The sequence below is a fragment of the Pseudomonas sp. FG-3G genome, assembly GCF_901007645.1.
Classification (GTDB): Bacteria; Pseudomonadota; Gammaproteobacteria; order Pseudomonadales; family Pseudomonadaceae; genus Aquipseudomonas; species Aquipseudomonas rhizophila.
Window position 1 is genome coordinate 54,825 of the sequence record NZ_CAAKGZ010000013.1, and the last position, 53,962, is coordinate 108,786.

General features: G+C 60.9%; 53 protein-coding genes, 4 tRNA genes and 1 pseudogene (2 of these 58 only partly in view). 39 read left to right on the plus strand and 19 right to left on the minus strand.

Translation table 11 applies throughout. The features are described from left to right. Positions 1-606 carry the 3' portion of a molecular chaperone HtpG gene (gene htpG, locus PSEUDOMOFG3G_RS06265; protein ID WP_047230356.1) on the plus strand. The gene continues 1,299 nt to the left of window position 1, outside the view, so only the last 606 of its 1,905 coding nucleotides appear in the window; its start codon lies beyond the left edge, outside the window; its stop codon occupies positions 604-606. A 70-nt stretch (positions 607-676) separates the two neighbouring features. Further along, the gene (locus PSEUDOMOFG3G_RS06270; RefSeq protein ID WP_047230333.1) at positions 677-1,405 is read left to right on the plus strand and encodes a dienelactone hydrolase family protein; all 729 of its coding nucleotides are present in this window, start codon (positions 677-679) and stop codon (positions 1,403-1,405) included. Positions 1,406-1,565: 160 nt separating this feature from the next. Here PSEUDOMOFG3G_RS06270 and PSEUDOMOFG3G_RS06275 read toward each other — a convergent pair whose 3' ends face one another. Then, positions 1,566-2,426, minus strand: a complete 861-nt coding sequence (locus PSEUDOMOFG3G_RS06275; protein WP_139049512.1) for a pirin family protein — start codon at positions 2,424-2,426, stop codon at positions 1,566-1,568. A 133-nt stretch (positions 2,427-2,559) separates the two neighbouring features. On the opposite strand from PSEUDOMOFG3G_RS06275, the gene PSEUDOMOFG3G_RS06280 reads away from it, so the two are divergent. Continuing rightward, on the plus strand, positions 2,560-3,570 hold the full coding sequence (locus tag PSEUDOMOFG3G_RS06280; protein ID WP_047230335.1) for an amidohydrolase family protein: 1,011 nt from the start codon (positions 2,560-2,562) through the stop codon (positions 3,568-3,570). A gap of 151 nt (positions 3,571-3,721) precedes the next feature. Beyond that, entirely contained in the window at positions 3,722-4,186 is a 465-nt protein-coding gene (locus PSEUDOMOFG3G_RS06285; RefSeq protein ID WP_047230336.1) for a DUF3859 domain-containing protein, read from the plus strand. A 188-nt stretch (positions 4,187-4,374) separates the two neighbouring features. On the opposite strand, the gene fabB is transcribed toward PSEUDOMOFG3G_RS06285, so the two are convergent. The 5 genes from fabB to PSEUDOMOFG3G_RS06310 all read right to left on the minus strand — a co-directional run bounded on the left by fabB (position 4,375) and on the right by PSEUDOMOFG3G_RS06310 (position 11,331). Then, complete coding sequence (gene fabB, locus PSEUDOMOFG3G_RS06290; RefSeq protein ID WP_047230337.1) at positions 4,375-5,595, minus strand: beta-ketoacyl-ACP synthase I; 1,221 nt, start codon at positions 5,593-5,595, stop codon at positions 4,375-4,377. A gap of 11 nt (positions 5,596-5,606) precedes the next feature. After that, on the minus strand, positions 5,607-6,122 hold the full coding sequence (fabA, locus tag PSEUDOMOFG3G_RS06295; RefSeq protein ID WP_047230338.1) for a 3-hydroxyacyl-[acyl-carrier-protein] dehydratase FabA: 516 nt from the start codon (positions 6,120-6,122) through the stop codon (positions 5,607-5,609). 248 nt (positions 6,123-6,370) lie between these two features. Beyond that, a complete protein-coding gene (locus PSEUDOMOFG3G_RS06300) occupies positions 6,371-8,278 on the minus strand; it encodes an ATP-binding protein (RefSeq protein WP_047230339.1) in 1,908 nt (635 codons plus the stop codon). Next, positions 8,275-9,207, minus strand: a complete 933-nt coding sequence (locus PSEUDOMOFG3G_RS06305; protein WP_139049440.1) for an ABC transporter substrate-binding protein — start codon at positions 9,205-9,207, stop codon at positions 8,275-8,277. The genes PSEUDOMOFG3G_RS06300 and PSEUDOMOFG3G_RS06305 overlap by 4 nt, the downstream gene beginning before the upstream one ends. Next, positions 9,208-11,331, minus strand: a complete 2,124-nt coding sequence (locus PSEUDOMOFG3G_RS06310; protein WP_139049441.1) for a TonB-dependent siderophore receptor — start codon at positions 11,329-11,331, stop codon at positions 9,208-9,210. Between the two features lie 200 nt (positions 11,332-11,531). On the opposite strand from PSEUDOMOFG3G_RS06310, the gene PSEUDOMOFG3G_RS06315 reads away from it, so the two are divergent. The 8 genes from PSEUDOMOFG3G_RS06315 (at position 11,532) to PSEUDOMOFG3G_RS06350 (ending at position 17,871) form a co-directional block, all read left to right on the plus strand. Continuing rightward, complete coding sequence (locus tag PSEUDOMOFG3G_RS06315; RefSeq protein WP_047230341.1) at positions 11,532-12,557, plus strand: NAD(P)H-dependent glycerol-3-phosphate dehydrogenase; 1,026 nt, start codon at positions 11,532-11,534, stop codon at positions 12,555-12,557. Between the two features lie 30 nt (positions 12,558-12,587). Further along, the gene (locus tag PSEUDOMOFG3G_RS06320; protein WP_047230342.1) at positions 12,588-12,935 is read left to right on the plus strand and encodes a DUF4389 domain-containing protein; all 348 of its coding nucleotides are present in this window, start codon (positions 12,588-12,590) and stop codon (positions 12,933-12,935) included. Further along, a complete protein-coding gene (sixA, locus tag PSEUDOMOFG3G_RS06325; RefSeq protein WP_047230343.1) occupies positions 12,932-13,384 on the plus strand; it encodes a phosphohistidine phosphatase SixA in 453 nt (150 codons plus the stop codon). The genes PSEUDOMOFG3G_RS06320 and sixA overlap by 4 nt, the downstream gene beginning before the upstream one ends. Before the next feature lie 54 nt (positions 13,385-13,438). Then, positions 13,439-13,882, plus strand: coding sequence for a hotdog fold thioesterase (locus tag PSEUDOMOFG3G_RS06330; RefSeq protein ID WP_047230344.1), 444 nt, complete (start codon positions 13,439-13,441; stop codon positions 13,880-13,882). Positions 13,883-14,178: 296 nt separating this feature from the next. Beyond that, positions 14,179-14,973, plus strand: a complete 795-nt coding sequence (locus tag PSEUDOMOFG3G_RS06335; RefSeq protein ID WP_047230345.1) for an alpha/beta fold hydrolase — start codon at positions 14,179-14,181, stop codon at positions 14,971-14,973. Continuing rightward, the gene (locus tag PSEUDOMOFG3G_RS06340; RefSeq protein ID WP_047230346.1) at positions 14,970-15,821 is read left to right on the plus strand and encodes an alpha/beta hydrolase; all 852 of its coding nucleotides are present in this window, start codon (positions 14,970-14,972) and stop codon (positions 15,819-15,821) included. Before PSEUDOMOFG3G_RS06335 ends, PSEUDOMOFG3G_RS06340 begins: the two co-directional genes overlap by 4 nt. 143 nt (positions 15,822-15,964) lie before the next feature. Next, positions 15,965-16,771 (plus strand): DUF4892 domain-containing protein, encoded by an 807-nt coding sequence (locus PSEUDOMOFG3G_RS06345; RefSeq protein WP_139049513.1) that lies wholly within the window; start codon positions 15,965-15,967, stop codon positions 16,769-16,771. A 62-nt stretch (positions 16,772-16,833) separates the two neighbouring features. Continuing rightward, positions 16,834-17,871, plus strand: a complete 1,038-nt coding sequence (locus tag PSEUDOMOFG3G_RS06350) for an AI-2E family transporter (protein WP_047230347.1) — start codon at positions 16,834-16,836, stop codon at positions 17,869-17,871. Positions 17,872-17,988: 117 nt separating this feature from the next. Here PSEUDOMOFG3G_RS06350 and xopAW read toward each other — a convergent pair whose 3' ends face one another. The 3 genes from xopAW to PSEUDOMOFG3G_RS06365 form a co-directional block, all read right to left on the minus strand. After that, positions 17,989-18,714 carry an EF-hand domain-containing protein gene (gene xopAW, locus PSEUDOMOFG3G_RS06355; RefSeq protein ID WP_139049443.1) on the minus strand — a complete coding sequence of 242 codons (726 nt, stop codon included), beginning with the start codon at positions 18,712-18,714 and terminating at the stop codon, positions 17,989-17,991. Between the two features lie 145 nt (positions 18,715-18,859). Then, positions 18,860-19,903, minus strand: a complete 1,044-nt coding sequence (locus tag PSEUDOMOFG3G_RS06360; protein ID WP_139049444.1) for a HAMP domain-containing sensor histidine kinase — start codon at positions 19,901-19,903, stop codon at positions 18,860-18,862. Continuing rightward, the gene (locus tag PSEUDOMOFG3G_RS06365) at positions 19,903-20,661 is read right to left on the minus strand and encodes a response regulator (RefSeq protein WP_139049445.1); all 759 of its coding nucleotides are present in this window, start codon (positions 20,659-20,661) and stop codon (positions 19,903-19,905) included. Before PSEUDOMOFG3G_RS06365 ends, PSEUDOMOFG3G_RS06360 begins: the two co-directional genes overlap by 1 nt. A gap of 291 nt (positions 20,662-20,952) precedes the next feature. On the opposite strand from PSEUDOMOFG3G_RS06365, the gene pyrF reads away from it, so the two are divergent. Next, positions 20,953-21,651: an orotidine-5'-phosphate decarboxylase gene (gene pyrF, locus PSEUDOMOFG3G_RS06370; protein WP_160893102.1), complete on the plus strand. Its 699-nt coding sequence runs from the start codon at positions 20,953-20,955 to the stop codon at positions 21,649-21,651. 121 nt (positions 21,652-21,772) lie between these two features. Here the strand turns inward: pyrF and PSEUDOMOFG3G_RS06375 are convergent, their stop codons facing one another. Next, complete coding sequence (locus tag PSEUDOMOFG3G_RS06375) at positions 21,773-22,777, minus strand: NADP-dependent oxidoreductase (RefSeq protein ID WP_047230351.1); 1,005 nt, start codon at positions 22,775-22,777, stop codon at positions 21,773-21,775. A gap of 226 nt (positions 22,778-23,003) precedes the next feature. Here PSEUDOMOFG3G_RS06375 and PSEUDOMOFG3G_RS06380 point away from each other — a divergent pair, with 226 nt between their 5' ends. The 4 genes and pseudogenes from PSEUDOMOFG3G_RS06380 to PSEUDOMOFG3G_RS28315 all read left to right on the plus strand — a co-directional run bounded on the left by PSEUDOMOFG3G_RS06380 (position 23,004) and on the right by PSEUDOMOFG3G_RS28315 (position 27,444). Next, on the plus strand, positions 23,004-23,765 hold the full coding sequence (locus tag PSEUDOMOFG3G_RS06380; RefSeq protein WP_047230352.1) for an SDR family oxidoreductase: 762 nt from the start codon (positions 23,004-23,006) through the stop codon (positions 23,763-23,765). Positions 23,766-23,971: 206 nt separating this feature from the next. Beyond that, positions 23,972-25,369 carry a PLP-dependent aminotransferase family protein gene (locus tag PSEUDOMOFG3G_RS06385; protein WP_076383818.1) on the plus strand — a complete coding sequence of 466 codons (1,398 nt, stop codon included), beginning with the start codon at positions 23,972-23,974 and terminating at the stop codon, positions 25,367-25,369. A 989-nt stretch (positions 25,370-26,358) separates the two neighbouring features. Next, positions 26,359-26,583 (plus strand): annotated as a pseudogene (locus PSEUDOMOFG3G_RS28310) (HAMP domain-containing protein); the annotation flags it as partial. After that, complete coding sequence (locus PSEUDOMOFG3G_RS28315) at positions 26,581-27,444, plus strand: methyl-accepting chemotaxis protein (protein ID WP_371264151.1); 864 nt, start codon at positions 26,581-26,583, stop codon at positions 27,442-27,444. The pseudogene PSEUDOMOFG3G_RS28310 and the gene PSEUDOMOFG3G_RS28315, both read left to right, overlap by 3 nt. A gap of 79 nt (positions 27,445-27,523) precedes the next feature. Here the strand turns inward: PSEUDOMOFG3G_RS28315 and PSEUDOMOFG3G_RS06395 are convergent, their stop codons facing one another. Next, positions 27,524-28,282, minus strand: coding sequence for a hypothetical protein (locus tag PSEUDOMOFG3G_RS06395; RefSeq protein ID WP_076383820.1), 759 nt, complete (start codon positions 28,280-28,282; stop codon positions 27,524-27,526). Positions 28,283-28,653: 371 nt separating this feature from the next. Between PSEUDOMOFG3G_RS06395 and PSEUDOMOFG3G_RS06400 the strand changes: the two genes are divergently transcribed. The 4 genes from PSEUDOMOFG3G_RS06400 (at position 28,654) to PSEUDOMOFG3G_RS06415 (ending at position 29,067) form a co-directional block, all read left to right on the plus strand. Then, positions 28,654-28,729, plus strand: a tRNA-Glu gene (locus PSEUDOMOFG3G_RS06400). Between the two features lie 2 nt (positions 28,730-28,731). Further along, a tRNA-Gly gene (locus PSEUDOMOFG3G_RS06405) sits at positions 28,732-28,807 on the plus strand. A 105-nt stretch (positions 28,808-28,912) separates the two neighbouring features. Further along, positions 28,913-28,988, plus strand: a tRNA-Glu gene (locus tag PSEUDOMOFG3G_RS06410). A gap of 3 nt (positions 28,989-28,991) precedes the next feature. Then, a tRNA-Gly gene (locus tag PSEUDOMOFG3G_RS06415) sits at positions 28,992-29,067 on the plus strand. A 59-nt stretch (positions 29,068-29,126) separates the two neighbouring features. Here the strand turns inward: PSEUDOMOFG3G_RS06415 and PSEUDOMOFG3G_RS06420 are convergent. Further along, a complete protein-coding gene (locus PSEUDOMOFG3G_RS06420; protein ID WP_139049447.1) occupies positions 29,127-29,996 on the minus strand; it encodes a DNA-binding response regulator in 870 nt (289 codons plus the stop codon). A gap of 292 nt (positions 29,997-30,288) precedes the next feature. On the opposite strand from PSEUDOMOFG3G_RS06420, the gene PSEUDOMOFG3G_RS06425 reads away from it, so the two are divergent. The 12 genes from PSEUDOMOFG3G_RS06425 (at position 30,289) to PSEUDOMOFG3G_RS06480 (ending at position 40,573) form a co-directional block, all read left to right on the plus strand. After that, a complete protein-coding gene (locus tag PSEUDOMOFG3G_RS06425; protein ID WP_008070254.1) occupies positions 30,289-30,483 on the plus strand; it encodes a Flp family type IVb pilin in 195 nt (64 codons plus the stop codon). Between the two features lie 156 nt (positions 30,484-30,639). After that, complete coding sequence (locus PSEUDOMOFG3G_RS06430) at positions 30,640-30,834, plus strand: Flp family type IVb pilin (RefSeq protein WP_047228300.1); 195 nt, start codon at positions 30,640-30,642, stop codon at positions 30,832-30,834. A gap of 26 nt (positions 30,835-30,860) precedes the next feature. Continuing rightward, positions 30,861-31,391, plus strand: a complete 531-nt coding sequence (locus tag PSEUDOMOFG3G_RS06435; protein WP_047228159.1) for a prepilin peptidase — start codon at positions 30,861-30,863, stop codon at positions 31,389-31,391. Positions 31,392-31,393: 2 nt separating this feature from the next. After that, positions 31,394-32,722: an ATPase AAA gene (locus PSEUDOMOFG3G_RS06440; RefSeq protein WP_047228160.1), complete on the plus strand. Its 1,329-nt coding sequence runs from the start codon at positions 31,394-31,396 to the stop codon at positions 32,720-32,722. A gap of 15 nt (positions 32,723-32,737) precedes the next feature. Further along, entirely contained in the window at positions 32,738-33,550 is an 813-nt protein-coding gene (gene cpaB / locus PSEUDOMOFG3G_RS06445; protein WP_139049448.1) for a Flp pilus assembly protein CpaB, read from the plus strand. 76 nt (positions 33,551-33,626) lie between these two features. Further along, complete coding sequence (locus PSEUDOMOFG3G_RS06450) at positions 33,627-34,964, plus strand: TadE/TadG family type IV pilus assembly protein (protein ID WP_373685065.1); 1,338 nt, start codon at positions 33,627-33,629, stop codon at positions 34,962-34,964. 8 nt (positions 34,965-34,972) lie between these two features. Beyond that, positions 34,973-35,452 carry a TadE/TadG family type IV pilus assembly protein gene (locus tag PSEUDOMOFG3G_RS06455; RefSeq protein WP_047228162.1) on the plus strand — a complete coding sequence of 160 codons (480 nt, stop codon included), beginning with the start codon at positions 34,973-34,975 and terminating at the stop codon, positions 35,450-35,452. Continuing rightward, positions 35,452-35,946: a TadE family protein gene (locus tag PSEUDOMOFG3G_RS06460; protein ID WP_047228163.1), complete on the plus strand. Its 495-nt coding sequence runs from the start codon at positions 35,452-35,454 to the stop codon at positions 35,944-35,946. The genes PSEUDOMOFG3G_RS06455 and PSEUDOMOFG3G_RS06460 overlap by 1 nt, the downstream gene beginning before the upstream one ends. Then, positions 35,940-37,160 carry an AAA family ATPase gene (locus PSEUDOMOFG3G_RS06465; RefSeq protein WP_047228164.1) on the plus strand — a complete coding sequence of 407 codons (1,221 nt, stop codon included), beginning with the start codon at positions 35,940-35,942 and terminating at the stop codon, positions 37,158-37,160. The genes PSEUDOMOFG3G_RS06460 and PSEUDOMOFG3G_RS06465 overlap by 7 nt, the downstream gene beginning before the upstream one ends. Positions 37,161-37,163: 3 nt before the next feature. Beyond that, positions 37,164-38,597: a CpaF family protein gene (locus PSEUDOMOFG3G_RS06470; RefSeq protein WP_047228165.1), complete on the plus strand. Its 1,434-nt coding sequence runs from the start codon at positions 37,164-37,166 to the stop codon at positions 38,595-38,597. Further along, positions 38,594-39,580 carry a type II secretion system F family protein gene (locus PSEUDOMOFG3G_RS06475; protein WP_047228166.1) on the plus strand — a complete coding sequence of 329 codons (987 nt, stop codon included), beginning with the start codon at positions 38,594-38,596 and terminating at the stop codon, positions 39,578-39,580. Before PSEUDOMOFG3G_RS06470 ends, PSEUDOMOFG3G_RS06475 begins: the two co-directional genes overlap by 4 nt. A 27-nt stretch (positions 39,581-39,607) precedes the next feature. Continuing rightward, complete coding sequence (locus PSEUDOMOFG3G_RS06480) at positions 39,608-40,573, plus strand: type II secretion system F family protein (RefSeq protein ID WP_047228167.1); 966 nt, start codon at positions 39,608-39,610, stop codon at positions 40,571-40,573. A 591-nt stretch (positions 40,574-41,164) separates the two neighbouring features. Here the strand turns inward: PSEUDOMOFG3G_RS06480 and PSEUDOMOFG3G_RS06485 are convergent. From PSEUDOMOFG3G_RS06485 to PSEUDOMOFG3G_RS06500, 4 genes are all read right to left on the minus strand, one after another. Further along, positions 41,165-41,434 carry a DUF3613 domain-containing protein gene (locus PSEUDOMOFG3G_RS06485; RefSeq protein WP_139049450.1) on the minus strand — a complete coding sequence of 90 codons (270 nt, stop codon included), beginning with the start codon at positions 41,432-41,434 and terminating at the stop codon, positions 41,165-41,167. 22 nt (positions 41,435-41,456) lie between these two features. Next, entirely contained in the window at positions 41,457-42,167 is a 711-nt protein-coding gene (locus PSEUDOMOFG3G_RS06490) for a tetratricopeptide repeat protein (protein WP_139049451.1), read from the minus strand. 56 nt (positions 42,168-42,223) lie between these two features. Beyond that, positions 42,224-43,447 carry a type II and III secretion system protein family protein gene (locus PSEUDOMOFG3G_RS06495; RefSeq protein WP_047228170.1) on the minus strand — a complete coding sequence of 408 codons (1,224 nt, stop codon included), beginning with the start codon at positions 43,445-43,447 and terminating at the stop codon, positions 42,224-42,226. A gap of 409 nt (positions 43,448-43,856) precedes the next feature. After that, positions 43,857-44,495, minus strand: coding sequence for a LysE family translocator (locus PSEUDOMOFG3G_RS06500; protein ID WP_139049452.1), 639 nt, complete (start codon positions 44,493-44,495; stop codon positions 43,857-43,859). Positions 44,496-44,658: 163 nt separating this feature from the next. Here PSEUDOMOFG3G_RS06500 and PSEUDOMOFG3G_RS06505 point away from each other — a divergent pair, with 163 nt between their 5' ends. Next, positions 44,659-45,615: a LysR family transcriptional regulator gene (locus tag PSEUDOMOFG3G_RS06505; RefSeq protein ID WP_139049453.1), complete on the plus strand. Its 957-nt coding sequence runs from the start codon at positions 44,659-44,661 to the stop codon at positions 45,613-45,615. A 30-nt stretch (positions 45,616-45,645) separates the two neighbouring features. Here the strand turns inward: PSEUDOMOFG3G_RS06505 and PSEUDOMOFG3G_RS06510 are convergent, their stop codons facing one another. Together PSEUDOMOFG3G_RS06510 and PSEUDOMOFG3G_RS06515 are read right to left on the minus strand one after the other, a co-directional pair. Next, positions 45,646-46,053, minus strand: coding sequence for a PA2817 family protein (locus tag PSEUDOMOFG3G_RS06510; protein ID WP_047228173.1), 408 nt, complete (start codon positions 46,051-46,053; stop codon positions 45,646-45,648). Between the two features lie 88 nt (positions 46,054-46,141). Further along, positions 46,142-48,589 carry an acyl-CoA dehydrogenase gene (locus tag PSEUDOMOFG3G_RS06515; RefSeq protein WP_139049454.1) on the minus strand — a complete coding sequence of 816 codons (2,448 nt, stop codon included), beginning with the start codon at positions 48,587-48,589 and terminating at the stop codon, positions 46,142-46,144. 382 nt (positions 48,590-48,971) lie between these two features. On the opposite strand from PSEUDOMOFG3G_RS06515, the gene PSEUDOMOFG3G_RS06520 reads away from it, so the two are divergent. From PSEUDOMOFG3G_RS06520 to PSEUDOMOFG3G_RS06535, 4 genes are all read left to right on the plus strand, one after another. Further along, positions 48,972-49,631: a transglutaminase family protein gene (locus tag PSEUDOMOFG3G_RS06520; RefSeq protein ID WP_076383822.1), complete on the plus strand. Its 660-nt coding sequence runs from the start codon at positions 48,972-48,974 to the stop codon at positions 49,629-49,631. Between the two features lie 45 nt (positions 49,632-49,676). Beyond that, positions 49,677-50,300: a glutathione S-transferase family protein gene (locus PSEUDOMOFG3G_RS06525; protein WP_047228176.1), complete on the plus strand. Its 624-nt coding sequence runs from the start codon at positions 49,677-49,679 to the stop codon at positions 50,298-50,300. A gap of 133 nt (positions 50,301-50,433) precedes the next feature. After that, a complete protein-coding gene (locus PSEUDOMOFG3G_RS06530) occupies positions 50,434-51,366 on the plus strand; it encodes an ABC transporter ATP-binding protein (protein ID WP_047228177.1) in 933 nt (310 codons plus the stop codon). After that, positions 51,363-52,142, plus strand: a complete 780-nt coding sequence (locus PSEUDOMOFG3G_RS06535; protein WP_047228178.1) for an ABC transporter permease — start codon at positions 51,363-51,365, stop codon at positions 52,140-52,142. Before PSEUDOMOFG3G_RS06530 ends, PSEUDOMOFG3G_RS06535 begins: the two co-directional genes overlap by 4 nt. Before the next feature lie 101 nt (positions 52,143-52,243). Here the strand turns inward: PSEUDOMOFG3G_RS06535 and PSEUDOMOFG3G_RS06540 are convergent, their stop codons facing one another. Further along, a complete protein-coding gene (locus PSEUDOMOFG3G_RS06540; RefSeq protein WP_047228179.1) occupies positions 52,244-52,759 on the minus strand; it encodes a DUF2062 domain-containing protein in 516 nt (171 codons plus the stop codon). Positions 52,760-52,904: 145 nt separating this feature from the next. Between PSEUDOMOFG3G_RS06540 and PSEUDOMOFG3G_RS06545 the strand changes: the two genes are divergently transcribed. Continuing rightward, a protein-coding gene (locus tag PSEUDOMOFG3G_RS06545; RefSeq protein WP_139049455.1) for a DNA internalization-related competence protein ComEC/Rec2 crosses the window boundary here: on the plus strand, positions 52,905-53,962 show its start. 1,183 nt of this gene lie beyond the right edge of the window; 1,058 of the gene's 2,241 nt are visible here — the first part of the coding sequence; its start codon is at positions 52,905-52,907; its stop codon lies beyond the right edge, outside the window.

Sequence of the window (53,962 nt, forward strand, 5' to 3'; positions counted from 1 at the left end):
GACAAGATCTACTACCTGACCGGTGAAACTTATGCACAGGTCAAGAACAGCCCGCACCTGGAAGTTTTCCGCAAGAAAGGCATCGAAGTGCTGCTGCTGACCGACCGCATCGACGAATGGCTGATGAGCTACCTCAGCGAGTTCGACGGCAAGAGCTTTGTCGACGTGGCCCGTGGTGATCTGGACCTGGGTAACCTGGATTCGGAAGAAGACAAGAAAGCCGCCGAAGAAGTTGCCAAGAGCAAGGAAGGCCTGGTTGAGCGGATCAAGACTGCCCTGGGCGATGCCGTCAGCGAAGTGCGGGTTTCTCACCGCCTGACGGACTCCCCGGCGATCCTGGCCATCGGTGAACAGGACCTGGGCCTGCAGATGCGGCAGATCCTTGAAGCCAGCGGCCAGAAAGTCCCGGACTCCAAGCCGATCTTCGAATTCAACCCGGCTCACCCGCTGGTGGATAAGCTCGACAACGAGCAGAGCGAAGAGCGTTTCGGCGACCTGTCGCACATCCTGTTCGATCAGGCCGCCCTGGCGGCGGGTGACAGCCTGAAGGACCCGGCGGCCTATGTGCGCCGCCTGAACAAGCTGTTGGTTGAACTGTCAGCTTAATCAAGTGCAGGAAAAACCCGCTTCGGCGGGTTTTTTCATTTCTGGTGTTCCGTTTCAAGAGGAGTCCGTCATGAGTCAGGTTACGGTTAGTTCGCTGGAGTATCAGATCGATGGTCGAACCTATGAGGGCCGCCTGGCCTTCGACGTTAGCCAGCAGGGCTCGCGCCCGGGTTTGCTGATGGCGCCCAATTGGATGGGCGTAGGGGCGGGGGCCGAGGAAATCGCCAGGTCAGTGGCGGCCAACGGCTATGTTGTGTTGATCGCCGATCTTTACGGCCAGGACGTGCGCCCGACCAATGCCGATGAAGCCGGGGCTGCGATGATGCCGCTCAAGAATGATCGTGCCTTGTTGCGCAAGCGCATGCAGGCGGCATTCGAGCAGCTGCAAAGTCAGGGTGAGGCGCAGGTCGATGCGTCGAGACTTGCTACGTTCGGTTTCTGCTTCGGCGGCTGCTGCTCCCTGGAGCTAGCACGCACAGGCGCACCGTTGAAGGCCGCTATTTCGTTCCATGGCACCCTGGACACACCCAATCCGGCGGATGCGCAGAACATCAAGGGGGCGGTGCTGGTCATGCATGGCGCCTCGGACCCATTGGTGCCCAAGGAGCAACTGCCGGCTTTCGAAGACGAAATGAACGCCGCCGGGGTGGATTGGCAACTGCTGAGCTACGGTGGTGCGGTGCATTCGTTCACCGATCCACAGGCCAATGTCCCGGGCAAGATGATGTACGACGCCAAGGTTGCCGCACGGGCGTTCCGGTCGATGCATAATTTGCTGGATGAAGTGCTCAGGGGCTGAGATCGGGCCTGGTGCTGAATAGGCTGTCGCCTGCCAGACTGCTATCGCGAGCAGGCTCGCTCCCACATTTGACCGAGGTGTTCGCGCCATTTGCGAATGGCAACGGTCCAGTGTGGGAGCGAGCCTGCTCGCGATGGCGGCCTGTCAGACACCGCTGAATTCAGGGCAATTCGATCCGCTCACTTTCCCCCGGCACGGTCGGCCAGTCCCCGGCCGCCCAACGTCGGCGGGCTTCGTCTATTCGCGCCGGATCGCTGGAGACGAAATTCCAGTTGATCCGACGTGGCCCATCCAGCGGCGCGCCGCCGAACAGCACCGCATGGCAGTCGCTGTCGGCGAACAGTGTCATTTGTTCCCCGGCCGGGAGCACCACCAACGAGTGGGGCTCCAGCGGTTCACCGTCCAGCTGCGCCTCGCCGCTGAGCACATACAGTGCCCGCTCTTCATGCTCGGTGGGAATCAGCAGGGTCGTTGCGGTTTGCAGGTTCAGTTCGGCGTACAGGGTCGGGGACAGCGTCGGCACCGGTGATTCCAGGCAAAAGCCCGACCCGGCGATCATCCGGATCTTTACCCCCAGGTTATCGCTGACCGGCAGGGTGTGCGCCGGATGATGGCTGTAGTGTCCAGGCCCCTGTTCGTGGGATTGGGGCGAGGCCAACCAGACTTGCAAGCCGTGCATGACGAAGTCGCTGCCCAGCAGTGATTCGGGCGTGCGCTCGACATGGGTGATGGCGCTGCCCGCGGTCATCCAGCTGACGTCCCCGGCGTCCACCACTTGATCGGAGCCCAGGCTGTCCTTGTGCTGGAGCTGCCCTTCGAACAGATAGGTGAGGGTCGACAACCCGATATGGGGATGCTGACGAATGTTCATGCCTTGACCGGCCTTGTAGGAGGTTTGCAGCATGTGGTCGAAAAAAACGAACGGTCCGACGCTGCGACACTTGGCGGACGGCAGCGGGCGAAGAATCGGCTGGCCTTCCACATCTTCTGCGCGTGGGCGAATGGTCAGGGGCGTGATCATGATGTCTTCCAGGTTGAGCAACGGATGGGCAAAGCATAACCCGCCGTGACAACTGACGGCACATGCGCCGTGAACCCGGACGCGACGGTCGGGGTCTATCCTGTTCATAACTTTCTGGAGTCCGCCCGTGCCCATGACCCGTCTGATCTTCGCCTGGCTGCTGGCCGTTTCGAGCAGTGGCGTCATGGCCCGCGAATATGCCTACAGCGATGCACACCTGCATTACGTCGATTTCTTTCAGGAAACCGCCGGCATGCCCGAGTTACTGAAGGCGATGGCCGACAATCGCATCGAGCATGTGATGATTTCAGGCATACCGGTGGCCAAGAAATGGCATGAGGATGAGCCCAAGCGCCCGCGTTACTACGCCGGTGACGATGCGGACGCCTATTGGTACAGCGCCACCGATGTGATTGTCGCGGCGGCGGTGAGCAAGTTGACCGCTGAACAGCGCCAGCACTTTCATCCTTTTTTGTCCGGTTTCAACCCCAACGACAAAAACTCCGCCATGCACATCCAGCGCATGCTCGATCTGTATCCGGGTTTGTGGCAAGGCATTGGTGAGGTGTTCACCCGCCATGACGACCTGACGGCACTGACGTCGGGGGACACCCCGCGGGCCAACAACGAGGCCATGACGCGGATCTATCACCTGGCGGCGGAGAACGATCTGCCGGTGCTGCTGCACTCCAACATCACCTCCAAGCGTGAGAAAAACGCGCTGTATTTGCCGGAAATTGAAGAGCCGTTGCGCAACCATCCCCACACGCGGTTCATTTGGGCCCATGCCGGCACCAGCATGGAGATCCATCGTCACCAGACGCGGCTGGATTTTCTGTTGCCGACACTGACCCGGATGCTGGAGACCTATCCGAACCTGTACATCGACCTGTCCTGGAGCGTGCTCACGCCTTACCTGCTGGACGAGGCGGGCAAACCCCGCGAGGCGTGGCTCAAGCTGGTGGAGCGCTTCCCGGAGCGTTTTATGTTGGGGTCGGATGTAGTGGGGCGTTTCGACAATGTCGGTAAGGAATTACGCAGCTTCGATCCGTTCCTGGATGCGTTGCCGGAAGAGGTGGCGAAGAACGTAGCTCGGGATAATTTCCTGGCGGTGTTGTGTGGGAGCAAGGCTTGCCCGCAATGAAGGTATTGCAATTTCGCAATTGAGGGCGCCTGCAGCGCGAGCAAGCTTTGCTCCCACAGAAGCTCTCAGTGCACAAGGTGACCATCGCCTTGTCATCAGCCTGTCACCGCCGCGTCATACCCTCGCGCTCATCACAATCAAGGAGCGCACTATGCACCTCACCCGTTCAAGCGCACTGGTCGCGCTGTTGTCGGTCTGCGGCCTGGCCCAGGCGGAAGTCCGTGTCGAAGGCCCGGTGGAGTACGGTATCTTCGAAGGGCCCCAAGCCGAACTGCAATCAGGGGAGCGGGTTCTGCGCCGCAGCAACGAGCAGATCCGGCAGACTGAAAGTGTACCGGCCAAGCTGGGCACCAAGTTCGGTCTGCGCTACCGCTTGGCGGACAAGGTGGCTGACGACCAGCCATTGACCCTGTTGTATTTCACCCCAGGCATTCGCACCCCCGATGGCGTGCGCCACGATAAATTCGAAGTCACCCAGAAGCTGGTGCCCGGTGCACCGCAGGATGTGATGGCCTACGAGTTCACCGAAAGCCACGAAGTGGTGCCGGGGGAGTGGCGGTTCATGGTGTTCCAGGGCGATCGATTGCTGGCGCAGCAACGGTTTGTCGTGCGTTGAATCTGTGAGAGCGAGCCTGCTCGCGATAGCAATCTGTCAGCCAACATAGATGTTGAATGTCAGGGCCTCATCGCGAGCAGGCTCGCTCCCACAAGGGAATTATCCACAGGGAATGTGGTGTGCAGAGCAGACAAAAAAAACGCCCCGAACCAGTCGGGGCGTTTTTGTGTGTGGCGTTGCGGCGGGGCTTACTTGCCCTGCCAGCGCTTCAATACCAGGGTGGCGTTGGTGCCGCCGAAGCCGAAGCTGTTGCTCATCACGGTGTCGATCTTGGCGTCTTCGCGAGTCTTGGTCAGGATCGGCAGGTCGGCCACTTCCGGGTCCAGTTCGTCGATGTTGGCCGAGCCGGCGATGAAGTTGCCTTCCATCATCAACATGCAGTAGATCGCTTCGTGAACGCCCGCGGCGCCCAGGGAGTGACCCGACAGGCTCTTGGTGGAGCTGATGGCCGGGGCGTTGGCACCGAACACTTCGCGCACGCCTTTCATTTCCGCAACGTCACCGACCGGGGTCGAAGTGCCGTGGGTGTTCAGGTAGTCGATGGGCGTGTCGACGGTGGACATGGCCATCTGCATGCAGCGGATGGCGCCTTCGCCGCTTGGGGCGACCATGTCATAGCCATCGGAAGTGGCGCCGTAGCCGACGATTTCCGCGTAGATTTTCGCGCCACGGGCCAGAGCGTGTTCCAGCTCCTCGACCACCACCATGCCGCCGCCGCCAGCGATGACGAAGCCGTCACGGTCGGCATCGTAGGCGCGGGAAGCTTTTTCCGGGGTGTCGTTGCGCTTGCTGGACAGGGCGCCCATGGCGTCGAACAGGAACGACTGGCTCCAGTGTTCTTCTTCACCACCGCCGGCGAACACGACGTCCTGCTTGCCCATCTGGATCTGCTCCATGGCGTTGCCGATGCAGTGGGCACTGGTGGCGCAGGCAGAGGCGATGGAGTAGTTCAGGCCCTTGATCTTGAATGGCGTGGCCAGGCAGGCGGAAACGGTGCTGCTCATGGTCCGAGTGACGCGGTACGGGCCGACGCGCTTGACGCCTTTTTCGCGCAGGATGTCCAGCGCTTCCATCTGGTTCAAGGTCGAGGCACCACCGGAACCGGCGATCAGGCCGGTGCGCGGGTTGGACACCTGCTCTTCGGTCAGGCCGGAGTCAGCGATGGCGTCCTTCATGGCCAGGTAGGCGTAAGCCGCCGCATGGCCGACGAAACGGTAGATCTTGCGATCGATCAGCTCTTCGAGGGGAAGGTCAATGGAGCCGGAAACCTGGCTACGCAGACCCATTTCGGCATATTCCGGATTGAACCGGATGCCAGGGCGACTTGCACGCAGGTTAGCGGAGACGGTCTCTTTGTCATTGCCCAGGCACGAAACGATGCCCAGACCAGTGATAACGACGCGGCGCATGCGGATAACCCTTAGAAGTTGTCAGTGGAGGTGAAAACGCCGACCCGAAGGCCTTCGGCGGTGTAGATCTCGCGACCATCCACAGCCACTGAACCATCGGCAATGGCCATGTTCAGCTTGCCCTTGAGGACGCGTTTGATATGAATGTTATAGGTAATCTTCTTCGCGCTCGGCAGAACCTGACCGAAGAACTTCACTTCGCCCGAACCCAGGGCGCGACCGCGGCCTGGCAGGCCTTGCCAGCCGAGGAAGAAACCGACCAATTGCCACATGGCATCCAGGCCCAGGCAGCCCGGCATCACCGGATCACCTTCGAAGTGGCAGGCGAAAAACCACAGGTCAGGAGTGATGTCCAGCTCGGCGACCAATTCACCTTTGCCGTACTTGCCACCCTCTTCGCTGATATGGGTGATGCGATCCACCATCAGCATGTTCGGGGCGGGCAGTTGCGCGTTACCTGGGCCGAACAGCTCACCGCGACTGCAGCGCAGCAGGTCTTCCCGAGTAAAGGCGTTTTGTTTGGTCATGCGAGCTCCTCAATAGTCCCATGCGGCAGGGTGGGGCAAATCTTCCCGGCCGATCGAAGCGTTCATGCCTCGAATCGACAGCCTACTCATAGACTATTGCGTTGTAGTGAAAGTCACAGCACACGGGAAATGAATGTACACCTGTGCACTGAAATTTTTATTCAAGCCCCAATCGGGACTTGTTCGGGTGGTTAAGACTGCCGCACTTTCGCCTTTCACGCCAGTCGCAGATGGTCGAAACGCCTGCACTAACGCACCCAGCGCTGCAGAATTTGCTGCAGATCAGCTCTTTTGAACGGTTTGGCCAGGTAATCGTTCATGCCCGCCGCGAGACAGGCTTCGCGATCGCCCTGTAGCGCATTGGCCGTCAGAGCGATGATGGGCACCTCGCCGCAGCCGGGTAACTGGCGGATCTGTCGCGTGGCTTCGTAGCCATCGATGATGGGCAACCGGCAATCCATCAGAATCGCCTCGAAAATCAGACTTTCGGCACTGCGGATGGCCTGGGCGCCGTCGGCGGCGATGCTGACGGTGAAGCCCAGGCTGCGCAGCATGGCTTCGATCACGGTCTGGTTCACCGGATTGTCTTCTACCAGCAGCACGTTGCGGCCCTCGCCATGGCCGCTGCCGATGCCGTCGGGGAGCTTTGGCGCCAGGGCTATCGGTGCCTTTTTCGACAGGGCCAGAGGGATCTCCAGGGTAAACACCGAGCCCTGGCCTTCTTCGCTCTGGGCGCGCAATGTGCCCCCCATGCGTTCAGCCAGGGTGCGGGCAATCGGCAGCCCCAGGCCGGTGCCACCGTAGCGCCGGGAAATCGAACTGTCGGCTTGCTGGAAGGCATCGAACATGCGCTCCAGGCTTTCGGTCGCGATCCCGATGCCGCTGTCGCGCACCGTGCAGGTAAACCACAGGAGTTCGTGATCCAGTGCCTGCCACTGGCATTGCACGGTGACGCGGCCTTGTTCGGTGAATTTCAGGGCATTGCCGATCAGGTTGACCAGGATCTGCCTGATCCGCGTCGGGTCGCCTTGCACCTGCAAGGGCTGCATGTCATCAGGGATCAGCAGGTCCAGGCCCAGCTTGCGTTGCGCGGCGCTGTGCTGGAACGACTGGGCGCAACTGGCGACCAGCTCCGCCAGATTGAACGGGATGTGTTCCAGTTCCAGGGCCGAGCGTTCGATGCGCGAGAAGTCGAGGATGTCGTTGATGACTTTCAGCAGGTGCTCGGTGGATTCGCTGGCCAGCGCCGTGTACTCGAATTGCTCCTCCGTCATTTCGGTGGTTTCCAGCAGTTGCAGCATGCCCAGTACACCGTTCATGGGGGTGCGCAGTTCATGGCTCATCATCGCCAGGAATTCGGACTTGGCGCTGTTGGCCTTCTCCGCTTCTTCCCGGGTTTTGATCAGTTGCGCCATGGCCTGGTGCTGTTCACGGCTGGCTTGCTCGAGACCGTCGGCCAGATTGTTGATATGCCGCGACAAGGCCCCCAGTTCGGCATCGTCGACGATGGGCAGCGGCGTGCCGTAGTCGCCTTGCTGGATCGCCATGACTGCGTTGCCGATGTCGCGGATCGGCCGGGACAGGTTGGACGCCAGGCGACGTGCCACCAAGAAGGTGAACAGCAGGGCGAACAGCGCCAGGATCGCGGCCTTGAGGAGGATTTCCTGCTGCCGCTGGCTGAAGGCGTCACTGGACATGCCGACGATCACCCGGCCCAGGTAATCCTCATCGGGCGCCTCGATGGTCATGCTGTTGCCTTGCAGGAAATCATTGTTCAAGGCAATGCGCTGCAAGCGAACCGGCGCCTGGAAAACTTCGATCTGCTGGGAATGCTTGCGGCCTTGCGCGGGCTGCTCGACATACACCACAACCCGGTCCTTGCTGTCTTGCACCTCCAGAAAACGCACATGAGGCGTGGCCAGGGTGGCGGTGAGCAGGCTTTCCAGCACCTCGTTATTGCCCGATATCACCCCATACTCCGTGGCCGGGGCCAGTTGGTTGGCGATCAACTGCCCGGTGTGGTTGAGTTCCTGGCGCAGGTCCTGGATTCGCACAAAAGTAAAGAAGCTGATCAACAGCACCGTCAGCAGCAAGGCCGGGCCGAGGGCGATAAGCTGGGTGCGGGTATTGATGTCCCAGCGGCGACGCAAGGTCATGGGCGTTGTTCTCCTTCGGCCAGCTGTGCAGCGACGGATTCGGCGTCAATCGGCTCGATCCCCAGTGAGCGGGCGACCTGCTGGTTGCTCAGGACTTTGAAGCGGGCCGGATACAGGGTGCGGGGCCAGGTGGCGGCGGGTCGGTCCAGCAAATCGTCGAGAATTGCCAGCCAGTCCTCCTGGTCGCTGTAGGTGCTGGCCAGGCTGCCGGCCTTGACGAAAGCGGCGTTGGGCCCGATCAGCGCACGTTGCCGGGCGTAGCTGCTGAGCAACAGATTCTTTACCGTCTTGGGGTTGTACAGATCGGGGTCGTCGAGCCCCAGCAGCACATCGCTGCGGCCCAACAGCTTTTGCAGAGGGCGGCTGTCACTGGTGTCGTCCCAGCGTTCACTCACGATCTCCAGCCCCAACGGCGTTGCTGCCTGGCGGATTTCCTTGAGCAGGAACTCGCTGTGCCCATCGAACAGCACGCCGACCCTGCGCATTTGCGGAAGGATCGCGCGGATCAGACGCAATTGCCGCGTCAGCGGCGGATCGCTCCACAACAGGCTCAGGTGATCGGGCGTTGTCTCGCCCAGGCGGTCCCTGGCTTGTTGGCGGCTGATTCGCAGTACCAGGGTGGCGGGCCCGTGGGTTTCCTGCAGGCGCCAGTCGAGGCTGGGCAGGTCAAGCAAAATCAGGCGGACATTGCGTGGCAGTTTGCCGGGCGCCGGCAGGCTGGCCAGCGGAGTAAACCTGACGTCGTCCTCGGGGCGCAGGACTTTCAGGGCCTGGGTGAAAGACTGCACGCCAGGACTGTTACGCACGCCGGTCAGTACAATCTCGGCGGCCCGGGCCTCGATCGTTGCCAGCCAGCCTGCAAACACCAGGCACAGCGCCAGCGGCAGGCGGCCACGAAAGGGCGTCTTGCGCGATTGACCCCGGAACATCTAGAACGACAACTCCGCAGTGAAATACAGGACGTGACGGGAGTCGTAGCGGTTGTCGACAAACGTAGTGGGCTGGTTGTCGAGACGCTGTTGCAGGATGCCCGCCAGTTCCAGGTTGGCCTTGCCCAAAGAAATGCGTTTGGCCAGGCGGGTGTCGACTCGTTCAAAGCGATAGCCGTTAAGGTCGTCGGCACCATAATAGAACACCGCGCTGTTCCAGCCTCGGCCCCAGTCCCGCAGCCAGCCGGCCGAACCGCTATTGCGGGCGGTGGGCTGTTCGTCGAGGGCGTTGCTGGCCAGCGCATCGACGTAGGCATAGGTCAGGCGCAGGCGGTCGGCGCTGGTGATGCGCCAGTCGAACTGGGTTTCGGCCCCGGAAAACTGTGATTCATTGGCGTTGCTGGCAATGTACTGATTGTTGCGCAGGGGTTCGCTGATCATGCCGGTGATTTCGTCATGGAACAGCTTCACATCGACGCTCAGCCCCAGGTTCATGAAATAACCGTTGTAGCCCAGTTCCCGGGAGCGCATGTGCTCCTGGTCCAGGTTCCCCGGCCCTCGGGTCTGGACAAAATAACGGGCACTGCTCTGGCCGAAGGCGGTGGGCTTGAGGTTGGTGACCTGATAACTCCAATTGACATTGTTCTCGAACATGTCCGGCGAGCGCACCGCCTCGGAGTACACCGCCCGCAGGCCATGGCGTGGCGTGATCAGGTAGTTGACCGCCACCCGCGGCGTCAGCGAGCTGCCGGTCAGGTGGGTGTCTTCGAACATCGCACCGCCCTGTACCAGCCAATGTTCGCTGGCCCGCCACTCCAGTTGGCCGAACAGGCGCCAGGTGGTGTCGTCCAGCGTGCCGTTGAAGTACGTCTCGGAGTCGGCCCGGTCGTAGCGATAGTTTGCCCCGGTGACCAGTCGCAGGCTGTCGGACAGGCTCAGGGTGTCCTGGATTTCCAGGTCGTAGCGCGACTCACGGGCGCTCTGGTCGATATCGCCGCACAAGGTTTGCGAGGCGCCGTTGCGCCATTGATCGAGCACCTGATTGGCCAGCGCCTGTTCTTGCGGGGTGCCGGGCGGCGCACCGGTGCCGGTGAAGCTGGGAATATTGCGCGCCAGCTTCTCGGCGTAGTTAGGGTTGAGCAACCACAGATCGGTCAACTGCGGGCTGAAGGAGACCTCGGCATCGCAGGCGCGCCAGGTCTGCTGGCGATCCCAATGCTGGAGCGAGCCTTGTACATAAAGGCTGTGGTTGGGGTTCAGGTCCAGGTTCCAGCGCAGCGAACCGGCGTAGTCCTTGGCGACGACATCGGAGTTATCCCCGGCGGCCGTAATCCCGGCGAACACTGGACGGTAGGTATAAGGCCGCTGATTGGTCCCGTCCTTGGCGTTCAGTTGCCAGTCGATGCTCTGCTGTTCGTTCAGGGTCTGGCTGACGGACAGGTTGAAACGGTTCAAGCGTCGACTGTCGCGGTAATCGGCGCCGGTGCGGTTGCTGTCAAAGCCGTCGTCTTCCTGGCCGGACAGTGACAGCCGCAGGTCACCGCTCTCCCAACCGCTGCCCTGGCTGGCGTACCAGTCGCTGATGCCACGCTGGCCTCGGGTGATTTTCAGGCGGGTGCCGTGGCTGTCGGCCGGAGCGCGGGTGATGATATTGACCACCGCCATCAGTGCATTGGCGCCGTAGCTGACGGTGTTGGGGCCGCGGAAAACTTCGATCCGCTCGATGTCTTCCATGGCCACTGGAATATCGCTCCAGTCCACCGTGGCCAGGCCGGCGCGATACACCGAACGGCCATCGATCAGCACCTGCATGCGCCGCGCTTCGGTGGCGTTGGTGCCGTGGTAGTTCACGGCGGCCTGGTTCCCGCTGATATTGCCGACCATCATGCCCGGCACCAGGCGCAGCAGTTCGCTGATGTCCCGGGCGCCACTGGCCTTGATCAATTCGCTGTCCAGCACGGTCATGCTGCCGGGGACCGCCGCCGGCGATTGTTTCAGGCGCGTGGCCGTCAACACTTGGGGCAGGGGCTGACTGTCGACGAACAAGTCGTCGGCCAGCACTGGCGGGCTGATGAACAGCGCCAATACGAGCGACGAACCTGAACGGGAAGGGCCAACGAACACGGCACAGCCTTTGATTAGGGAAAGGATGGCCGGCATGTTAACTGAGGTGAGCGACTTTTCCATTCACGTTGACAGCATTTTCCTAGGAATTGATGGTCAGCTTCCTACAACTGCCGGTAATTGTAGTCGGGGCTGGTCGCGGTGTGGCCGCTCCGTATAATGCCCGGCATTGCCACTTGGTATGGATGAACGGATTGCATATGACTGAACAGCGCCCGATTGCGGTCCTGGGGGGCGGGAGTTTCGGTACCGCCGTGGCCAATCTGCTGGCCGAGAACGGCCACCCGGTGCGCCAATGGATGCGTGACCCGGAGCAGGCCGAGGCCATCCGGGTCAATCGCGAGAACCCGCGTTACCTCAAGGGCATCAAGATCCGCCCTGAAGTTGAACCGGTGACTGATTTGCAGGCCACCTTGCAGGACTGCGACCTGTTTTTCGTCGCCTTGCCGTCCAGCGCCCTGCGCTCGGTCCTGGCGCCCCATGCCGAACGCTTGAGCGGCAAATTGCTGGTGAGCCTGACCAAGGGGATCGAAGCCCAGACCTTCAAGCTGATGAGCGAGATTCTCGAAGAAATCGCCCCAAAGGCTCGAATCGGTGTGATTTCCGGGCCGAACCTGGCGCGCGAGATCGCCGAGCATGCGCTGACCGCCACCGTGGTCGCCAGTGAAGACGAAGAACTGTGCCAGCGGGTCCAGGCCGCGCTGCATGGGCGAACCTTCCGGGTCTACGCCAGTGCCGACCGTTTCGGTGTGGAACTGGGCGGGGCGCTGAAGAACGTCTATGCCATCATCGCCGGCATGGCGGTGGCGCTGGGCATGGGGGAGAACACCAAAAGCATGCTGATCACCCGGGCGCTGGCGGAAATGACCCGTTTTGCCGTCAGCCAGGGTGCCAATCCGATGACCTTCCTGGGGTTGGCCGGGGTCGGCGATTTGATCGTCACCTGTTCCTCGCCTAAAAGCCGCAATTACCAGGTCGGCTTCGCGCTCGGTCAGGGGTTGAGCCTGGACGAGGCTGTGTCGCGCCTGGGTGAAGTGGCCGAAGGAGTGAATACGCTCAAGGTGCTCAAGGCCAAGTCTCAGGAGTCCGGGGTCTACATGCCATTGGTCGCGGGGCTGCATGCGATTCTGTTCGAAGGGCGCACGCTGGAGCAGGTGATCGAACTGTTGATGCGTGGCGAGCCCAAGACCGACGTCGATTTCATTTCCACCAGTGGCTTCAACTGAGCCTCTATTGATCAGAAGCGGGAGCAAACCATGAGCGATCCAAAAGAGCAGGCCCGATACGAGTCCATCCTGCTGCGTGTGTTGTGGATGGTGATTTACCTGCTGGTCTGGCAGGTGGCGCAGTTCATCCTGGGCGCGGTGGTATTGGTGCAACTGATCTACCGGCTGATCTATGGCGCGCCCAGTGCCAGCCTGATGAACTTTGGTGACAGCCTGAGCCAGTTCCTGGCGCAGATCGGCCGTTTCGGCACCTTCCACAGCGACCAGAAACCCTGGCCATTCGCTGACTGGCCCACCCCGCGCACGCCGGAAGGTGAAGCGCCGCACGTGGTGGCGCCGGCTCCGCATCCGGTCCGGGACGAGGAGCCCAAGCTATGAAATTGTGGGTATTGCGTCATGGGGAAGCCGAGCCATACGGTGCCCGTCCCGACCCTGAGCGGGCGCTGACCGCTCACGGTCGCGAAGAAGCACTGCGCAGTGCCGCCGCGCTGATCGGCCAGCCGCTGAGCGCCATTTATGCCAGCCCGTACCTGCGCGCCCAACAGACCGCCCAACTGGTGCGCGAAGCCTTGGGCTTCGCGCCTGAGTTGATCACTGTTGATTGGCTCACGCCGGAAACCCGCCCGCAAAAAGTCCTGGAACAGCTGGTTGATCAGGGCGACGTGCTGCTGGTCAGCCATAACCCGCTGGTGGGCAGCCTGCTGGGCTTTCTGCAACACGGTCACCTGCAACAACCCGAACAGGTTAAAACGGCTGGCCTGGCCGAGCTGGAGGGTGACCTGCCGCTGGCCGGGGCGATGCAGCTCAAGGGCATTCAGCATCCCTGAGAGGTCTCTGGTCGCAGGGTTGAGCACAACAAAAAACATAAAGGAAGGACAACGATGAGTCTGTGGCGCACCACCCCCAACATCGAGCAACTGAACGCCGCCGGTAAAAACACCATCAGCGAAGTGCTGGACATTCGTTTCGAATCTTTCGACGACGAGTCCCTGACCGCCAGCATGGTGGTCGATCACCGCACCCACCAGCCATTCGGCCTGTTGCATGGCGGTGCATCGGTGGTGCTGGCTGAAACGGTCGGGTCCATGGCGGCCTATCTGTGCGTGGACACCAGCAAGTTCTATTGCGTGGGCCTGGAGATCAATGCCAACCACTTGCGTGCTGTGCGCAGCGGTCGGGTGACGGCCACGGCCCGGATGGTCCATCTGGGCCGCACCACCCAGGTCTGGGATATCCGCCTGACCAACGACGAAGGCAAAGTCAACTGCGTGTCGCGCCTGACCATGGCCGTGGTGCCGCTGGGTGAACAGCCGCCGGCGCGTTGAAACCCGAATGCATGTTTGTGACTGATGGGCCGCTCTTGTGGCGAGGGAGCTTGCTCCCGCTGTGCTGCGAAGCGGCCCCGCAAACCCATCGACTCGGTTAGCCTGCCACACCGCGACGCCTGGTTTTGGGCCTGCTGCGCAGGCCAGCGGGAACAAGCTCCCTCACCACGGGTTTACATCGCTCATACAACGCCATAGCCCAAGCCCGACTGTCATCATTGCTGTCAGTTACGGTCATTGCCGCGCCACCGGGATGTGCGGACAATCGGTTCCAGTTTCCCCATGGATCCACTGTCATGTCGCAACAGGTGTTTTTCGCCCACGCCAATGGTTTTCCCTCGGCCACTTACGGCAAGCTGTTCGCCGCGCTGGCGCCGCAGTACGAGGTCGCGCATCTGGAATTGCACGGCCATGACCCGCGTTTTCCGGCAGACGATAACTGGCACAACCTGGTGGACGAGCTCATCCATCACCTGGAACAACAACCTGAACCGGTGTGGGGCGTCGGCCATTCCCTGGGTGGCGTTCTGCATCTGCATGCCGCATTGCGCTGTCCACAGTTATATCGTGGCGTGGTAATGCTCGATTCGCCGGTGCTGACCCGCGCCGATCAGTGGGTGATCCTGGCCGCCAAGCGCCTGGGGTTCATCGATCGTCTGACTCCAGCGGGACGGACGTTGGGCCGGCGTGAAGAGTTCGCAGACCTGGAGTCGGCCCGGCAGTATTTTTCCGCCAAGACGCTGTTCCGCGGGTTTGACCCGGAATGCTTCGACGCCTACCTGCAACATGGCTTGCAGCAAGTCGGCGACCGCTTGCGGCTGCGCTTCGATCCGGCCACGGAGATCAGCATTTACCGCGGCGTGCCGCACACCAGTCCCGGCCGGGCCCGTATGCTCAAAGTGCCGCTGGCGGTGGTGCGCGGCCGGCAGAGTCGCGTGGTGATGCGCCATCACACCCGTTCGGTGGGTCGAATGCCCCATGGCGAATCCCTGAGCATGCCCGGCGGCCACATGTTTCCCCTGGAACGTCCGCAGGACACGGCCAGGTTGCTCAAGGATCTCTTTCAGCGCTGGGAAGGGCGCAGCTTATGAGTGGGGTTGAAGAAGTCCGTCTGAGCCTGCCCCACATTGAACTGGCGGCCCACCTGTTCGGGCCGGAGGATGGCCGGCCGGTGATCGCCTTGCACGGTTGGCTGGACAATGCGAACAGCTTCGCCCGGCTGGCTCCACGGCTTGAGGGCCTGCGGGTCATTGCACTGGACATGGCCGGTCACGGTCACTCCGGGCATCGCCCACCCGGTGCTGGCTATGCCCTGTGGGACTATGCCCATGATGTGCTGCAAGTCGCCGAACAACTGGGCCTGGCGCGTTTCGCCCTGCTGGGGCATTCCATGGGCGCCATCGTCTCGCTGGTGCTCGCCGGAGCCTTGCCCGACCGGGTCACGCACCTGGGGCTGATCGACGGGGTGATCCCTCCCACGGACAAAGGCGACAACGCCGCCGAGCGCATGGGCATGGCCCTGCAGGCGCAGCTGGATTTGCAACAAAAACGAAAACCGGTCTACAAAACCCTCGACCGGGCCATTGAGGCCCGCATGAAAGGCCTGGTGGCTGTCAGTCGCGAAGCCGCCGAATTGCTGGCCCAGCGCGGCCTGATGCCGGTGCCGGGAGGGTATACCTGGCGCACCGACAATCGCCTGACCTTGCCATCGCCGCTTCGCCTGACCGATGAGCAGGCCATGGCCTTCGTGGCGCGGGTCGCTTGCCCCGCACATCTGGTGGTGGCTGCTGACGGCATGCTTGCCCGACACCCCGAGTTGCTGGAGCGTCTACCCTTCAGTCATGAACGGTTGCCCGGCGGTCATCATTTGCACCTGAACGACGAGGCTGGCGCCGCGCTTGTAGCAGACTGTTTCAATCGGTTCTTCACCGTTTCTTGACTTGCGCCTGGCAACTGTCGAGGCTGGGCGGGTTGAAAAAGGGAGACAACCATGACAGATCTCTGTTTAGCGGCCTCGCAGTGCATCGATGACACCGGCCTCACCCCAGAGACCCAGGCCATGCCGATCCGATGAAATTATCCATTCATTCACTCGCCTTGCTTACGCTGGCCTGCTTCAGCCCGGCATCGTTTGCCGCCGATGTTCCCGGCAGCCGGGACCTGGAGCGGGTGCCCCGCATGCCCGACGCGCAAATTGTCGATTACCGGCAAACCACTGACCTGGAGCGGATTTATCCCCTGGGTTCGATCCGCAAGATCAGCGGCCAGTTGCGCTTCGATGGGCAGGTCGATGCCCGTGGCAACACCACGTCGGTGACTTACGAACTTCCGCCGGAACACTCCGCCATCCAGGCCTTTACCGCTGCCCGCGAAGCCTTGCAGAAGCAGGACGCGCAACTGTTGTTCTGGTGCCAGGCTCGTGATTGCGGCGAAAGCAGCCTGTGGGCCAACGAAGTGTTCGGCAATGCCAAGCTCTATGGTGCCGATAACGGTCAGTCTTATCTGCTGCTGCGCCTGGCGCCGCCCGCGGATAACACACTGATTGCGCTGTATGGCATTACTCGCGGCAATCGTAAGGCTTACCTGCATGTCGAGCAGTTCGAGGCAAACGCCTCGCTGGGGAACCTGCTGCCCACATCGGCCACGCTGTTGCGCCAGCTCAAGGACACCGGCGTGCTGGACTTGCCGCGTCTGGTCGGCGAACCGGACGAAACCTGGTTGCGCCTGCTATCCCGGGCGCTGAACCTGGACACGGGTCTTCGAGTCACTGTCGCCGGACCCCAGGCCGAGGCCTGGCGGCAAGCAATGATCGATCAGGGTGTCCGGGCGGCGCGAATGGAGGCCGCCAGGGGCGATGCGGCGGGCCTGCATCTTGAGCTGCTGCGTTAAGCTGTTTCGGGTGACGTGCTTCACGCCGTCAGCCCGGCCCTGTTTTTATTTCGAGACCTGACATGCTCAATAACGATCGGCTGTTGGTGCAGATCCTGCTCCTGGTGTTGTTCGGTGCAAGCTTCTGGGTGATGGCTCCGTTCTGGTCGGCGCTGTTCTGGGGCGCGGTGCTGGCGTTTGCCAGTTGGCCGCTGATGCGCCTGTTGACCCGCTGGGTCAATGGTCGTGAGTCGCTGGCGGCGGCTTTGCTGACCGTAGGCTGGATGGTGCTGGTGGCGGTGCCGCTGGTGTGGCTGGGCTTCAACCTGGCTGATCATGTACGCGACGCCACGGCATTTATCAAGAACGTGCAGGTCGATGGCCTGCCTGATCCCCCGGTATGGCTGGCGGGCTTACCGCTGGTGGGGGGGCGGTTGGTGGGCATCTGGAACAGTATCGATCAGCAAGGTGCAGCCATGATGGTGTCCGTCAGGCCGTACCTGGGTCAGGTCGGCAACTGGCTGCTGGCTCGCAGTGCCCAAATCGGCGGTGGCATTCTCGAACTGACCCTGAGCATTGTGTTCGTGTTCTTTTTCTACCGTGACGGCCCGCGTCTGGCGGTGTTCGTGCACGGGTTGCTGGAGCGTCTGATCGGCGACCGTGCCGGTTACTACATCGAACTGGTGGCCGGTACGGTGCAGCGTGTGGTCAACGGCGTGATCGGCACCGCGGCGGCCCAGGCGGTGCTGGCGCTGATTGGTTTCCTGATCGCGGGCGTACCGGGGGCATTGGTGCTGGGCATCGTCACCTTCCTGCTCAGCCTGATTCCCATGGGGCCGCCCCTGGTCTGGATCCCCGCCACGGCGTGGCTGGTGTGGAAGGGCGAATACGGGATGGCGGTGTTCCTGGGGATCTGGGGCACCTTTATCATCAGCGGTGTGGACAACGTGCTCAAACCCTACCTGATCAGCCGTGGCGGAAACCTGCCGTTGGTGATCGTATTGCTGGGGGTGTTCGGTGGCTTGATTGCCTTCGGCTTCATCGGACTGTTCATTGGCCCGACCCTGCTGGCGGTGGCCTACAGCTTGCTGACGGACTGGAGCAAGAGCCAGGCGCGATAACCCCACTCCTGAGACCAGCACCAACCTTTTTGTAGTGAGGGGATAGATCCCCTCGCCACAAATGGGCTTCGATCCAGCAGGCAAGCCTGGCTCTGAAAAACCAGGCTTGCCGGTCAATCACGTCGCCACGTTCAGGTATTTCCCCACGGGGGCGACATCATCCAGCGAGTATTGTCGACTGAGGTTGGCGATCATCCTGTTCAGCGCTTCACTGACATTGGTCTGGTCGGTGGAGCTGTCGCTGGTGCGGTTGGCCTGTACCGCGCTGGTCAGTTCGCTGGTGCCGGTGTTGCTCTGACCATCGGCGTCGAGCTGGCTGAACAACGCCTCACTGGAGGCCTGTTGTGGCGGTGGCGGGGGGAGGCTGGCGGCGAGTTCGTCGAGGCTGACGGTACCGTCTTCATTCTCGTCCAGAGCCGAGAACAGTTCCTGGCTGTCGGCAGTGCTGCCGGCGCTCGCCAGACCATTGCTCAGCTCCTCGCTACTGACCTCGCCATCACCGTCGGCGTCCAGGGCGCTGAGCAGCGCATCGGCCAGTTCAGTCGTCGGCGCCTGGTCCCGTGGCGGCGGAGGCGGTGGCGCCATCGCGGCTATCTCATCACTGCTCAGGTCACCGCTGCTGTCGCTGTCCAGGTCGCTGAAATTGTCGCTCAGGCTGACCAGGATGCCGTCGTCACTCTTCTGCGACAGGGCCGTGCTCAATTCTTCCTGATCGACCGAGCCGTCGGCGTTGCTGTCGAGTTTGCTGAGCAGCTCCTTTTGAAACTGCTGGCTGCGGGCACTGCTGGTCGCGGTACTGCTGGTGCTGGTATAGGGCGAGTAACTGCTGACGCTACCGATCATGGGCGCTCTCCTTGGGCTGGAATGCCGGTGGGTGCACCGGCTTATGCAGCGTCGGCGGGGCAGTTGTCGTGGGTGTGTGGAGTTTGTACCGGCGGGTGTACAAACTCAGCCCCCGGCGCGGCTCCCACATGGGATTGAGGTGGTTTCAGGCGCGGGGCAAGCGGATCACTGCCGTCAATCCACCCCCTGGCGTTTCTTCCAGGCTCAATTGCCCGCCCAGGCGTTCGGCGGCTTCCCGGGCGATGGTCATGCCCAGGCCGACACCGCCGGAGTTGCGGTTGCGTGAGCCTTCCAGGCGATAAAAGGGCTCGAACACTGCTTCGCGTTTATCCGCCGCAATCCCGGGGCCGTGGTCAATCACCCGAATCACTACCTGGTCGCGCTGGTCTTGCAGCGAAATCAACGCATGGCCGGCGTAGCGCAAGGCATTGTCCATGAGGTTGTTGATACACGAGCGCAACGCCATCGGCTGCACCTGTAACGGCGCGCAACCACCGCTGGCTTGCACGTCGGCACCCTGGTCCTGGGCGTTTTCGCTCAGCGATTCCACCAACGCCTGCACGTCCATCCATTGCAGCGCTTCGCTGGTGCGTTGCTCGTGCAGGTAGGTGAGGGTGGCGTCGAGCATGCCAATCATATCGTTCAGGTCCTGACGCATCTGGCCCTGCAGCTTGATGTCATCGATCTGTTCCAGGCGCAGCTTGAGCCGTGAAAGCGGAGTGCGCAGGTCATGGGATACCGCACCGAGCATGCGCGAACGCTGCTGCACCTGCTCGCGAATTCGCTGTTGCATGAGGTTGAACGTATGGGCAGCCTGGCGGGCCTCCCGAGGGCCGGTTTCTTCCAACGGTGGGCTGTCGAGGTTTTCGCTCAGGCGTTCGGCGGCATCGCTCAGGCGCTGGATTGGCCGGGTCAGCAGTTTGGCGCCGTACCAGGCGGCGACGATCAGGCACACAAACTGAAACGTCAGCGGTACCACCGGCCCACCGAACCATGGGCGCGCAGGGCGGTTGGGTGGGGGCCCCGTGGGCCCAGGGTGCTGGCCTTGCCGGGAAAATTCGGGGGGTGGTCCCAAAGGCGGTTTGTCGTATTGAGAAAACCAGGCAAAGGCCAACAGGTGCGCCAGGACGATCGCCAGTAACAGCACGCCAAACAGGCGGCCGAACAAGGTGTCGAGGCGCAAGCGCATCAGCCGATGTCCCGGGCGTCGAACAGGTAGCCTTCGCCGCGCACGGTCTTGATCAGTTGCGGCGCCTTGGGGTCGTCACCCAGCTTTTGGCGCAGGCGCGACACCAGCAGATCGATGCTGCGGTCGAACGCCTCGATGGAGCGCCCACGGGCGGCGTCCAGCAACTGTTCGCGGCTCAGTACCCGGCGCGGTCGTTCGATGAATACCCACAACAGCCGGAACTCGGCGTTGGACAGCGGCACCACCAGCCCGTCGGCGGAGATCAACTGGCGCAGTACGCTGTTGAGTCGCCAGTTATCGAAGCGAATATTGGCCCGTTGCTCGGCGCGGTCGTCGCGTATCCGGCGCAGGATCGTCTGGATCCGCGCCACCAGTTCCCTGGGTTCGAACGGCTTGGCCATGTAATCGTCGGCGCCCAGTTCCAGGCCGATGATGCGGTCGGTGGGCTCGCACCGGGCGGTGAGCATCAGGATCGGGATGTCCGATTCGGCGCGCAGCCAGCGACACAATTGCAAGCCGTCTTCGCCCGGCAGCATCAGGTCGAGCACAACCACGTCGAAATGCTCGGCCTGCATCGCCCGGCGCATGGCCGCGCCATCGTTCACGCCGCTGGCGCGTATGTTGAAACGGGCCAGGTAGTCGATCAGCAGCTCGCGGATCGGCACATCGTCATCGACGATCAACGCCCGGGTACTCCAGCGCTTGTCATCGTCGGGCGCTTTTTGATCGTCAGAATTTGCAACAGGGGTGTTCTGCATGGATGCATCATCTGCCAGATAGGCTGCCAACCGCAAAGAAGGCGGCGAGGTTGAGGCTTCAGCATAGGCTTCGTGCCGCTAGGCGTGAAGCGCTGAAAGGACGGGGGTGCGGCGCCAGACGGTAGCGTGCCGGCGTGTTGTGCGCGTGTCATGAGTGTATCGACTTCGACACAAAGGCCGGCATCGTCCATGCTGTCCGGACGCGATGAGGATTTACCGATCATCGGGTCCCGCACGGGCGCTGGTTCCGCTACAATGCGCGCCGATTTCGACTTGCCTGAGAGCCCACTCATGTCCGCCTGCCAGACGCCCATCATCGTTGCCTTGGATTTCCCTACCCGTGACGCCGCCCTGAAGCTGGCCGACCAGTTGGACCCCAAGCTGTGCCGGGTCAAAGTCGGCAAGGAGCTGTTCACCAGTTGCGCTTCGGAAATTGTCGGGACCCTGCGTGACAAGGGTTTTGAAGTATTCCTGGATTTGAAATTCCACGATATTCCCAATACCACCGCCATGGCCGTCAAGGCGGCCGCCGAAATGGGGGTGTGGATGGTCAACGTGCATTGCTCCGGCGGCCTGCGCATGATGGCGGCCTGCCGTGAAGTGCTGGATCAGCGTAGCGGGCCGAAGCCGTTGCTGATCGGCGTGACCGTGCTGACCAGCATGGAGCGCGAGGACTTGGCCGGTATCGGCCTGGATATCGAGCCTCAGGAACAGGTGCTGCGCCTGGCGGCGCTGGCGCAGAAGGCTGGCCTGGACGGTCTGGTCTGCTCGGCCTTGGAGGCCAGCGCCCTGAAAGCGGCGCACCCGTCGCTGCAACTGGTGACGCCGGGGATTCGCCCGGCGGGCAGCGCCCAGGACGATCAACGCCGCATCCTGACCCCGCGTCAGGCACTGGATGCCGGTTCCGACTATCTGGTGATCGGTCGACCGATCAGCCAGGCGGCTGATCCGGCCAAGGCACTGGCGGCGGTAGTCGCCGAACTGGCCTGATCAGATCTGAAGATCCCTTGTGGGAGCGGGCTTGCTCGCGAAAGCGGTGTGTCAGTTGGCAAAAATGGCGCCTGACAATCCGCCTTCGCGAGCAAGCCCGCTCCCACAGGTGTTTTTGTGACTAGACCTTCAATACCAACTTCCCGAAATTCTCCCCACTGAACAATTTGGTCAGCGTCTCGGGGAATGTCTCCAGTCCTTCAACGATGTCTTCCTTGCTCTTGAGCTGCCCCTTGGCCATCCAGCCGGCCATTTCCTGTCCGGCGGCGGCGAACTGAGAGGCGTAGTCCATGACCACGAAGCCTTCCATGCGCGCCCGGTTGACCAGCAGCGACAGGTAGTTGGCCGGGCCTTTCACCGCTTCTTTGTTGTTGTACTGGCTGATGGCACCGCAGATCACTACGCGGGCCTTGAGGTTCAAGCGGCTGAGCACCGCATCGAGGATGTCGCCGCCGACGTTATCGAAGTACACATCCACGCCTTTGGGGCATTCGCGCTTGAGACCGGCATGGACGTCTTCATTCTTGTAGTCGATGGCGCCATCGAAGCCCAGTTCATCGATCAGGAATTTGCATTTGTCGGCCCCGCCGGCGATGCCCACCACGCGGCAACCTTTGATCTTGGCGATCTGCCCGGCGATGCTGCCCACCGCACCGGCGGCGCCCGAGAGCACTACTGTCTCGCCGGCCTTGGGCGCGCCCACGTCCAGCAGGGCGAAATAGGCGGTCATGCCGGTCATGCCCAATGCTGACAAGTAGCGCGGTAATGGCGCCAGTTTCGGATCGACCTTGTAGAAACCTCGCGGCTCGCCGAGGAAATAATCCTGCACACCCAGCGCACCGTTGACGTAGTCACCGACCGCGAAGGCCGGGTTGTTCGAGGCGACTACCTGGCCTACGCCCAAGGCGCGCATCACTTCTCCAATGCCTACCGGCGGGATGTAAGACTTGCCTTCGTTCATCCAGCCGCGCATGGCCGGATCCAGGGACAGATATTCGTTCTTCACCAGAATCTGGCCGGCTGCCGGCTCGCCGACCGGTACTTGCTGATAGGTGAAAGTCTCGCGGGTCGCAGCGCCTACCGGGCGTTTGGCGAGCAGGAACTGGCGATTGGTCTGGGCAGTCATGGCTGGCACTCAAGATGAATGAAGCCTTGTTGATAGACCTTCGAAGCGTTTGTCGCAAGGTTTGCTGATGCAGCGAATGCAGTTTGATCGAGCCCAGTGATAATGGCGCCGGGGCTGTTATCACTGGCACCCATGAATACTCAAACGGCAATTGGATAGTGCTGCCGCATCGTCCGGACCTGTGACTAGACTGGCGTCATCTCCCGCACTCTTCGAGGATTTGACAATGAGCATGACGTTTTCCGGACAGGTCGCCGTGGTCACGGGCGCAGCCGCGGGCATTGGCCGTGCGACCGCCCAGGCATTTGCGGCAGAGGGCCTGAAAGTGGTGGCGGCCGACCTGGACGTGGCGGGCGGCGAAGGCACAGTGCAGTCGATTCGCGAGGCGGGCGGTGAAGCGCTGTTCGTGCGCTGCGACGTAACGCTGGAAAGCGACGTGCAGAACCTGATGAGCGAAGTAATCAATGCCTATGGCCGCCTGGATTACGCCTTCAATAACGCCGGGATCGAAATCGAAAAGGGCAAGCTGGCCGACGGCACCCTCGATGAGTTCGACGCCATCATGGGCGTCAATGTGAAGGGCGTCTGGCTGTGCATGAAGTATCAATTGCCTTTGCTGCTGGCCCAAGGGGGCGGTGCCATCGTTAATACCGCCTCGGTGGCGGGTCTGGGGGCGGCGCCGAAGATGAGCATTTATGCAGCGTCCAAGCACGCGGTGATCGGCCTGACCAAATCGGCGGCGATTGAATACGCCAAGAAGAAAATCCGCGTGAACGCGGTTTGCCCGGCGGTAATCGACACCGACATGTTCCGTCGTGCCTATGAAGCGGATCCGAAAAAAGGTGAGTTCGCCAACGCCATGCACCCGGTAGGACGCATCGGCAAGGTCGAGGAGATCGCCAGCGCGGTGCTGTATTTGTGCAGCGATGGCGCTGCATTCACCACCGGTCATTCATTGGCGGTGGACGGCGGCGTCACGGCTTTCTGAAGAACGTTGTATTTAGCGTGTAGGACTAGGCCCGCACTTGTTGTGGGCTTTTTCTTTGGGGGTTAAAAATGCCCCGTGTCAGCCCCTGAATGTGTTTCAAAGGGTGAGAATCGACCGTTTTGGTGACGTTGTCGTACATCGTCCAGAGACGGCCTGTGCTTAACTGTTTCCAGAGATAAAACAGTTGCTTAGGAGCTTGGTTACTCATGGAGTTGAGAATCGACCGGCAGGCCCTGGTGCCTGTCGTGCAGCAAATTGTCGACGCGCTGGCCGGCTGGATTCGACAGGATGCGGTGCAACCGGGAACCCGACTGCCCTCCATTCGCCAATTGGCCCGGGAGAATTTGCTCAGTCAGTCCAGTGTCAACGAGGCGTGTGAACGCCTGGTGGCCCAAGGGGTGTTGGCGGCGCGCCATGGTTCGGGTTTTTTTGTCGCGCCGCCTCCGTCGTCCAGCTACGAGCCCTCCGACAAAGACTGGCTGGAAGACACGCAGATCACCCAGGAAAGCGTGCCCCATAGTTCGCAGTGGGAACTGACGCTGGGCTGTGGCGGGCTGCCCGAGAGTTGGCGCGAAAGCGATGATCTGGGCTACGCGATCCGTCAGGTCACCCGCACCGATATGGCAGGGCTGTTCAGTTACAGTACGCCGATGGGGCTGCCCGCTCTGCGGGAGCAACTGTCCAGGCGCCTGAAACAATTCAATATCCACGCCGATAAAAACCTGATCCTGACCACCACGGGCGCGACCCACGGTCTGGACCTGATTGTGCGCACACTGCTTGAGCCTGGATGCTGCGTTGTGGTGGAGAGTCCGGGGTATTCGAAGCTGTTCGACCTGCTCAGGTTTCATGGCATCGACATGATCGAACTGCCCAGGACTCCGCGCGGCCCGGACGTCGATGCACTCCAATGTCTCTTGGCGACGCATCGGCCCAGCGCTCTGTTCGTCAACAGCGCCTGCCACAACCCGACCGGCAGCAGCCTGGCCCCGGTCGTGGCCCAGCAACTGCTGCAACTGGCGAAAAAGCACGCCATGTTGGTGGTCGAAGACGATGTCTATGCCGACTTCCAGAACTCAACCCGGACCCGACTGGCAGCGCTGGATACCGACGTGGTGTACGTGGGCAGCTTCTCGAAAACCCTGAGCAGCTCATTGCGAGTCGGTTTCGTCGTGGCCGGATCGTCTGTCATCGCACGCTTGAGGGACGTCAAGGGCATTACCAGCATGGGCAGTTCACGCTTCTGTGAGTCAGTGCTGGCCAATCTTCTGGCCAGCGGCGCCTATCGCAAACTGGTCCAGCGTCAGCGCCAGCGTTTGAGTGCCGACATGGCAGCGGTGTTGCAGGTGCTGGAGGATGCGGATTGGGAAGTGTTTGGCAGGCCGGCCGGCGGACTGTTCATTTGGGCGCGTCCACCGTTATGCGACTACGCTGCATTGCAGCGCTTGGCCAAGCGGTTCGGTGTGGTGCTTTCTTCTCGTACAGCGTTCAGCCCGTCGGGTGCTGTCAGCGACTGGCTGCGGATCAACGTGGCCCACGCCTGCGATTCGAGGGCCCAGGCATTCTTCCGCGCGGCGGCTCTGGATCGACCTCAATTGTCCTGAAAACGACGGCGCTGTAGCTTTTTGCCATTATTCCGACGCCAGCATCTTGTGTTACAGGGCATCTCGTTGCGAATCTGCAATCAACACACACTGGCAGAGGACTGGGCGCAATGATTTCGGCCGTGCAAAGACGTTTTGCCAACCTGGGTATGGCAAAGAAACTGGGCCTGGGGTTTGTCCTGGTGCTGCTGCTTACCGCCGTGGTGGCGGCCATCGGTGTCTGGTCCCTGCAGACCATCAGCTATCGTTTCGATGGCCTGAAACAGATGTCATCCCTCAATAGCGGCTTGCTCAAGGTCCGCCTGCTTGAGCAGGAATACGCCTTGCGCTCGGACCCGAAAACGGTCGATGCCTTGCGGCTGGGCGTGGACGGACTGATTGCCCAGGCCAACGAGCTCAAGGCGCAATCGGCGGCCAACGTGCCGGTGATGAACGACGTGGAGCAAGCCTTGGCGGCTTATCGCAAGGCGTTCGACGAATTCGTCGAGTTGAGCCAGAGCAAGGATCTGGCACTGGAAATGGCCAGTTGGTCAGTGTCCAGCGTTGCCAATAACCTGGATGTGCTGCAAGCGGGCCTGGCAGATGATGGCGCTTATACCCTGAAAGAGTCCGAAGGCAAGGAGGGCGGCGAGTTCATCGAGCAAGCCAATCAGGTCAGCGAAGTGTCACGGTTGATGTTGCAGGCCATGAACGAAGCGCGGGTACGCCTGGATCAAAGCCGCAAAGGTTCTGAAGAGGGCGGGCAGGGCACTATCGAACAGGCCGAGCAAGCCATGAAGCAGGCCGAGGTGCTCAAGACCACCGTCAAGGACCCGGGATACCAGACCGTGCTTAACGAAGTGGCCGGGCATATCGCTGGTTTCAACGAAAAACTCGCTGAATACACCGGCCTGCTGGCCCAGGAGAAAATCGTCTACCAGCAACTGCACGAGCGTGCCTCCCAGGTAGTGGAGCGGGTTGACCAGGCTTACACCGCCGAGGATGGTGCCATGCAGACGGAACTGAAGAAGAATTCGCTGCTGATCATCGGCTCGTCGGCCCTGGCGCTGCTGGTGGGACTGATTGCGGCCTGGGTCATTACCCGGTTGATCGTCGGGCCGTTGCGCAGCGTCATCCGTGTTGCACAGCAGATTGCCTCGGGCGACTTGAGTGCAACGGTGCAGGTGACGCGCCAGGATGAGATCGGTCAACTGATGCTCGCCATGCAACAGATGGGGGCGGGCCTGAGCAGTATCGTCAGCGGTTTGCAGGCCGGTATCGAACAGTTGGCCAACTCCGCCCAATCGCTGTCGGCCGTGACCGAGCAGACCAACCTGGAGGTCAGCAGCCAGAAGGAGGAGACCGAACAGGTCGCCACGGCCATGAACCAGATGACCGCCACCGTGCACGACGTGGCGCGCAATGCCGAAGAGGCGGCCCAAGCGGCCCAGACCGCCGACGATAAGGTTGAAAGCGGTCAGCAGGTGGTGCGTCAGAGCATGGTGCGCATTGAACAATTGGCCGACTCGGCCACTTCAGCCAGCAGCAGTATCGAAAGCCTCAGCGCTGAGATCCAGAACATTGGCACGGTGTTGAGCGTGATCAAGAGCGTGGCTGAGCAGACCAACTTGCTGGCGCTCAATGCGGCCATCGAAGCGGCCAGGGCCGGTGAGCAGGGCAGGGGCTTTGCGGTGGTGGCCGATGAAGTGCGGGCCTTGGCCAAGCGCACGCAACAGTCCACCGAGGAAATCGAACGCCTGGTGAGCGCCTTGCGCTCAGCAGCCCAGACCTCCGTGCAGCAGATCCAGAGCAGTGGCGAGCTGGTGAAGATGGCGGTCAGTGATGCCCTGCAAACCGAAAGCGCCCTGGGGAGCATTGCGGCGGCGGTGTCGCTGATCCAGCAGATGAATCAGCAAATTGCGGCGGCGGCCGAGCAACAGAGTTCGGTGGCTGAAGAGATCAACCGCAGTGTCACCAGCATCCGCGCCAGTGCCGATCAATCTTCCCTGGCGATGCAGGGCAATGCCGCGTCGAGCATTGAGCTGGCGCAGCTAGGGGTTGAGCTCAAGGGGATGGTGGGGCATTTCAGGCTGTGAGCTGTCGACGGACCCTGTGTAGCGAGGGGATAAATCACCTCGCTACACAGGAGTCAGGCTTGAGAGCCTAACCCGAATATCAGTCGTAAACCTTCTTCTTCTTCCACTCGTCGTTTACTTCGGCGTCCTTCAGCCCTTCGGTCAACTGGTTGACTTCGCCTTCGACTGGCTGGGTGCTGGCCAGAACCATGGCATTGGCGCGGGCCAGGAGTTTTTCCAGGTAGTCCAGTTGTTCGGCATAGACCTGCGGTTCCTGTTGCTTGCGCAGGTACTGCACACCCCGTTCGAACGCCAGGCGGGCCTGCCCCGGTTGTTCTTGCTGCAAGGCGTGTTGGCCGAGATTATTGAAGAACTCGATGTGCAACAGCACCAGGATGTGTCGCACTTCGCGGATCCAGCGCTTGGCTTCGTTGGGCGGCAGGAAACCATCCTGGGCGGCGCGGGTAATCTGACCATGAAGGGCCTCGAGCAGAAACCGCACATCCTTGGCCTTGGCTTCGGTCTGGATCGGTGCCGGTGGGTTGTTCACCGGAATCGATTCACCCTGTGCGGCCAGCGCATTCAGTTCGTCCAGGCGCGCCTTGACCGCCGTATTGGTTTTCTCCAGGTTCAGCAGGCGCTGACAGACGTTGATCTCAAGACGCGTGATCAACAGCTTCAGGGCCGGGGTCATCAATTGTCCGGGAAAGGTTTCAGTGAGCTCGCCACAACGACGCAAGCGGTCGTTGAGTTCAATCTTGGTACGGGCCTTTTCCAGCTTGTTGTTTTCCACCACATGGTTCATGTAGCCAATGGCGATCAACAGTGCGATCCCGGCTACGACGAGCAGGGTGATCATGAGTGGTGTCACCGGTAAGACCTCTTTATTGGGGTTCGCATATCAAGAGTGTAGTGGCTTGGCTTTTAAGCGCATAGGCCTGTGCGATGCGATTAGACAGGCGTGGCGCTGCGTATGGAAGTGCGGCGAATATGGATGCACATTGCCACTATTTGTCGGACACGACTATAACGTCTTGGCGGATGACAGAATATAGGCGCCAGAGACCGGACGGGCAAAATGTGCGAACAGCCCCTAAACCGGGCGAAGTCATTGATTTAAATAAATTTATATCTGGGGGTTGACGACCCAGCAATCCATCCATAGAATGCGCGCCACTTACAGCGTAAAGCACTTAGCCAAACGCGATAAGCAGTGAATGTTGTACGTGTGTCCCCTTCGTCTAGTGGCCTAGGACACCGCCCTTTCACGGCGGTAACAGGGGTTCGAGTCCCCTAGGGGACGCCAATGCGGGAATAGCTCAGTTGGTAGAGCACGACCTTGCCAAGGTCGGGGTCGCGAGTTCGAGTCTCGTTTCCCGCTCCAATTTTAAACAGCGTTGCCTTCGGGCAGGGCTGAGTGAAACCAGAACCGATATCTTCGGGTACGGATCTGGGTACTGGAACACACACCATGTGTTCCGGGTAGCGTGTCCCCTTCGTCTAGTGGCCTAGGACACCGCCCTTTCACGGCGGTAACAGGGGTTCGAGTCCCCTAGGGGACGCCATTTGCGGGAATAGCTCAGTTGGTAGAGCACGACCTTGCCAAGGTCGGGGTCGCGAGTTCGAGTCTCGTTTCCCGCTCCAAATTCAAAAAAACGCCGCTCATTGAGCGGCGTTTTTTTTCGTCCGTGAAAAAGCGCGCTTCAATCTTCGAGGCTCTCCACCAGGCTCTCAAGTGCGTCTGCACGCTCGTTTTCCGGCAGATCGGGAGCGGGAATCACTGTTCGCATCTGCCGCGCCAGGCGGTATTCACTGGGTGTGCAGTTGGCGTACTGCTTGAAGGCGCGGGCGAAGTAGGAGGGATCCTTGAACCCGGCCTCATAGCCGATGCTGGTGATAGGCATCTGGCTATTGTCGAGCAGTTCCTTGGCAAAGCTCATGCGTTTGTTCAGCACGTAATCGGTGAAGCCAAGCCCGTTGGCTTCCTTGAACACGCGGCTGAAGCGAAACGTGGTCATACCGCATCGCTTGGCCAGGTCCCGCTGATCGATGCTGTCGCGAAAATGTTGGTCGATGTACAGCATGATATGGCTCAGGGCCTGGTGTTTCTGGTGCCCCGAGGTCAGGCGGATGCTGTCTGGCAGGGTTGGCGCGTGGTCGATCAACGAAGTCTTGCGCGGGCCACAGGTGTGGCGGCGTAACTCGCATAATTGCACCAGGGCAGTCAGGTAGCGCTTCCTCTCTGTGGCTGACAGGGGCAGTACCATGTATTCCCACACACTCGAGCGCATGGCCCAGACGGCCAGTTCTTCGGAGTGCTGCACGGTGAACATGGTGATGGGAGTGGCAGGGACGGTGCGTTTGATCTCCAGCAACCGCCTCAGGCCCGGCGTATCCGGGCGATCGAAATGGATGCAGATCATGTCCGCCTGTTCCCCGCCGGGCAGCAGGGCATCTTTTGCCTGGGTGCAGTCGCAAGTGTCCTCGAACTGGCTGACAAGTTCCGGGGTGGACCGATCGTGAGTCAGATCGAACCACAACAGCTTTGGCTTTCTAGTCAGATTCGATGGCATGTGCTTACCACTCAGCGTTGCGACTGCCCTTAAGCTAGCAGTATTGCCAATGTGCCATCACTTCGCCGAATAATTTTTTATAAAAAGCCGGTTTTTTAAGCGCCGTATGCTCAGAACGCCAGAGCGCGAATCGTTGCGAGTTGCAATCGCAAGGCATGCCTGGCTCCCCCCGCAAAATAATCCTAGCGATGTGCAAAATCCTCCTAACGGCTATCCCTACCCGCTGACTAGGGTTGCATCAGGCAGTTGCAAATGTACTGCCTCTGAAAACAACCCTGATGAGGTGCGCAAAATGACTCTTCAAACAATCAAGGCTTCGGTGCTGAAGTTCGCCAAAGATGAAGACGGCCTGACCATTGTGGAATACGCCGTGGCCGGTGGGTTGATTACGGTGTTGGTGGCCGCCGCCTTCGTTCTTCTGGGCGGTGCCGTGAATACCAAGATCCGCGCGCTGTGCCAGGCCGTCAACGGCAACGTTGCCTGCTGATAGCGATAACTGCGCGGGGACACGGCCGCTTTCAAGGAAGCCTCGCTTGCGACTCTTTTGCTGTGAGTACAACGATTCATTCAAATGGACTTGGCGTTGTCCCCGACAACTCAGTTCATGGCGTTACAACCTTTATTCAAAGGTGAGGTGAAAAAAATGACTCTGCACACAATAAGAACTTCGATCAGCCGGTTCGCCAAAGATGAAGATGGCCTGACCATTGTGGAATACGCCGTCGCGGGAGGTTTGATCACGGTGTTGGTGGCGGCAGCCTTCGTTCTTCTGGGCGGCGCGGTGGACACCAAGATCCGTGCGCTGTGCCAGGCCGTCAACGGCAACGTGGCCTGCTAACGATAACTGCAACAGGGAGACGCGCCATGTCCATGGAATTGCTGGTGTCGACGGTGCTGCTGCTAGGACTGCTGGGTGTGGCGGTGGTGAGCGATTTGCTTCGCCACCGCATCCCCAACACGCTGGTCCTGTTGGGCCTGGCCTTGGGTTTGGCCGGTCAGACTTATACAGGCGGGATCAGCGGAACGGGCGACAGCCTGCTGGGCATGCTGGTCTGTTTTGCGCTGTTTTTGCCCATGTATGCGGTGGGTGGCATGGCCGCCGGAGACGTCAAGTTGATGGCCATGGTGGGCAGTTTCCTGCCGGTTCATTACGCATTGTGGGCTGCGCTGTTCAGCCTGATTGCTGGTGGCGTGTGCGGTTTTCTGATCGTGCTGGCCCGCGGTCAGTTGCTCCAGACCCTCCAGCGTTACTGGCTGATTGTGCGGGCCCAGGCTTACCTGGCACCTACCGCGGATGAAGTGGCCGGCAAACCTTTTCCTTATTCGATCGCGATCCTGATCGGCACCTTGAACAGCGTCTACTGGCAGCTGATTGCCGATGGCTGGGGAGTCTAGTCATGCACGTCATCAACGATAGTGATGCCTACCCCAGTGAACGGGAAGCGGTGCAACGCCTGGCACCTCAGCCATGCACGATTCAAGACACCGGCCTGACCGACAGTTTTCTCGGCGAGCTGGTCTGCAAGCATCTGCACGACGCCGGTGTGTTGGACCTGCCGCGGCTGGTGGAACGCCTGGCGCTGACCGGCGCGGTACTGGAAGAAGTCCTGGCGTTCCTGCGCAAGGACGGTCGTGTCGAAGTGCTCGGCCAGCTCGGGCAAACAAGTGTGCAGGCCTTGCGTTACGGCCTGACCGAACGTGGCCGCAGTGCCGCCCGCGATGCCCTGTCTCGCAGTGGCTATATCGGTGCGGCACCTTTTCCGGTGAGTAGCTATCGGTCCCTGATCAAGATCCAGACCATTCACCATGGGCGTATCACCGCCACCGACATGCAACGGGCCCTGGCCGGCATGGTGCTGTCGCAAGGCATGCTCGATCAGTTGGGTGTGGCACTGAATTCAGGGCGGGCGATCATGATTTACGGCCCGGCGGGCACGGGTAAGACCTATGTCAGCAGTCGTCTTATCCGGCTGTTCGCCGAGGCCATCTGGGTGCCCCATGCCATCGTCATCAATGAGTCGGTGATCGAGATCTATGACCCGCAAGTGCATCAGCGCCTGGATGACAAGAGTCAATCGAACAATCTGATGCTCAATGAAGGCATCGACCGTCGGCTGCTGTGCTGCAAACGCCCGATTGTCATCACGGGCGGCGAGTTGAACATGGAGCAGTTGGATGTTCGCTACGACCCCTTTACTCGCCAGTACCAGGCCGCGTTGCAGCTCAAGGCCAGCAACGGCCTGTTCATCATCGATGACATGGGACGCCAGCGCATGGCGCCGGCCGAATTGCTCAACCGCTGGATCGTGCCGATGGAAGAAAAGCGCGACTTCATCAACCTGGGCGGCGGTCGCCATTGCGAATTGCCGTTCGATCTGGTCCTGGTGTTTTCCACCAACCTCAACCCCCTGGAACTGGCTGACGAGGCCTTTCTGCGCCGCATTGGCTACAAGGTGCAGTTCGGTTACCTCAAGCCCGAAGAATACGAGCGCATCTGGCGCCAGGAGTGCGAACGTCTGGGCATTCCCCATGACCCGCTGCTGGTGCGCTATGTGCTGCAGCAGCTTTATGCCGGCGAGGGCATGCCGCTGGTGCCTTGCCATCCCCGTGACCTGTTGAACATGGCGCTCGACCGCCAGCGTTACCTGGGCGGTTCCGGGCCCCTGTTGCCGCAAGAGCTGGAATGGGCCTGGCACAACTACTTCGTTCAGCTCGACTTCCTTTGAATCGGAGATACCGACATGAGCTCTCGTACGCTTTCGCTGATTGGCGTTTCCCTGGTAATGGGCCTGGGTGCCGCATGGATGGCTGACTCCTGGCTGAGCGCACGACTTAACGCCAAACCCGATGACCACTTGCGAAGTGTGGTGGTCGCCACCGTACCAATTCCCTTCGGGCAAATGGTCGAGGCCCAACAGGTCACGACCGTGCGCATGCCCATGGATACGATCCCGGACGATGCCTTTGACTCCAGCGAACAGGCCGTGGGCAAGATCGCAACGTTCGACATTCTGCGCGGTGACATCGTGCGGGGCGCGCGTCTGAGTGAGCACCTGGGTGGCAGCACCCTGGCGTCTCTGATCGATCCTGACAAACGCGCCATATCGGTACGGGTCGATGATGTGGTCGGTGTGGGTGGGTTCCTGTTGCCGGGGAACCGGGTCGACGTGCTGGCAACCAAGACCACCAGCGCCGGCAGTAACAACGCCGTGTCCCGGACCATTCTTGAAAACCTGCGGGTGCTGGCGGTGGATCAGACGGCGGGCACCGACAAGACCCAGCCGGTGGTGGTAAGGGCCGTGACGCTGGAAATGTCGGCCACTGAAGCGGAGGCCCTGGTGACTGCGCAGACCGAAGGCAAGTTGCAACTGGCCTTGCGTAACCCGCTGAACCTGGAGAAAAAAACCGTGGTCATGGCGCCCCCTCCGGCTCCGGTGATGGCGGTGGCGACTGCTGCGGTGCCAAAGCCCGTGGTGCAGCGCAGCCCCAAAGCGCAGGCCAGCGGGATCACGGTGATCCGTGGAGTTGAAAGCAGCGTCGTCAACGTTCACTGAAACGCGTAGAAAAATGCCTGGTCCCTTCGGCCATGGCGATGCCGATCCTCACGTGTCGGCAAACGAGGGCTCGATCATGAATCCCAGTATCCGGCAGCCTGTCACTGCGACGTCTCGGCGCCAGGAAGGAGCAGTGAGTGTATTGATGGTGATCGCGTTAATGGCGATTTCCATGATGGCGGCATTGGCCCTGGATGGCGGACACATGCTGCTGAACAAGACCCGTCTGCAAAATGCCGTGGATGCCGCGGCCCTGAGCGGCGCCAAGACCCTGAGCCAGGTGACGGGAGGGCTCAACATGGCCAGCACGACTCGGGCCGCTGCCCTGGACACGCTGACACGCAATGCCGACGCTGCGGGCAACGCTGAACTGGCAACCGCTGTCGCCGGCAATCCGGCTGCGTTCGCCGCAGTGGAGCTGGCCAGCAGCGTTTATGGCCCGTTCTCCTATCCCGGGCCGGCGGATGCCAAATACGTGCGAGTGTCGGTGTCCAGCTATCGGTTGAGCGGTTTTTTCTGGAGTTTCGTTCAAACGATGGGCAGTGCCGGCCTGGGCAACAAGGCCGTGGCGGCGATCGCCACCGCAGGCCCCAGCCCGACGGCTCCGTGTGATCTGGCGCCCTTGATGGTCTGCGGCGACACCAGCCAATACGACCCGGCTGCCGGAAATTTCTGGAGTTACCGCTTTGGCGACCTGACGGTGCTGAAGACGGCCGCGGGCAACACGTCGCCCATTGGCCCGGGCAATTTCCAACTGCTCGATTTCGGCTCCGGCGGCAGTGCCGTGCGCGAAGACCTGGCGGGCGGCGGTTCGGTCTGCCGCAGTGTCGGGGACAACGTCCAGACCGCACCGGGCAACAAAGCCGGCCCAACTTCCCAGGGCTTGAACACGCGATTCGGTATCTATAACGGTCCGGTCAGTTCTTCGGACTATCCACCCGACCTGGTCACCACTTCGAGCAACCCGGCGATGACCTATAACGATTCGCTCTCCCAGGCGCAATACAAAGGACAGCCCATTACTTCGAGCAGCGGTGATCTCTCGGCCGGCGGCGAGGCAATACTGGACTACAACGACTGGCGAACAGCGGTTGCCGCCTGTGTGGCCGGAGCTGGCAATGGCTGTGAGAGCAACGGGGTTTTCGAACGGCGGATGCTCAAGATCGTGATTGGTGACTGCACCGGCAAACTGAGCGGTTCTACCTCGATTCCTGTCTTGGGTTTTGGCTGCTATTTCGTCGTGCAACCGGTGAATGGCGGAGGTTCGGACTCCATTATTTTTGGTCAGTTCGTCCAGGAATGCGAAGGCGATAATGTGCCCGGCCCCACGCCGGTCAGCGATACCGGGCCGCAGGTCATTCAGCTCTACAAAACCTATCTCAACGGCAGCGGCACTCCGAGCACCGACTCGTAGGAGGCGTCATGAGACTTGCCCATTTCAAACCCGCGCAGGCCCAGCAAGGCGTGGCGCTGGTGGAATTCACCCTGGTGCTGCCGTTGTTGCTGCTGCTGTTGCTGGCTTTTGGCGAGTTCGGCCGCATGCTCTTCCAATACAACGTGCTGCTACAGGCCAGCCGTGATGCCAATCGATTCGTCGCCAGCCAGGCCTGGAATACCACCCTGGGCACCATTGCCCTGAACAACACGCTGCAGACCCAGACGAAAAACGTCGCGGTGTATGGCACCCCGAGCCAGGCCGGCACCGCTGTGGTGGCCGGGTTGACCACGGCTAACGTGGAGGTCGCGGCGGTGGGGGCTGACCATGTGCGTGTCACCATCACCTACACCTTTTGCCCGGTGATTGGAGCGGGCAATTGCGGCGGAACAATTCCCGGTTTTTTCGGCAGTGCCATTGCGCTGGGTATCCCACTGGTCGCGACCACCGTCATGAGGGCGTTGTGATGAACAACAAGCACATGCAAGGCACCTATATCGTGGAGTTCGCCTTCGTTGGCCTGCTGGTGTTCATCCTGCTGTTTGGCGTGGTGGAGATGGGCCGGCTGTATTTCACCGCCAATGCCTTGGATGAGGCCGCGCGGCGCGGTGCGCGTCTGGCGGCGGTGTGCAACATCAACGATCCGGTGGTGTTGCGCCGGGCCATCTTCAACGCCGCGACGGACGCAGGCACCAGCCAATTGATCAGCAGCCTCGCCACCTCGAACCTGGCGCTGACCTATCTGGATGTGAACGGCGCGGTGGTGGCGAACCCCGCCGACACGGTCAGCGCCAACGGCTTCCGCGCTATCCGTTACGTCCAGTTGAGCGTGCAGAACTTCGTTTTCAATCTGTTCATTCCTGGGTTTGGCGTGCCCATTACCTTGCCCACATTCAGGGCGACCTTGCCACGCGAAAGCCTTGGGCGTCATTCCGATTCCGGGGAGATCACACCATGCTGAATACCAGGGAAACTCCACTGTCGACCGTCACCGGCAAAGCCGGGCTGCGGTTACTGATCAGCAGCCGTGACGCTTCGTCCCTGCGCGACTTGCAATGCGTCTGCCAGCGCATGCCTTGCCTGGAAGTGAGCACGCGCCTGGTGAGCAACGGCCATGTCGATCCGCTCTATGGCCTGGAGCGAATGCCCGATCTGCTGTTGTTGCGGGTCAGCCACTTGTGGCGCGAAGAGCTGGCGGCGTTGCTGCAGCGGCCTGCCCATGAGCGTCCACCGATGCTGGTGTGCGGTCTGATGGGCGAGCAGGAAGGCATGCGGCTGGCAATGCAGGCCGGTGCCCGGGACGTGCTGCCCGAGCCTTTCGCCGAGACGGAACTGGTGGCCGCCCTGAATCGTCTGGTTGCGGAGGTCCGCGTCGGCCACGGCGCCGAAGGCAAGCTGGTCGCCGTGATCGGCGCCAAGGGTGGTTCCGGTGCAACGCTGGTGGCCTGCAACCTGGCCCAGCAACTCAGCGCCCAGGCAGGTACCACTCTGCTGCTGGATATGGACCTGCAATTTGGCAGCGTGACCCACTATCTGGATGTGGCCCAGTCCCATAGCCATCTGCAAGTGCTGCAACAGGTCGAGGACCTGGACAGTATCGCCCTGCGGGGTTTTTGCAGCCACTTCAGTCCGACCTTGCACGTGCTAGGTGGCCGTAGCGGCGAGTTGTGCCTGCCACAGGACGCCCAGCCGGAACAACTCGACGCCTTGTTGCAATTGGCCCGTGCCAGCTATGACTGGGTGGTAGTGGACCTGCCGCGTCAGATCGACCACCTCACCGGCTCTGTGCTGGAGCAGGTCGACCGGGTCTACGTGGTGGTTCAACAAAGCGTCAGCCATCTGCGCGATGCCAGCGCCCTGGTGCGGATTCTTCGCGAGGACCTGGGCGTGCGCGGGGACCAGTTGCAGGTGGTGGTCAACCGCTATGACAAGGCGGCTGCGGTCAGCCTCAAGGATGTCGCAGAAGCCCTGCGGTGCACCAATCTGTCGAAATTACCCAATGACTTCAACCTGGTCAGCCAGAGTCAGAACACTGGCGTGCCGTTGGGGCTGCATGCGCCGAGGGCGGCCATCACCGTTGCCCTGCGCGATTTGACCGAAGACCTGGTCGGTCACCAGATGGCCGCAGACAAAGGCCTGCTCAAACGTGCCTTCAACCGTTTTTTCGGGGGATGACCCATGATCAGCGACTTCCGCAACCGCTTGCGTAAACAGTCCGGTAAACCGGCCATTGAACTGGCTGGCGACAGCCTGCCGGATCCGACAGAGCAATTGATGGCCTGGGAGCATGCCATCCCCGACGTGCTCTACGAAACCCGTAGTCAGGTCACCCCGGTGGAAGCCCAATGGCGGGAAAAAATCTACCAGCAACTGCTCAAGGTCATGGACCTGTCCTTGCTCGACTCCCTCGAGCAGGCCGAGGCGGCGAGGCAGATACGCGATATCTGCCAGCGTTTGCTCGATGAGCATTCGGCGCCGGTAAGCTCCGCCAGCCGTCAGTTGATCATCAAGCAGATCACCGACGAAGTGCTCGGGCTGGGGCCTTTGGAGCCGTTGCTGGCCGACCATAGCGTGTCCGACATCCTGGTCAACGGTTTTGCCTCGGTCTATGTCGAGCGCTTCGGCAAGCTGCAAAGAACCGACGTGCGCTTTCGCGACGACCAGCATCTGCTGAACATCATTGATCGCATCGTCTCCAGCCTGGGCCGGCGTATCGACGAGTCGTCCCCTTTGGTGGACGCCCGGCTCAAGGACGGCTCGCGGGTCAACGCAATCATCCCGCCACTGGCCATCGACGGTCCGAGCATGTCGATCCGTCGTTTTGCGGTGGACCTGCTCAACACTGACAGCCTGATCCAGGTGGGCACCATGACCCCAGCCATTGCCTTGTTGCTCAAGGCGATTGTCCGTGGGCGCTTGAATGTGCTGATTTCCGGCGGCACCGGCAGTGGCAAGACCACCATGCTCAACGTACTGTCCAGTTTCATCCCTCACAACGAACGCATCGTTACCATCGAGGACTCGGCCGAACTGCAACTGCAGCAACCTCACGTGGTGCGCCTGGAAACCCGTCCTTCGAACATCGAGGGGCGCGGCGAGGTCAGCCAGCGGGAACTGGTGCGCAACAGCCTGCGGATGCGTCCGGACCGCATTGTCATCGGCGAAGTGCGCGGCGCCGAAGCGCTGGACATGCTCACCGCCATGAACACCGGCCACGATGGCTCGTTGACCACAATCCACGCCAATACCGCGCGCGATGCCTTGGGGCGAATCGAGAACATGGTGTCGATGACCGGCGCGACTTTTCCGATCAAGGCCATGCGTCAACAAATTGCCTCTGCCATCGATGTGGTGATCCAGCTGGAGCGTCAAGAAGACGGCAAACGTCGTGTGGTGAGCATGCAAGAGATCAACGGCATGGAAGGGGAGATCATCACCATGACCGAAATTTTCTCTTTCACTCGCCAAGGCATCGGGGAAAACGGCGAGGTGCTGGGGGATTATCGGCCCAGCGGCATGATCCCGGCCTTTCGCGACGTGTTGGCCAGGCGCGGCATCGAGTTGCCGCTGACCCTGTTCCGCCCTGAGTGGATGGAGGCTCGGACGTCATGAACAACATCCCCAGTGAGTTCATCCTGATTTTTCTCGCCATGGTGTTCATCGCCGTCTTCCTCCTGTCCCAGGGCGTGGTGGTGCCGGTGTTCGGCGAGGCCGGCAAAATGCGCAAGCGCATCCGTGGGCGCCTGCATGTGCTGGAGAAAGCCAACCATCTGCCCAACATGCAGACCGTGTTGCGGCAGAAGTACCTGACACGCTTGTCGCCCCTGGAAGCCCGGCTTGAACAATTGCCGTTCATGGCCAACCTGACCCAGTTGATCGAGCAGGCCGGCCACGAATACCGGGCCTATCGGGTAATGGCGCTCGGCCTGGCCCTGGGCGTAGCGGCCGGTGCCGTGGTGTTGATGTTCTGGCCGGTGTGGTGGATGGCGCTGCTGGCGGCCTTTGCGGTGACCTGGCTGCCGGTGCTGAAGATCATGCGTGATCGTAGCAAGCGCTTCGCCGCCTTCGAGGAAGGCTTGCCGGATGCGCTGGACGCCATGTGCCGGGCCTTGCGCGCCGGGCACCCGTTCAACGAAACCCTGCGCCTGGTTGCCGAGGAGCACAGGGGGCCGGTCGCCCAGGAGTTCGGCATGACCTTCGCCGACATCAACTATGGCAACGATGTGCGCCGGGCCATGCTCGGGCTGTTGGAGCGCATGCCGAGCATGACGGTGATGATGCTGGTGACCTCCATACTTATCCACCGCGAAACCGGCGGCAATCTGACCGAAGTGCTGGAGCGCCTGAGCCGCTTGATCCGCGGACGCTTCCGCTTCCAGCGCAAGATCCGGACCTTGTCGGCGGAAGGGCGCATGTCGGCCTGGGTGCTGGTGGCGATCCCTTTCGTGCTGGCGATCGCCATTGTGCTCACCAGCCCCAGCTACATGCCGGTGCTGATCAACGACCCTATAGGCCACAAGCTGATCATGTTCGCGTTCGGCGCCATGTTGCTGGGGATTCTCTGGATCCGAAAAATCATCCGGATCCAGGTTTAAGCGCCCTTGCGGCGAGAGGTATCAGTCATGGATTTTCTGCTCGGGTTGTTCAGTCGGTTTACGGGAAACGAGGAGGCGGCACGGCTGTTGTTCATCGCCGTGATCGGTCTCAGTACGGTACTGGCGGTCGTCGCCATGATCTTGCTGATGCTCGGCCTGCAGGACCCGGTGCAACGGCGTCTGGCGCTGATCAAACGGGGATATTCCGGCAGCACGCAAGGGCAGGAGGCGCCAGGTAACCTGCAACTCTTGCTGGAGCGGGTCGGCCAGCGGTTCGCAGCGACTGACCCGGCCCAGGCCAGCGCCACCCTGACCCTGCTCACACACGCCGGCTACCGTTCCGCATCGGCGGTGCAGATGTACTGGGCCGTGCGCCTGATGCTGCCGTTGCTGCTGCTTGGCGTTACGTTACTGCTGCTGCCGCTGATCAAGGTGTCCTTGATTGTCGGTTTGCTGGTGGCGACCTTGATGGCGGGTATCGGATGGTTGCTGCCGGCGCTGTACGTCGGCAAGCGTAAGCAGGCGCGACAAGCGCGGCTGCGGGCGGCATTTCCCGATGCGCTGGACCTGATGGTGGTGTGCGTCGAGTCAGGCCTGGCTCTGCCCACCACCATAGAACGGGTGGCCGAAGAGATGTCGGTCAGCCAGGTTGAGCTGGCCGAAGAGCTGGCCCTGGTGAACGCGCAGATCCGCGCGGGTATCACCAGCACCGACGCTCTCAAGCAACTGGCCCTGCGCACCGGCCTGGATGATATCCAGGGGCTGGTCAGCCTGTTGGCCCAGAGCATCCGCTTCGGCACCAGCGTGGCCGATACCCTGCGTATCTACGCTGATGAGTTTCGTGACCGGCGCACCCAGGCGGCCGAGGAAATGGGGGCCAAAATCGGTACCAAGCTGATCTTTCCGCTGATCTTCTGCCTCTGGCCAAGCTTCTTCCTGGTCGCCATCGGCCCCGCCATGATTGGCGTGTTCAGGGCCTTTGGAAATATGTAGAGGGGCATACGGTCCCGGTTGTACAAGCCTGTGGCGAGGGAGCCTGCTCCCGCTCGAGCAGCGCTGCAGCCCCGGTTTGCGGCTGCTGCGCAGCCCAGCGGGAGCAAGCTCCCTCGCCACGATAGTGACAGTCTGAAAGCCAACACTCAGCCAGGCACACAAGGGTTTTTGATCGTTCCCACGCTCTGCGTGGGAATGCATCCCGTGACGCTCTGCGTCACCTTCCAGAAGCGGAACGCGGAGCGTCCCTGGCGACATTCCCACGCAGAAGCGTGGGAACGATCGAAGTCCATACCCAACCGAACTCCAACGCCCGTGGCGAGAGGGTTGATCCCCGTTGGGCCGCTTAGCGGTCCTGAAACCGGGGATTGGCGTCTCACCCATTGGCCGGACCCGCGCAAGACTCAGTTCGCATGGGCGGTTGTTTCCTGAAGGGCTGCGCACTCCCGCGGGGGATAGGGCCCCGCGCCACAAACAGGCGCGTTCGGCGTGATGCAAGGCAGAGCAAAAGATCGCAGCCTTCGAAAAGGCCTACACCGGATCGGATGTAGGTATTGTCGAAGGCTGCGATCTTTTGTTTTCCACTGTGTTTCAGTTGCTGCTGGTGATTTCCCCACCCGAGTCCTGTTCGAAGAATTCCGGGATCGGGTAATTGAAGCTATTGAGCCAGCGCTGCATGGCCAATTCCCGTTCGGCGGCCGAGGCGGTTTGCAGGTGGGTTGAGGCCACCACCCCGCGAATCTGCAGCTGCATCCAGCTCTCCGTGCCCTGTTGCGCAGCCGAAGAGGGCCCGGGTTCAATGGCCCAGGCGGTGGCGGACAGGCAAGTCATGCACACGATCAACAATTGTCTGGTTTTCATCTCTTGGACTCCTCGTATGGCGCTACTTGACCGCATCGGATGAGGCGTCGGCCACATCGCTCAAGCGGTTCGCGGGGGATGTCGCCCCGGTAGGGGCCGAGCCTCTGATTTTTTCCGCCCGGGCTTGAGCATCTGCCACTTGTTTGGGGCTCAGGTTGGCCATGTTTGCCAGTTCGGCTGCCTGCTTCCAGTTGTCCTGGTAAATCAGCAGCGTCACCATGTTGAAGGCGGCCAGCGAGTCTGACTGTCTGAGCTCCATGGCGGTCATGAACTCGAAGCGGGCTTCAGGGATCCGTCGCTGATTGAGATAGACAACTCCCAGGTCATTGCGGATTTTTCCTTCGGTGGGGGACATTTTCACAGCGCGCTCAAGGTGTTCGGTGGCGCCAGCATGATCATGCCTGGCGGCAGCCAACTGGCCGAGGCCATGCTCGCCATCAGCGGCCAGGCAAGTGCCGAGTAGGCTCTGGTACAACGGCTCTGCCTCGTTACGTCCCATCAGACGCAGCACTCGCGCCTTGCGCAGGCGGACCTGGACCAGATCCTCCGGCAGACCTTCGAGGTTCGCCAGGCTGGCATACAAACGTCCGTCATTGGCCATGTCATCGGCCAGGTTCAGCGCCAGTTCCTGATCGGAGCCTGGCTTGATGCAACTGGTCGGACGTGAAGCCACGCCGTTGCTGGCGCAGCCGACCAGCAGCACCGTTGCGGCTATCGCGATCACCGCTTTCATTGAATGTCTCCTCGTATCAGGTTGAACACGTGGACGCTTGCACCTCAGGCCCCGGCTCATTGGGACAGCCCGTTACGGTTGTCGAACTCGCCGTTTTCAAGGAAGTACATGCGGTAGAAGTTCGGGTCGTAATTGCGCAGCTGTTCGCCCGGCAACGTCGGTAGTTGTGCGTCGGCGGCCAAGGGTTGGACCAGGTGCGGCGTGACGATCATCAGCAGCTCGCGTTCTTCGCGATTGATGGAGTTATCGCGAAAGAACGCACCGAGAATCGGAACATCGCCCAACCCCGGTAATTTGTTCACCTGAGAGGCATTACGCGTGCTGATCAGGCCGCTGATGACAAAGCTTTCGCCATCGGCCAGGGCAATACTGGTATCGGTACGGCGTACGGTGAGCGCCGGAACCAGCGTGCCGGCGATGTTCACCGCGTTGGTGAAATCCAGTTCACTGACTTCCGGTGCCACCTTGAGCATGATGCGGTTGGTTCCGACGACGGTGGGCGTCAAGGTCAGACGGATACCGAATTCCTTGTACTCGATGGACACGTTGTCGCTGCCGGCACTGGGCACCGGGATCGGCACTTCGCCGCCGGCCAGGAAGCTCGCGCTCTGCCCGCTCAGGGCCACCAGGCTCGGCCGCGCCAGGGTGTAGGCAAAGCCACTGCCTTCCAGCGCATTGATCATCAGCAGGGTTTGTCCGGTGGCAAAGGACAGGTTGAACATGTCGTTGTTGACCGGCAATGAAGGCCGCACCACGCCACCGATGGTGGGCAGGGTTCTCGGCGCGCCGAACAGGAAGTTGCCACGGCTGCCGAAAATAGAGGTTGAAGCTTCCTTGAGCTTGGTCCGACTGACTTCGACGAAACGGATGTCAGTCTGCACTTGGGCAAGCAGCATGGGGTCTTCGGAGGGTACGCTCGCGGCGCTGGTCAGTGCCGAGGTGGCTCTGCCTTTGACGAAGATCATGCTCTGGCGGGGGATTTTTGAGCAGGCCGTCCAGACCATCAGGCTGGTGGCCCCGGGCGCCAGGCCCGTAAGGATGAAGGCATCGCTGCCGCTGGGTTGCACGTCGGCAATTTTCGGGTCGCCCACTGCCAGCTTCGTTACGGGGGCCAGGATACGCAATTCGTTCTGAAGCCCTTGGCCAACCTCGAAGGTCGCCGGCAAATTGTCCAACTGAGCACAATTTGCCGTTGCGGCCTGGGCCGCTTCCAGGCCAAGGCCCATCCAGAACAGACCATGGATCAAGTGCTTTAAAGCGGGCGGGGTACGATAGCTCATGAAGTGATCCTCGACAGAGAGGCCGTCCCTAGGCTTAACAAATGCCTCGGATCACTTAAGGGGCCCGGGCTGCCCCTTGTATTGCACCAGACCATTGAGCGGTGGTGGTGACCGCCTCGTCGCTACAAGCGAGCGAGCGCATCCCACCGGCCTGACTGAATGGCAGGCAGCTTTCGAAAAAACTGTTTGAGCCCCGCGATACCGGGGTGACGAGCAGGGGTGACCGGTGTTGATCGGGTCGCCCTAGGGGGTGATTTATTCACCGCCGTGCCCGCTTCTTTTTGAAGGTAGTTCATGCATGGCAAAGCGCCACGCCATAAACAAAAAAAACGACTAAAAAGTGACGGGAGGGAAATTCTCGGCAAAGTCTCCGTCAATAATTTGTCTTTTGTGCGATTTCGGGACGTATTTACAGCGAAAGGATCAACCGCCCGGCAAACAGAATCAGGATGACGCCCATGGTCCGTTCGAACCAATGACCCATGCGCATGAACACTTCCCGTACCCGGGCGCTGGAAAAAAACAACGCGACGACGACAAACCACAGGGCATTCACCAGGCACATCCAGACCCCGTACAACGCCTGGATCTGCAGCGGTGTGCTGGTGCTGATCAGGGTGGTGAAGATGGCCAGGAAAAACAGCGTGGCTTTCGGGTTGGTGGCGTTGGTCAGAAACCCGGTGACAAACGCTTTGAATGGCGTTTGCCGAGCAGCGTTTTGAGCGATGGGGTGTTCACCTTCAAGCGTGGATTTGGGTCTGCTGCGCAGCAGGCTGACGCCGAGGTAAAGAATGTAGGCACCACCCACCACCTTGGCGACCATCAGTAACCAGGGGAAGGTGTGCATCAGCGCACCCACCCCGAGCAAGGTGTAGATCACATGCACCGAGATACCGGCGCCTATGCCCAACGCTGTGCAGATCCCGATCCAGCGGCCAAAACGGACGCTTTGGCGGATCGTCACGGCGAAATCAGGGCCGGGTGCGACCACCGCAAGAAAATGAACGGTGGCCAGGGCCAGGAATTCGCCCAGGTAGCTCGATAGCATTTCAACTCCGAACGGTCAGGGGCGAGGCATCGCGGCGCTAACCGATTAAAAAGAGAAAAGGCTCAGGTGCAGATATTTCATACCCGCATCGGAATGTGTGCGGGATTATAAGTTGTGTGTAAATTGATGATAATCCGTTCAAATTTCACAGGGCTTTTGCTCCATGAGCACAAATCAATCACTGGCCTTACTCGCCGAAATGGCCATTTTCGTCAAGGTCGTGGAGACCGGCAGTTTCTCCGAAGCGGCCAGGCAATCAGGCGTGTCACCGTCGGCTGTCAGCCGAAGCATCTCGCGTCTGGAAAAAGCCTTGGCGACCCGATTGCTGCAACGCACCACCCGCAAGCTGCGCTTGAGCGATGGCGGGGAAGAAGTGTTCAAGCGTTGTCGGGAAATGGTCGCCGCCGCCCGATCGGTGATGGAAATCAGTGGCCAGTTCGCCCATGAAGCCGAGGGGCGGATCCGGGTCAGCGTGCCCAAGGCGGTGGGGCGCTTTGTCATTCATCCCCACATAGCCGAGTTCTTGCGTCGTTACCCCAAGGTCGATGTGGAGTTACTGCTGGAGGATCGACAGGTCGATCTGATCGACGATCACGTTGACCTGGCGCTGCGGATCACCGACCAGCCGCCGGTCGGGCTGGTGGGACGTCAGTTGTTGACCATTGACCACCTGCTCTGCGCCACGCCGCGCTACCTGGCCGAACACGGCATCCCCGAGCATCCCCACGACCTGCTGGAGCACAGTTGCATCTACCTGGGAGAAACCCCACACGACGCTCGCTGGAAATTCAAGAAAGGCACCAAGTCCGTCCATGTGGGCGTGCGCGGACGTTATGCCGCCAATCATACGGGCGTGCGGTTGGAAGCTGTCTTGCAGCACATTGGCATCGGCAGCTTGCCGTACTTCACCGCCCGTCATGCGCTGGAGCAAGGCTTGATCGTGCAGGTGCTGGCGGATTGGACGTTCCTGGCCTCTTACCAGGGTGGTTTGTGGCTGCTGCATTCGCCCACCCGTTACCTGCCGCCGAAGTTGCGGGTGTTCATTGATTATCTGGTGGAGTGCCTGGAGAAGGAGCCCACTTTGAACAAGGCGGGCCACAAAAAAGGCCCGCCGGATTAACCGTGCGGGCCTTTGCATGACTGATCGCAATCAGTGCTTGCTGTCCTGATCCGACATCGCCAGCAATTGCTTTTCCTGGTTCCAGTCGAAGGGTTCGTCATTTTGCTCGGCTTCGAAACGACGTTCTTCCAGAGCCTGGTACAAGGCGATTTCTTCATCGGGCATGTAATGCAGGCAGTCACCGGCGAAGTACCACAGCAGGTCACGAGGCACCAGGTGGGCGATCTGTGGATAACGGACGATGACCTGGCACATCAGGTCCTGGCCCAGGTACTGGCTTTCGATCGGATCAACGGGCAACTGCGCGCGCAATTCGTCGAAGCGCTCCAGAAACAGGGCATGGCTTTCTTCGGGAACCTGGTCTGCCTCACCCACGGCGACCAGGATGCTGCGCAAGTGGTCAAGCAAGACAAGGTGATCGGCAACGACGTTGGACACGAGATAAGTCCTCAAGAGCAAAACGGGCGCAGGAGTATAAAGCGCTTGCGCCCGTTTTTACATGGCACAGAGCACAGGGTCGACAGGATCAGCGGACCTTGTCCTCGGCGAGCGTGAGTTCCTCCTTGTCGAAATCATCCACGTCGATCACTTTACGTCGGGCCGCTTCGGCCTCTCGCAGGGTCTGGGCTTCGCCGGCCTGTAGCACGTCGGCTTCAAGGGCTGCGTCGATGACCTGTTCGCCTGGAGCGGGGTTGAGCTGACCCTGTTTGAGCGCGCCGTGCAGTTTTTTGTGCAGCGGATGAGCCGCGGCCAGCAGGTCGCAAGCGTGCTGCAGCGCGCCCACCGGATCGTCGACCGATTGCGGGCGATAGCAACCCTGCAGCAGCTCCTCGAGGGTCGGGTCGCCTTTGCCCCGGCCGATCACTGCAGCCACTTCAGCGTCCAGCCTGTCGCTCGGACCTTTGTGGCGACGACCGAAGGGGAACACCACCACGCGCAACAGACCACCCAGCACCCGGTTCGGGAAGTTGTCCAGCAGTTCGTCCAGGGCCCGCTCAGCCTGGCCCAGGCTTTCTTCCATGGCCCAGGTGAACAGCGGTTCCATATGGTCCGGCGAGTCCAGGTCGTGGTAGCGCTTGAGCGCGGCGGAGGCGAGGTAGAGGTTGCTCAATACATCCCCAAGGCGCGCCGACAAGCGTTCGCGACGTTTGAGTTCACCGCCCAGCAGCATCATGCTCAGGTCCGCCAGCAGGGCGAATGCCGCCGCCTGCCGGTTGAGGGCGCGGAAATAACCCTGGCTCAAGGCGTTGCCGGGGGCTCTTTCGAAACGCCCCAGGCCCAGGTTCAGCACCAGGGTGCTGGCGGCGTTGCTGATGGCAAAACCGATGTGTTTGAGTAGCAACCCGTCGAATTCGATCAGCGCCTGGTCTTTGTCTTCACGCGTGGCCAAGGCCATTTCCTTGAGCACGAACGGATGGCAGCGAATCGCACCTTGGCCGAAGATCATCAGGTTACGTGACAGGATATTCGCGCCTTCGACCGTGATGAAGATCGGTGCACCTTGCCAACTGCGTCCCAAGTAGTTGTTGGGCCCCATGATGATGCCCTTGCCGCCGTGTACGTCCATGGCGTGGCTGATGCATTCGCGACCGCGCTCGGTCAGGTGGTATTTGAGGATGGCCGACAGCACCGAAGGTTTTTCTCCCAGGTCCACCGCGTTGGCGGTCAGCATACGGGCGGCGTCCATCATCCAGGCGTTGCCACCGATACGGGCCATGGCCTCCTGAATACCTTCAAAGGCCGACAATGGCACGTTGAACTGCTCGCGTACCTGGGTGTACTGGCCGGTCACCAGGCTGGTGAACTTCGCCGCCCCGGTGCCCACAGCCGGCAGGGAAATCGACCGACCGACCGACAGGCAGTTCATCAGCATCATCCAGCCCTTGCCGAGCATGGGCTGGCCGCCGATGAGAAAGTCCAGCGGGATGAACACGTCCTTGCCCCAGTTCGGTCCGTTCATGAAAGCGGCGCCAAGGGGCAGGTGACGACGGCCGATATTGACGCCAGGGGTGTCGGTGGGAATCAGGGCGAGGCTGATGCCCAGGTCTTCTTCATCCCCCAGCAGGTGATCGGGGTCATAGGCCTTGAAGGCCAGGCCGAGGAGGGTGGCCACCGGTCCCAAGGTGATGTAGCGCTTTTCCCAGTTCAGGCGCAGGCCCAGGGTTTCCTGACCTTCCCATTCGCCCTTGCAGATTATGCCGGTGTCGGGCATCGCCCCGGCGTCGGAGCCAGCCAGTGGCCCGGTCAGGGCGAAGCAGGGAATATCGTCGCCACGGGCCAGCCGTGGCAGGTAGTGGTTGCGTTGTTCGTCGGTGCCGTAGTGCAGCAACAGTTCGGCCGGGCCGAGGGAGTTGGGGACCATCACGGTGGAAGCCAGATCGCCGCTACGGGTGGCCAGTTTCATCGCCACCTGGGAGTGGGCATAGGCGGAGAAGCCCTTGCCTCCATATTCCTTGGGAATGATCAGCGCAAAGAACCCGTGCTCCTTGATGTGTGCCCAGGCGGCGGGTGGCAGGTCCATGGCCTGACCGATCTGCCAGTCGCTGACCATGGCGCAGAGTTCTTCGGTGGGGCCGTCGAGGAAAGCCTGTTCCTCCTCGGTCAGTTGCACCTTGGGATAGGCCAGCAGCGTGTCCCAGTCCGGCCGGCCACTGAACAGTTCACCGTCCCACCACACCGTACCGGCGTCGATGGCGTCGCGCTCGGTTTCTGACATGGGAGGCAGGGTCTTCTGGAACCAGTTGAACATCGGCGCGCTGAAATACTTGCGGCGCAGGTCCGGCAGCAGCAGTGGGGCCGCGACGGCGGCGAGCACGGCCCAGAAGATCAGCATCAGCCAACCGGGAGCGGGGCTGAACAGGCTCATGGCCAGCAGGTAGGCTGCGATGATGCCCAGCGCGGGCAGCGGGGCGGTGCGCCGATGCGCCAGCCAGGCTTTCCCGACAACCAGAACCAGTATCCACAACAACAGCATATGTAATCCTCCGTGAACCAGGGCAAAACCGACCCTCAGAGCTTAGACGGCATCTGCAAAACCGGCGGTCGGCGCGATGTGATTGATTTCGTGGGAAACCCTGGATGCATTGCGCCAGTCTGGTTGGCAACATCCGTGGGAAATCGTTCGTTAACAAAGTGAGAAAGCGCCATTGTTTGGCGTAAACGCCGTTATTACCGAGGGTGGGCTTTGGATAGACTCGAAGCAAGCCCTATAGGCGCTGCCGAAGGTGCGGGCCGCGTTCGGACGATCTCTTGATCTGTCTATCTTTCTCTCAGGGCTCGATGGTCCGGGAAAGATCGCCGCCTCGTTGCACTCGGCAGCTCCTACGGACGCAGGCGTTTTCCGTGAGGTCCTGACCATGCAGCAATACCTGAACCCCAGCCGCTTCATCGACAGCGATCACCCTGCGGTCATTGAGTTCGCCGAAACTCATCGCGGCACTGATCGCGACCCGCAGGCACAAGCAATCAGCCTGTATTACGCGGTGCGCGAGGCCGTGCGCTACAACCCCTATACCTTCAGCCGCGATCCGCAGACCCTGCGTGGCAGTTACGCACTGGCCTGCGGTGAAAGCTATTGTGTGCCCAAGGCGACCTTGCTGGCCGCTTGCGCCCGCCATTGTGGTATCCCGGCGCGCATCGGCCTGGCGGATGTGCGTAATCACTTGTCCACTGCACGCCTGCTGGAGTTGCTCAAGAGTGACGTGTTCGCCATGCACGGTTATACCGAGTTCTATCTGAACGAGCGCTGGGTCAAGGCCACGCCGGCCTTCAATCAAGGCTTGTGTGAGTTGTTCGATGTGGCACCCCTGGAATTCGATGGCCGCGAGGACAGCGTTTTCCACCCGTTCAATCGACAGGGCGCCAAGCTGATGGAGTACGTCACCGACCACGGCCAATTCGCCGATGTGCCCGAAGCGTTCTTCTTCGAGCACCTGGAAAAATGCTACCCGCACCTGTTCGGCGAGCAACTGCCGCCCCTGCTTGGCGACATGCAGGGCGATTTGAGTCGCGGCTGATCCGGCGTATGCTGCTGCGGCATTTATCCATCGGAGCAAGCCGTAATGCTGAAGATCTGGGGTCGGAAAAACTCATCGAATGTGCGCAAGGCGCTGTGGTGCGCCGAGGAGCTGGGGCTGGCCTACGAGGCCATCGACGCAGGGGGTGCGTTCGGCGTGGTGGACACGCCCGAGTATCGCGCCAAGAACCCCAACGGCCGTGTCCCGATGATCGAAGATGACGGTTTCGTGCTCTGGGAATCCAACACCATCGTGCGTTATCTGGCGTCTCGCCATGCTCCGGGTTCGGCCTGGTATCCGGCAGACCCCCAGGCTCGCGCCAGGGCTGAAAAATGGATGGACTGGACCACCTCCTCGTTTGCCGATCCGTTTCGCACCGTGTTCTGGGGCGTCTTGCGTACTCCCGCCGAGCAGCAGGACTGGGCGGCCATCCATGCGGCGATCAAGGTCTGCGATGGTTTGTTGGCGATGGCGGACCAGACGTTGAGCGAGCAACCCTACCTCTCCGGGGATGAAATCGGCATGGGCGATATTCCCTTGGGCAGTTTCATTTATGCCTGGTTCGAGATGCCCATCGAGCGGGCTGCGCTGCCTCATCTACAGGCCTGGTACGCCCGGCTGCAGCAGCGTCCGGCGTATCGCAAGGCGGTCATGACCGCGTTGACTTAATACTTACTATCGACACGCTTGACTGTACTTGTGCGGCGACGCCACGCACCATTGCCTTCGTGCGCCGTGGTTGTATTGCTCGCCGTGCGCCCTTATCTAATTGTTTCTTCCCCTTCTTGGTGCGTAATCCGATATGAGTTCCGCTCTGTCCATCCGGCAGCTAACCAAAACCTACGGCAACGGTTTCCAGGCCTTGAGTGGTATCGATCTGGACGTCGCCGAAGGTGATTTTTTCGCCTTGCTCGGCCCCAATGGAGCCGGCAAATCCACCACCATCGGCATTCTTTCAACCCTGGTGAACAAAACCAGCGGTACGGTGAATATCTTCGGTCATGATCTGGACCGTGAGCCCGCCGCTCTCAAGCGCTGCATCGGCGTGGTGCCCCAGGAGTTCAATTTCAACCAGTTCGAAAAGACCTTCGACATCGTCGTGACCCAGGCGGGTTACTACGGTATCCCGCCGAAGATCGCCAATGAGCGCGCCGAGAAATATCTGACTCAACTGGGTTTGTGGGACAAGCGTGATGTGCCGTCCCGTTCATTGTCCGGCGGCATGAAGCGGCGCCTGATGATTGCCCGTGCCCTGGTCCATGAGCCGCGCCTGCTGATTCTCGACGAGCCGACCGCGGGCGTCGACATCGAGTTGCGTCGGTCGATGTGGACTTTTCTGACCGAGCTGAACCAGAAAGGCATCACCATCATCCTCACCACCCATTACCTGGAAGAGGCCGAGCAGCTGTGCCGCAACATCGGCATCATCGACCACGGCACCATCGTCGAGAACACCAGCATGCGACAGTTGCTCAGCCAACTGCATGTGGAGACGTTCCTGCTGGACCTGAAAAACGATCTGAAGGCCGCGCCGCAACTGATCGGCTATCCGGCCCGGCTGGTGGACCACCACACGCTGGAAGTCCAGGTGGATAAAACCGTCGGTATTACCGGCTTGTTCTCCCAACTGGCGCTGCAAAACATTGAAGTGCAGAGCCTGCGCAACAAAACCAATCGCCTCGAGGAGTTGTTCGTGTCTCTGGTGGAGAAAAATCTGGCGAAGGTGGCTGTATGAGTTCCGAACTGCGACCCAACCTCATCGCCCTCAATACCATCGTTTATCGCGAAGTCCGACGCTTCATGCGGATCTGGCCGCAGACCCTGCTGCCGCCGGCCATCACCATGGTTTTGTACTTCGTGATTTTCGGCAACCTGATCGGTCGGCAGATCGGCGACATGGGTGGCTTCACGTACATGGACTACATCGTACCGGGGCTGATCATGATGTCGGTGATCACCAACTCCTACGGTAACGTGGTCTCGAGTTTCTTCGGCAGCAAGTTCCAGCGCTCGATCGAGGAACTGATGGTCTCGCCGGTTTCGCCCCATACGATCCTGATCGGCTACACCCTGGGCGGTGTATTGCGCGGGTTGGCGGTGGGCTTGATCGTGACCTTGCTGTCACTGTTCTTCACCGATCTGCAAGTGCACCATTTGGGCGTGACGATATTGGTGGTGGTGTTCACCGCCACGATCTTTTCGCTGCTGGGGTTCATCAATGCCGTGTTTGCGCGCAACTTCGATGACATTTCCATCATCCCGACGTTCGTGCTCACGCCACTGACTTACCTGGGCGGAGTGTTCTACTCGATTTCCCTGCTGCCACCGTTCTGGCAGACCGTGTCCCTGGCCAACCCGGTGCTGCACATGGTCAACGCGTTCCGCTACGGCATCCTTGGGGTGTCGGACATCCGGATCAGCGTCGCGATCACCTTCATGCTGGTGGCAACCGTGGTGCTCTATGTGGGATGTGCACGGCTGTTGGTCAGTGGGCGAGGGATGCGTACTTAGAACTCGGCAGGTGTGCTGACTGGTATACCGCTATCGCGAGCAGGCTCGCTCTCACATCGAAATGCAAAAAGGCCTCCATTCACTGGAGGCCTTTTTGCATTTCACATCCGGCTTTTCTTGCGCCGTTTCCATTGCCGCGCCACCCACCAGCGCCAATAGATCATGGTCATGAAATAGGCGAGGGCGCCGAGCACTAGGCCCGTCACCACCGACCCCAGCAGAAACGGCTGCCACAAGGTAGACAACTGGGTGGTGATCCATTCCCAGGTCAGTTCATCCGGTAACGTGCGGGCAGGCACATCCATCAACCAGGCCCCGGTCTGGTAGGTGCAGAAAAACACGGCGGGCATGGTGATGGGGTTGGTCAGCCAGACCAGGCTCACCGCAATCGGTATGTTGCCGCGTACGGTGATGGCCAGTGCCGCGGCCAGCAGCATCTGCAAAGGAATCGGCAAAAAGGCGGCGAACAGACCAACGGCCATGGCGCGTGCCACGGAGTGTCGATTGAGGTGCCAAAGGTTGGGGTCGTGCAGCAAGGAACCGAGAAAACGTAAGGACTTATGTTCCCGAATACTCGCTGGGTCAGGCATGTAACGTTTGAAAAGGCGCCGGGGCATAAGGCTTCTCGGTCGGTTCAAAGCGGTGAGGCCGCAAGTATGTCCGCATTCTACGGCTGACTGATTCAGACTTTGTGACAATTGTTAACGCGCACCGTGCCGTAGACCGACTATGCCTGAAGAGAAGACTCTCAAGGACAGGCTTATGCGCACAGGGATGGTCGCGCTTGCACTCGGGCTGCTGACCCCGGTTTTTTGCCCAGCGCTGCCGCCGCTGTGGCTGATTGCGGTCATGCCTGTGCTGGCGCTGATGGTTTTGCCGTTTCGAACTCATCCGCTGGGTTTTTTCCTGATCGGGCTGGCTTGGGCGTGTCTGTCGGCGCAACTGGCCCTGGACGATCGGTTGCCCGCCGCGCTGGATGGAGAAACCCGCTGGGTCGAAGGGCGTGTCGTCGGTTTACCGCAATATAACGAAGGTGTGGTGCGCTTTGAACTGGCCGATGCCCATTCCCGCCGCACACGGCTGCCGTCGTCGATGCGCCTGGCCTGGTTCGGCGGACCGCCTGTGAGCAGCGGCGAACGTTGGCGATTGGCGGTAAAGCTCAAACGCCCCACCGGGCTACTGAACCCCAATGGCTTCGATTACCAGGCCTGGCTGTTGAGCCGCGGCATCGGCGCGACTGGCACGGTCAAGGACGGTCATCTCCAGCAACCTGCCCAAGGTGCCTGGCGCGACGGCGTGCGTCAGGCGCTGGCGCAAGTCGACGCCCAGGGCCGCTCCGGGGCGCTGGCGGCATTGGTCCTGGGGGACGGAGCTGGGTTGAGTCGTGATGACTGGCAGGTACTGCAGGACACCGGTACGGTCCATCTGCTGGTGATCTCCGGGCAGCACATCGGCCTGCTTGCCGCACTGGTGTACCTGCTGGTGGCCGGTGCGGCGCGTTATGGCATGTGGCCGGTGCGTCTGCCGTGGCTACCTTGGGCCTGCGCGCTGGCCTTTATCGCAGCCTTGGGTTACGGCTTGCTCGCCGGCTTCGAGGTGCCGGTGCGGCGCGCTTGCGCGATGATCGGCCTGGTGCTGCTGTGGCGTTTGCGTTACCGGCATCCGGACCCCTGGTGGGCGTGGCTGCTGGCTTTCAATGGGGTGCTGGTGTTCGATCCATTGGCCAGCCTGCGGCCAGGGTTCTGGCTGTCGTTCGTCGCGGTGGCGATCCTGATGTTTACTTTCGGCGCACGCTTGGGGCCCTGGCGCTGGTGGCAAAC

What these genes read in the sequence shown, in the direction of transcription:
- PSEUDOMOFG3G_RS06485 (WP_139049450.1), bottom strand. Translation starts at nt 41,434, where the DNA reads ATGAAAACCAGACAATTGTTGATCGTGTGCATGACTTGCCTGTCCGCC.
- PSEUDOMOFG3G_RS06435 (WP_047228159.1), top strand. Translation starts at nt 30,861, where the DNA reads ATGTCCATGGAATTGCTGGTGTCGACGGTGCTGCTGCTAGGACTGCTG.
- PSEUDOMOFG3G_RS06425 (WP_008070254.1), top strand. Translation starts at nt 30,289, where the DNA reads ATGACTCTTCAAACAATCAAGGCTTCGGTGCTGAAGTTCGCCAAAGAT.
- PSEUDOMOFG3G_RS06515 (WP_139049454.1), bottom strand. Translation starts at nt 48,589, where the DNA reads ATGCTGTTGTTGTGGATACTGGTTCTGGTTGTCGGGAAAGCCTGGCTG.
- PSEUDOMOFG3G_RS06365 (WP_139049445.1), bottom strand. Translation starts at nt 20,661, where the DNA reads ATGCAGAACACCCCTGTTGCAAATTCTGACGATCAAAAAGCGCCCGAC.
- PSEUDOMOFG3G_RS06460 (WP_047228163.1), top strand. Translation starts at nt 35,452, where the DNA reads ATGAACAACAAGCACATGCAAGGCACCTATATCGTGGAGTTCGCCTTC.
- PSEUDOMOFG3G_RS06490 (WP_139049451.1), bottom strand. Translation starts at nt 42,167, where the DNA reads ATGAAAGCGGTGATCGCGATAGCCGCAACGGTGCTGCTGGTCGGCTGC.
- PSEUDOMOFG3G_RS06465 (WP_047228164.1), top strand. Translation starts at nt 35,940, where the DNA reads ATGCTGAATACCAGGGAAACTCCACTGTCGACCGTCACCGGCAAAGCC.
- PSEUDOMOFG3G_RS06335 (WP_047230345.1), top strand. Translation starts at nt 14,179, where the DNA reads ATGTCGCAACAGGTGTTTTTCGCCCACGCCAATGGTTTTCCCTCGGCC.
- PSEUDOMOFG3G_RS06525 (WP_047228176.1), top strand. Translation starts at nt 49,677, where the DNA reads ATGCTGAAGATCTGGGGTCGGAAAAACTCATCGAATGTGCGCAAGGCG.
- PSEUDOMOFG3G_RS06380 (WP_047230352.1), top strand. Translation starts at nt 23,004, where the DNA reads ATGAGCATGACGTTTTCCGGACAGGTCGCCGTGGTCACGGGCGCAGCC.
- PSEUDOMOFG3G_RS06495 (WP_047228170.1), bottom strand. Translation starts at nt 43,447, where the DNA reads ATGAGCTATCGTACCCCGCCCGCTTTAAAGCACTTGATCCATGGTCTG.
- PSEUDOMOFG3G_RS06300 (WP_047230339.1), bottom strand. Translation starts at nt 8,278, where the DNA reads ATGACCTTGCGTCGCCGCTGGGACATCAATACCCGCACCCAGCTTATC.
- PSEUDOMOFG3G_RS06270 (WP_047230333.1), top strand. Translation starts at nt 677, where the DNA reads ATGAGTCAGGTTACGGTTAGTTCGCTGGAGTATCAGATCGATGGTCGA.
- PSEUDOMOFG3G_RS28315 (WP_371264151.1), top strand. Translation starts at nt 26,581, where the DNA reads ATGGGGGCGGGCCTGAGCAGTATCGTCAGCGGTTTGCAGGCCGGTATC.
- PSEUDOMOFG3G_RS06395 (WP_076383820.1), bottom strand. Translation starts at nt 28,282, where the DNA reads ATGATCACCCTGCTCGTCGTAGCCGGGATCGCACTGTTGATCGCCATT.
- PSEUDOMOFG3G_RS06500 (WP_139049452.1), bottom strand. Translation starts at nt 44,495, where the DNA reads ATGCTATCGAGCTACCTGGGCGAATTCCTGGCCCTGGCCACCGTTCAT.
- PSEUDOMOFG3G_RS06385 (WP_076383818.1), top strand. Translation starts at nt 23,972, where the DNA reads ATGGAGTTGAGAATCGACCGGCAGGCCCTGGTGCCTGTCGTGCAGCAA.
- sixA (WP_047230343.1), top strand. Translation starts at nt 12,932, where the DNA reads ATGAAATTGTGGGTATTGCGTCATGGGGAAGCCGAGCCATACGGTGCC.
- PSEUDOMOFG3G_RS06285 (WP_047230336.1), top strand. Translation starts at nt 3,722, where the DNA reads ATGCACCTCACCCGTTCAAGCGCACTGGTCGCGCTGTTGTCGGTCTGC.
- PSEUDOMOFG3G_RS06470 (WP_047228165.1), top strand. Translation starts at nt 37,164, where the DNA reads ATGATCAGCGACTTCCGCAACCGCTTGCGTAAACAGTCCGGTAAACCG.
- PSEUDOMOFG3G_RS06535 (WP_047228178.1), top strand. Translation starts at nt 51,363, where the DNA reads ATGAGTTCCGAACTGCGACCCAACCTCATCGCCCTCAATACCATCGTT.
- PSEUDOMOFG3G_RS06455 (WP_047228162.1), top strand. Translation starts at nt 34,973, where the DNA reads ATGAGACTTGCCCATTTCAAACCCGCGCAGGCCCAGCAAGGCGTGGCG.
- pyrF (WP_160893102.1), top strand. Translation starts at nt 20,953, where the DNA reads ATGTCCGCCTGCCAGACGCCCATCATCGTTGCCTTGGATTTCCCTACC.
- PSEUDOMOFG3G_RS06360 (WP_139049444.1), bottom strand. Translation starts at nt 19,903, where the DNA reads ATGCGCTTGCGCCTCGACACCTTGTTCGGCCGCCTGTTTGGCGTGCTG.
- PSEUDOMOFG3G_RS06375 (WP_047230351.1), bottom strand. Translation starts at nt 22,777, where the DNA reads ATGACTGCCCAGACCAATCGCCAGTTCCTGCTCGCCAAACGCCCGGTA.
- PSEUDOMOFG3G_RS06350 (WP_047230347.1), top strand. Translation starts at nt 16,834, where the DNA reads ATGCTCAATAACGATCGGCTGTTGGTGCAGATCCTGCTCCTGGTGTTG.
- PSEUDOMOFG3G_RS06275 (WP_139049512.1), bottom strand. Translation starts at nt 2,426, where the DNA reads ATGATCACGCCCCTGACCATTCGCCCACGCGCAGAAGATGTGGAAGGC.
- PSEUDOMOFG3G_RS06530 (WP_047228177.1), top strand. Translation starts at nt 50,434, where the DNA reads ATGAGTTCCGCTCTGTCCATCCGGCAGCTAACCAAAACCTACGGCAAC.
- PSEUDOMOFG3G_RS06450 (WP_373685065.1), top strand. Translation starts at nt 33,627, where the DNA reads ATGAATCCCAGTATCCGGCAGCCTGTCACTGCGACGTCTCGGCGCCAG.
- fabB (WP_047230337.1), bottom strand. Translation starts at nt 5,595, where the DNA reads ATGCGCCGCGTCGTTATCACTGGTCTGGGCATCGTTTCGTGCCTGGGC.
- fabA (WP_047230338.1), bottom strand. Translation starts at nt 6,122, where the DNA reads ATGACCAAACAAAACGCCTTTACTCGGGAAGACCTGCTGCGCTGCAGT.
- PSEUDOMOFG3G_RS06540 (WP_047228179.1), bottom strand. Translation starts at nt 52,759, where the DNA reads ATGCCCCGGCGCCTTTTCAAACGTTACATGCCTGACCCAGCGAGTATT.
- PSEUDOMOFG3G_RS06330 (WP_047230344.1), top strand. Translation starts at nt 13,439, where the DNA reads ATGAGTCTGTGGCGCACCACCCCCAACATCGAGCAACTGAACGCCGCC.
- PSEUDOMOFG3G_RS06480 (WP_047228167.1), top strand. Translation starts at nt 39,608, where the DNA reads ATGGATTTTCTGCTCGGGTTGTTCAGTCGGTTTACGGGAAACGAGGAG.
- PSEUDOMOFG3G_RS06315 (WP_047230341.1), top strand. Translation starts at nt 11,532, where the DNA reads ATGACTGAACAGCGCCCGATTGCGGTCCTGGGGGGCGGGAGTTTCGGT.
- PSEUDOMOFG3G_RS06320 (WP_047230342.1), top strand. Translation starts at nt 12,588, where the DNA reads ATGAGCGATCCAAAAGAGCAGGCCCGATACGAGTCCATCCTGCTGCGT.
- PSEUDOMOFG3G_RS06420 (WP_139049447.1), bottom strand. Translation starts at nt 29,996, where the DNA reads ATGCCATCGAATCTGACTAGAAAGCCAAAGCTGTTGTGGTTCGATCTG.
- cpaB (WP_139049448.1), top strand. Translation starts at nt 32,738, where the DNA reads ATGAGCTCTCGTACGCTTTCGCTGATTGGCGTTTCCCTGGTAATGGGC.
- PSEUDOMOFG3G_RS06475 (WP_047228166.1), top strand. Translation starts at nt 38,594, where the DNA reads ATGAACAACATCCCCAGTGAGTTCATCCTGATTTTTCTCGCCATGGTG.
- PSEUDOMOFG3G_RS06520 (WP_076383822.1), top strand. Translation starts at nt 48,972, where the DNA reads ATGCAGCAATACCTGAACCCCAGCCGCTTCATCGACAGCGATCACCCT.
- xopAW (WP_139049443.1), bottom strand. Translation starts at nt 18,714, where the DNA reads ATGATCGGTAGCGTCAGCAGTTACTCGCCCTATACCAGCACCAGCAGT.
- PSEUDOMOFG3G_RS06280 (WP_047230335.1), top strand. Translation starts at nt 2,560, where the DNA reads ATGACCCGTCTGATCTTCGCCTGGCTGCTGGCCGTTTCGAGCAGTGGC.
- PSEUDOMOFG3G_RS06440 (WP_047228160.1), top strand. Translation starts at nt 31,394, where the DNA reads ATGCACGTCATCAACGATAGTGATGCCTACCCCAGTGAACGGGAAGCG.
- PSEUDOMOFG3G_RS06305 (WP_139049440.1), bottom strand. Translation starts at nt 9,207, where the DNA reads ATGTTCCGGGGTCAATCGCGCAAGACGCCCTTTCGTGGCCGCCTGCCG.
- PSEUDOMOFG3G_RS06430 (WP_047228300.1), top strand. Translation starts at nt 30,640, where the DNA reads ATGACTCTGCACACAATAAGAACTTCGATCAGCCGGTTCGCCAAAGAT.
- PSEUDOMOFG3G_RS06505 (WP_139049453.1), top strand. Translation starts at nt 44,659, where the DNA reads ATGAGCACAAATCAATCACTGGCCTTACTCGCCGAAATGGCCATTTTC.
- PSEUDOMOFG3G_RS06340 (WP_047230346.1), top strand. Translation starts at nt 14,970, where the DNA reads ATGAGTGGGGTTGAAGAAGTCCGTCTGAGCCTGCCCCACATTGAACTG.